This is a genomic window from Pedobacter sp. KBW01, assembly GCF_003852395.1.
Lineage (GTDB): Bacteria > Bacteroidota > Bacteroidia > Sphingobacteriales > Sphingobacteriaceae > Pedobacter.
In genome coordinates this window covers 57,672-106,198 of the sequence record NZ_QAJQ01000040.1, presented here as the reverse complement: position 1 = coordinate 106,198, position 48,527 = coordinate 57,672, and the positions used below count along the sequence as shown (strand labels likewise).

Here is a 48,527-nt window from a genome sequence, read left to right as displayed (position 1 = left end):
TATCTTCCTACTCGATTTAATGACCTACATTGTCAAAGTTCTGATAATTCTCTTTCCAGTACTGTGCTATAAATCCCCATTTATAGTCTCTGTATTTCTCAATCATATTGATCGATAGTTTTTGGATTTGAATTTCCTTGCCCTTAAGTATTTTATTAATGTAGATTCCATCTTTAATATTAATGTCGTGGCATTGATTGCCACTAATATTTCCAATTTTTACTGCAGTATAATTTTTTATATAGAACAAATCACTGTCCCAATTCATATCGGCACAGCCACTACGATGGTAAGAGTAGTAATAGTTTGGGTTTCGAATTCTTATGGAGTTAGGGAAGTCCTGAAAATTAACTACCATTTGAAATGTATTTTTCTGTTTATCATAAAGTAGTAAATCTTGTATTCCTGGTACATTGGTGAGGTAATCAATTAGAATGTCTTGATAACCATCGTTGTTGAAATCGATGAATTTTATTTCTGAAGAATAGGTGCTATCCCGATAAACCGTATCTCCTTTATCGTTCATAACAAAAGTATTATATCGGGTCTTACAGTAAGCTGTAAATAAGTGTTTGTTAACGTAAGCACCAACGGAGTTTAAAATTGTATCTTGTTTTATTCGTATAGGTATATTTTCTTTCTGCTCTTTGCTAACCATTTTTGTCTTTGATGGCTCATTGTTTTTCCTTTCTATACAAGCACTATTTAGCAAAATAAGCAATAATATAATAGAGGTAAAAGCTGTTCTTGCTTGTATTGGAATTTGAGTTTCTAATTTGCTGAAAATACTGGATTTAATGGTCATCTGACTTTGCCTATGAAATAATAAAGATAAGGAAAGACAAAGGTTTTTAGCCAGATATTAAAAGCATAGATGCGCGCCTGAATTTTATAGCTTAAGTAAATCATTTGGACGTTTGCACCTAAAAAATAAAAATTACACCAAAGTGTAACCGATATTTAAAACGTGATAATGACCTTTACAGCCAATAAACTGACAGATTAAGATAAAAGCAGGAATATGGAAACGAAAAAGGTACTTAAATTCACTTTGGCGATTGTGGTCATCATTGTTGGTGTAACCTTGTTTAAGCAATTTGATTTTCAAAATTTAAAATTTGAAAAACCGGCATTGGCAGTCGTGTATTGGATCACTTTTATTGGGGCTGTTTATTTTTTGTTCAAAAGCGAAAAGCCTAAATAGGTTAAGGCTTTATTGTTTTTATAACTATTTGCAATGAGTAGCTTCTTATAACATTCAGAACCGTTTCGGACTTTAATTCATTAGTCTTACATTTGTCGCGCAAATTTATTTCAAATAGATTTCGAAATATACCTACCTATGATATTATACGCTCGACATTTCCTGATTGGATTCTTCGCATTTTTTATTTTTCTATCCGCATGCAAGAAAACCGAAATACCTGAAACACCAAAAGTACCAGTTCCTTCAATCCGCATGAATCTGGATAGTACCATTTTGGCAAATGATAGTTTTTTTGGTACAAGGCTTTCTGTTATTATGGAAAATTTTCCTCAAGGTACTTCTGATGCTGTAGAATGGCGTGTGGAAAATCCACGGATTGCTGAAGTAACTACCGAAGGAACTGTATGGCCAAAAGGTGCCGGGATTACTTATGTATTTGCAAAACTGCTTAACGGAAAAGGCGAAGCAAAGTGCAAAGTAATCGTAACTGATGGGAATGACTATAAGTTTAGACTGGTGTTAAAAGATAAAGGGAAATCTGATTACGCTATCAGTAATCCCGAAGCTTTTCTCTCCAGAAAAGCTATTGAAAGGCGTCGCAAGCGAAACATTTCGATTGATGAAAGCGACTTGCCTATATCTAGCGAATATCTTAAAGCTATAAAGGCTGTTGGTGGTGAAATTGTAACCAAAAGTAAATGGTTAAATACAGTTTGCGTAAATGTTCAGGATCAGTTTTTAATTGATAAATACAAAGCTTTGCCTTTTGTTAAGGAAGTGGTTTTAGTTTATGTTGGTAAAAGAAAACAAAAATCAGTTGCTCCGAAATATGTTAATAGTTCACAACCTGGAAACCCAGGCAGTTTAGGTACTTTAATCGATTATGGAGCGGCTGCATTAAACATTACTACGGTAAAAGGAGAAAACTTGCACCAACAAGGTTATAAGGGGGCAGGCATTGATATTGCTGTAATCGATGCCGGTTTCATCGGATTAAAGAATAATCCGGCTTTTAACAATATTCATATTAAAGGCGCAAAATCTTTTGTTTATGAAAATGATGATCCGTACAGTATAGATACGCATGGCGTTTGGGTAACCTCTTGTATGGCTACAAACAAGCCTGGGAAATATGTTGGTACAGCGCCGGAAGCAAATTATTGGTTGCTTAGAACCGAGGATAGTGCTGATGAATACCCGGTTGAAGAAGATTATTGGACAAGCGCCATCGAATTTGCCGATAGTGTAGGTGTAGACCTGGTTAACTCTTCTTTATCTTATACTGACGGATATTCTTATCTCACTAAAAAATATTCTTCAAGCGATATGGATGGTAAAACGGCAATGGCTACGCGGGCTGCTAATCTAGCCTTTAGTAAGGGGATGTTTATTGTTAATTGCGCAGGCAATGAACAAAAATGGGTAGGCACGCCAGCTGATTCACCTAACGTATTAACACTGGGCTCGATCTACAGCAACGGCACAGCAAGTTATTTTACCTCTTGGGGAATGACCGCTGACGGGCGAATTAAGCCTGATGTTATGGCATTGGGAGGAAGTGCCGGTGTAATTAATATTGCTGGAGAGGCTGAGAATAGAAGTGGTACATCATACGCTAGTCCGATTATGTGTGGTTTGATAGCCTGTTTATGGGAAGCCTACCCTGCATTAAGCAATAAAGATTTATTAGAAATTATTCGTAAATCTGCAGATCGCGCTAGTCAGCCAGAATTACCTTTTGGCTATGGTATTGCAGATATGAAAAAGGCCATGGAGCTTGCTAAAATAAGGGCAGGCTCAAAATAAGTTTTGTAGCTAATCAACAAAATAAGCTAATCACCAAATATTAAGCATGGAACAAAAAGCACTTACCGAATTAACAGATGAAGAATTGCTACAGGAAGCGAAAAAAATGAAATCAGCTGCAATAATGAATGGTTTCTTGATTGGATTTCTGGCTGGTGTTATATTTTACAGCTTCATCAAAAACAGTTTAGGTTTTTTTACATTAATTCCTTTGTTTTTTGCCTATAAACTTATTAATAATTCGAAATATAAAAACGAAGAATTAAAACGTATTTTAAAAGAGCGGAATTTGAAATAGCCAATAGTCCGGGCTCTAAACAGTCATTATAAATTTGATTGCCTCCTGAATGTTTTTGTCTAAAAGGAGGTCGTCAAAGTTATCTTGCTTTGAAACAACTATATCCGGAATAATCTGTTCGTAATAATTACCATTTCTATCGCTGTCGTATGAGTTGGTAAGCGCCATGGTAATATCAAAAGGTAATGGCCAAAAAATATTTCCCGTAGTGAAGCCTGCTGTGCTTTCTCCAATGAATGTAGTATTTGCACGGCCTTTAAATGCCAATGCCGTTACTTCACCCGAGCTTCCGGTTAATACACCGGTAATTACGGCAACCTTTGCTTTATCCAGCAATGCTCCGGTAGGGGTAATGTAGGAAATTGATTTAGCATTGTCGATATACCTTCCTTTACTTAACTTAATTTTACTGTCCTGTTTTTTGTTAATATTAAGAGAACCTCCAATATAATGGTCTCCCAAAAAATCGTATAAGGCGAGCAACATCGGCCACGAATTACCTCCTGTGTTAAACCGTAAATCAATAATCCATCCTTCGATTTTATGCTTAGCCTTAACTTCCGCTATCTGGTCATACAGTGGCTGAGCTATTTTATGTATATTTTCTGGGCTGGTATCAAAAAATACCATGCCCGGCATTAAAATGTAGCCATACTTTCCATCAATTACTTTGGCTTCAAAAACTGGCTTGGTATCATATTTCTTTTTCCACTGTGCACTATAGTTGTCTTTTGATATTATTTTCCTCGTTGCCGAGTATTTATCCTGTTTATGGTATACAAGGCAATGTGTTGCTTTTATCTTGTCGAAAAGGGGTTTTGTTTCATTTAGCGAATTTTTAAAATTGCTGTATTGTGCTAAATTCTGTTTAGTCTCCGATTCAACAATAGGCCAGTTAACCGCTTTCTTATGCAGGTATCCAATTTTTAATGCAGAAAAGAGTTCGTCGTAAAATACTTTTATACTATCCTGAGTGGTGGTTTTTTGTGCGTTTACATTAAACGTTAATAAGCAAATTAAAAGCAGAAGCAGATATTTCATGGATAGGTTTTTTACTAAGATGCAGATTTGAAATTGAAGGTTGCAAAATGAAAAATAAAAATCATTAATAATAACATTAGCCATTCATCATCAAAGGCATTTTTTGATAGCAATCAATAAGTAGGAAATAAGTAAAAAGCCCTCTATTGCCATCTAAAAGTAGCTCTGAGATAGATGAGTGGATCTTTTAGGTTCGCTGTCGAAGCGTTTAGGTGGGTCGACGGTATTCTGAGGTAGGTGAGGGGAGCTTTTAGCTCCGGCGGCGGGGTTCGGAGGTACAAAAAGGTATCTCGGAGGTAGGTCGGCAATAGCTTCAGTAGGAACTGTTCAATAAACTGTGTCAAAAATTGTTGAAATAAATGGAATAGGTGTAACAATTATGTTAAATATTGCTATTTTTGATTGCTCTTCTACCTATCCCGGACTATTTGATGTTTTTTAATCCCTGAAATGACCAATACTGGCATCTCATATGCAACTTTAACGGACGATGATCTTTTAATTCATTTAAAAAATGATGATCATTCGGCTTTTACCGAAATATTTAACCGGTATAGCACTTTATTATATGCACATGCTTTTAATAAGCTTCGGAACGAGAGCGATTCGAGAGATGTAGTTCAGGAAATGTTTATGAAAATCTGGCAGAAACGCCAAACCATCGAACAAGGGAATAATTTGTCGGGCTATTTGTTTATTGCCCTCCGCAATGGCATTTTCAATCTCATTAAACATAAGAATTTAGTAAGTGCATACGCCGGTAATTTTTCGAAAGCAAATGCGGATAGCGGAATTTATACCGATACACTGATTCGCGAAAAGCAGTTTGCAGCAATGATTGCAGCAGAAATTGCAAATCTTCCGCCCCGTATGAGGGCCGTTTTCGAATTGCGCAGGCACGAAAATCTATCCAATAAGGAAGTGGCTGCCCGTCTGGGCATCACTGAATCTACTGCTGCCGATCAAATGAAAAAGGCATTACGGATACTAAAAACTAAAATTGGGTTAATCTTAATCATTGTGCATTACCTTAATGTAAAATAATTCTTAATTCTATATCCCCAATCTCTCTTTCACAATTGTATTACTTATATCAAGCTTAATACTCAAATGGAAGAAGAAAAATTCAGGCAGATTTTAGATCGGTATATTGCAGGTGAAGCTACTCCTGAAGAGGAGGTATGGCTTGAGTCTGCCTATATTAATCTGAATAGTAAAGAACTTCCTGTATATACCGAATCATTTTTAGCCGCAGAAACGCAACAGATCTGGAAAATGGTGCAAGCCAATACCAAACCAGTCCGGAAAATAAAATTACATCCCTTGTTTTATGCTGCAGCTGTGCTGGTTGTGATTTCTTTAGCTGGTATTTTAATTTATAACCAAAATCATCCATCCTCATATCTGGCAAGTCTTCCGCCAGCCAAAGATATTAAGGCAGGAAAAGACCGCGCTATTTTGGTGCTGGACAATGGAAAACAAATCGACCTGGATCAAATTGATAATGGTCGTTTGGCTGATCAGGCAGGAGTAAAAATTTCAAAAACTGCCGATGGCCAAATTGTTTACGAAATGCCCACTCAGGTAGCTGTTGATAATAAAATAGCGCACAATACAATTCAAACGCCTGCCGGCGGCCAGTATCAGGTTAATTTGCCAGATGGAACCAGGGTATGGTTAAATGCATCATCGTCGGTAACTTTTGCCACTTCTTTTGCGGCAGAAAGAAGGGTTAAACTTAAAGGAGAGGCTTATTTTGAAGTAAGTAAAATTTCTAATGAGGGTAGGAGGGTACCCTTTACTGTAGAAACTGAAAATCAGAAAATTGAGGTTTTAGGTACACATTTCAATGTAAATGCCTACATCGATGAAATAGCAACGAAAACAACTTTGCTTGAAGGAAGTGTTAAGATTAACGATGCTGTGATGTTAAAACCTGGCCAGCAAGCCCGTGGAAATGGCGAAACGATAAAAGTTTTAAACGTAAATGCCGAGAACTTTATCGATTGGAAAAATGGTGATTTTATTTTAGAACATAACGATTTTAGGTCGATTATGCGAAAAATTTCCCGCTGGTACGATGTGGAGGTTGTTTATAGTGATGATGCACCTAAAAAATTAAATCTTGGAGGTTGGATTTCGAGATCAAAAAATATTTCGTCCGTTTTAGAAGTAATGGAAGAGACAGGAAAAGTTCACTTTAAAATTGAAGGAAGGAGGATCACGGTAACCAGATAATATAATTATACGTGGCCCTAAAATAAAAAGCCAAAGGTGGTGGAACACCTCTGGCCAAAGTTTTTAGCGCTAATAAATCAATCGACTGACTATTCAACTTAAAAACCAAACAAATGTACAAATTTTACCCAAACAAACTGGGTGGGCCTTCTGGCCGTGTCCAAAAAATTCTGCTGATTATGCGTGTAACTACGTTTCTATTATTGGCTGCAATGATGCAAGTAAGTGCAGCAACACTTGCTCAAAGGGTTACAATTAATCAAAAAAATGCAAATTTAACCGATGTATTCAAGACAATAAGAACACAAACAGGTTACGATTTTATATATGATCAGGATTTAATTTCTAAATCTTTTCCGGTGAATATTAACGTTACCAATGCAGCGCTTAGTGAAGTACTGAAACGTTGTTTATCTAACCAATCGCTTACTTTCACTATTGAGAACAAAACGGTAATTATACAGGAAAAAAGCTTGCTCGATAAGGTGACCGGTTATTTTGATCATATTACTGTTACTGGTACTGTGCTTGATGAAAGAGGGCAGCCGTTTCCTGGTGTGAGCGTAAAAGTAAAAGGCACTAACCGCTCAACGGCTACAGGAAACAACGGTAAGTTTTATATCTCGGCTTCTGATGAAAACCCAACGCTTGTTTTATCATATGTTGGTTACAAAACAATTGAAGTTACAGCAACAGCTATATTAACCGTTAACATGGTGCTTGATCCGGCTAAGTTGGATGAAATAATGGTTATCGGTTACGGAACAACTACACGCAGGTTCAGCACAGGTTCGCAGGTTGGCATTAGCGCAAAAGATATCGAAAAGCAACCTGTTACCAACGTGTTACAGGCATTGCAAGGCCGTATGGCTGGTGTAACCATTGTGCAAACGAATGGTTTACCTGGCGCGGGCATTAATGTTCAGATAAGAGGTGCAAATGCCATTGGCCTGAACGGTGTTAAAGCAAACCGCCCACTTTATATCATCGATGGTGTTCCGTACTTGTCTGAGCCAATCAATACTGCAGCTTTTGCTTCATCACAATCCGGAGCAGCATTACCCTCTGCAGAAGGCAATACTAGCCCAATGAATACCATAAATCCGTCTGATATCGAAAGCATTGAGGTTTTAAAAGATGCAGATGCAACAGCTATTTACGGTTCGAGAGGGGCAAATGGTGTGGTATTAATTACCACCAAAAAAGGAAAACCAGGCAGAACAAAATTTAATGTCAATGCTTCAACCGGAGTTTCTAATGTATCGCATTTTGTAGAAACGGTGGGCACTGAGCAATATCTGGCACTAAGAAGAAAAGCTTTTGCCAATAATACCACAAACCCGGCAACACCAACAGCAACAACTGCTCCCGATCTGCTGGTTTGGGACCAGAATGGTTATACCGATTTTCAACGTTATATGTTGGGCAATACAGCGCATACAAACGATGTAACTGCAAGTTTATCGGGTGGGAATGAATTAACGAACTTTTTCTTAAGCGGAACTTATCACAAAGAAGGAAATGTTTTTCCGGGCGATCAGGGGTATCAGCGTGGTGGTGGTAAGTTAAACTTAAATCACGCTTCGCTCGATCAACGTTTTAATTTATCGCTAAGCGCCATTTATTCAACCGATAAAAATAACATTTCTACTACTGATTTAGCTACCTGGGCATATAGCCTGGCGCCAAATTTCCCCTTGTATAAAGCAGACGGGAGCTTAAACTGGGATGGTTTTACCAATAATCCCTTGGGATATTTAAGTCAATCGAATGATAACCGTACTTCGAACCTGTTAACCAATTTAGCTTTAAAATATAATGTGTTAAAAGGTTTGGATGTTAAGGCAAGTTTAGGTTATAGCAAAACGGATATGAACCAGGTGGTTACAAGACCATTATCTTCATTAAATCCGAATTTAAACCCAACATCGGGTACGGCAAATTACACTTATAATTATACAAATAACTATATCGTAGAACCCCAAATTACCTATACCAACAAAATCTGGAAAGGTACATTGAATGCTTTGGTGGGTGGAACTTATCAGTTTAAACAATCCAAATTGCCTTACAGCACAAGTGCATCAGGATTTACCTCTGATGATTTTTTAAGAACTGTTACAGCTGCCTCAATAGTAAGTACAACAAGCAGTTCTGTTGATTATAAATATGCATCGCTGTTTGGCAGGGTAAATTATAATGTGGCAGATAAGTACATCTTAAACGTTAATTTTAGAAGGGATGGTTCTTCGAGGTTTGGGCCAAACAATAAATTCGGTAATTTCGGATCAGTTGGTGGCGCATGGATTTTCTCTGAAGAAAAGTTGCTGAAAGATAAGTTCAGTTGGTTCAGTTTTGGTAAACTTCGTGGCAGTTATGGCGTTGTGGGGAGCGATGATATCGATAATTATGGCTATTTGGATACATACACGGCTTCAACTTATGTTTATGCGGGTTCAACGGGGTTAAACCCATCACGTTTGCCAAATCCCGATTACAAGTGGGAGGAAACCAAAAAGCTGGATATTGGTTTAGATTTGGCTTTTTTCAATGACCGTTTATCTTTAAGTGCTTCTTATTACCGCAACAGAACGAGTAATCAGCTAATTAATTTAACAACTAGTGCGCAGGCTGGTTTTACGGGTTACCAAAGTAATTTGCCGGCAACGGTTCAAAACTCAGGCTGGGAATTGAGTATCTCAAGCACAAATATCAGAAATAAAGATTTTTCATGGAGCTCTTCATTTAATATCAGTCAAAACCACAATAAATTATTGTCATTTCCTGATATCGAAAAATCATCATACTTCGCTACTTACGTAGTTGGTAATCCGATTAGTTCATACTATTTATACCAATATGCAGGCATAAATCCTGCAACCAACCTACCATCATTTACCGATTTTAATAGTGTTGGTGGTATTAATAGTCCAACAACAGGTTTTGCTGCAACTGGTCGCGGAGACCGGTATTATGCTGGTACTTCTTATCCTAAATTTTACGGTGGCTTAACCAATACTTTTAGTTATAAAAAATTAACACTTGATTTTACATTCCAATTTGTAAAACAACAGGGTAGAAGTTTGTTGTCTTCGTCATTCTATCCTCCGGGATATTTTAGCAATGCAGCCTTAAGTATTGTAAATGATTATCTGGCGCTGGGCTCTCCCGATTATTTGGTTAGTGCAGGAACGCGTGGCACTGCAGGTTCGGCAGCGTATTTGGCTTACAGCTATTATACCGGTTCGGATGCTTCTTTGGTTGATGCTTCATTTATCAGGTTAAAGAATGTGAGCTTATCTTATGTATTGCCAACTAAATGGATTTCTAAAACCAATGCGCCAAACATCAGGGTGTACGCACAGGGACAGAATTTATTTACCATCACCAATTATGAAGGGTTCGACCCTGAATCGCAAGGCGTAGCAACTCCGCCATTGCGCACTTTAATTGCTGGTTTACAGTTCACTTTTTAAATCCGAATCATCATGTTAAAATCAAAATACAACATCATCATTTGCTCGCTGGTTTTCATCGCGATGGCCGGTGCAGGATGTAAAAAAATTATCGATATAGATGCACCTTTAAATCAGGTTACAACCGATTTGGTATTTGCATCAGACAAGCTGGCAACCAGTGCGCGGTCAGGTCTTTTTAGCAGTTTATCGCAAACCACAACCCAATCTACAAACCTTACGGTTTATAGCTCGTTACAGGCTGATGACCTGCTGTATCTTTCTACGGTAGGCGGTTTGCAGGAATATAACAATAACAGTTACAATGCACTGAGTACGGGGCAGGCAAGTATTTTTTCGGAGTGGTATGCTGTTATTTACCGTGCAAATGCCATTATTAATGGTCTCGAAAGCTCTACGGGAGCTTCGGATGCAATTAAAAAGCAATACATAGCTGAGGCTAAGTTTGTAAGGGCTTACTGTTATTTTAACCTGGTTAATACCTTTGGCGATGTGCCTTTGGTTTTGGTTACCGACCCAACAATCACTGCATTTCAGCCTAGAGAGGCCACTGCAAACATTTACACCAAAATTATTGCTGACCTTAGCGACGCAAAAGCGAACCTGTTAAGCGATTATTCGGCAACGGCAGGCGACCGCTTAGGAGTAAATAAATTTGTTGCTACCGCACTTTTGGCAAGGGTATATCTGTTTACCGGTAATTATGCTGCGGCCGAAACCAATGCTTCGGAAGTAATTGCATCAGGTTTATATACCCTGATTCCGAGGGCAACTATGGGCACAGGGTTATTTATCAAAAATAGCGCAGAAAGTATCTGGCAAATGTCGCCACCTGTAGTTGCAACGAACCAATATACAAACGAAGCGGCTACTTTTATTCCAAGTACTACAACAGCAGTAACCAGTTTTGTTTACCGCATTGATCCAAGGTTTACGGCTTTATTTGAAACAACAGATCTAAGGCGGATTAACTGGATGAACCACACCACACTTTCGGGTGCGGTTTACACGCTTCCTTTCAAATACAAGTATCGTACACAGGCTTTGGCGGTAACAGCTGGCGTTACCGAATTTCAAACTGTAATTAGATTGGCAGAAGTTTACCTGATCCGTGCAGAAGTAAGGGCAAGAATCGGAACAAATTTAACAGGTGCCCTGAGCGATTTGAATGCCATACAAACAAGAGCTGCGGCTACGTTAAGCACTATTACCGTTCCTGCAACCTTATTAAGTGATATTGCACTCGAAAACAGAAAGGAACTTTTTTGTGAGCAGGCTTTCCGCTGGTTCAATTTAAAACGTACAGGTGAAGCTGATGCCGTTTTAAGTGCGATTAAGGCAGGTTATACACCCAAATCAAAACTGTTACCGCTTCCACAAGCGGCTCTCGACGCTAACTATACTTTAACTCAAAACCCAGGTTACTAAAAACACAAATGAAAACAAAAAAACAAATTAATGTCAGGTATTTTTACCTGGCATTAGCCATCGGCATGCTCGGTGCAACCGTACAATCGTGCAGCATTTTAAAAAAGAAAAAGAAAACTCCTGTAGTAACGGCTGTTGCGCCAAAGCCAAAAACAGATTCTTTAAAAAATCCAATTAAGCCTTACAGTGAGGTAATTACCGCAAAAGCAGTAAGCCAAAAAGGATTGTTTACTGTTCATAAAATAGCAGATAAATATTTCTTTGAAATTCCGAACACTTTGCTTAAAAAGGAGATTTTGGCGGTAAACAGGTTAAGTAAATCAACACCTGGAGCCGGTAATTACGGAGGGGAAGAAGTTGGTGCCCGTATTGTGTACTGGGAGTTAGGACCAAATAATAAGCTGTTCCTAAAAGTTTCGGCAACGGTTAGCATTGCCGATTCTACCGATATGATTTCAAAAGCGGTGGCCAGTTCGAACTTAAACCCGATAATGGCAGCTTTTCCAATTAAGGCAAAAAGTAAAGACTCATCATCAGTGGTAATTGATGTTACAGATTTCTTAATTAGCGAAACCCCCTTATTATCTTTCGATGCAGAAAATAAGAAAGCATACAGTTTAGGTGCACAGGCGGCCGACCGTTCTTACATCGAAAGTGTAAAGAGTTTTCCAATCAATACCGAAGTAAAAAGCATCCGTACCTACAATACTGTTGGCGGCAGGCTACCTGCTGCAAGCGAGGCTGGTGCCATTACTTTGGGCATGAATACCTCTTTTGTAATGCTTCCCGAAAACCCGATGAGAAAGCGTATGTACGATGCCCGTGTGGGTTTCTTCGCCAGTGCAAACATCAGGTATAAAGATGATCAGCAGAAAGTAGAGCAGGAGGCATTTATTCACCGCTGGAGATTAGAGCCCAAAGAGGAGGATATTGAAAAATTTAAAAAAGGAGAGCTCGTAGAACCCAAAAAACAGATTGTTTATTATATCGATCCGGCAACACCAAAAAAATGGAGGCCATTCCTGATTGCTGGTGTAAACGATTGGCAAAAAGCTTTTGAACAGGCTGGTTTTAAAAACGCAATTGTTGGTAAAGAATGGCCAGAGGCCGATACAACAATGAGTTTAGATGATGCACGTTTCTCTGTAATCCGTTACTTTGCATCTCCACAGCAAAATGCTTACGGACCAAACATTGCCGATCCGCGCACCGGCGAAATTTTGGAAAGCCACATTGGCTGGTACCACAATGTAATGAACCTGGTACACCGTTGGTACATGATCCAGGCTGGTGCAATAGATCCGAAAGCCCGCAAAAATAAATTCGATGATGAGCTGATGGGGCAATTAATCAGATTTGTTTCTTCGCACGAAATAGGTCATACATTAGGCTTACGCCACAACATGGGCGCGAGTAGTACTGTGCCCGTAGAAAAATTGAGAGATAAGAAATGGGTTGAAGCACATGGCCACACGCCATCAATTATGGATTATGCCCGTTTTAATTATGTGGCGCAGCCAGAAGATAACGTTAGCGAAGCCGGAATTTTTCCGAGAATTAACGATTACGATAAATGGGCCATTCAATGGGGATACAAGCCGATTTTTGGTACTGCAAATGCTGCGGCCGATAAAAAAATCCTCAACAAAATTACCATTGATAGCTTAGCATCCAACAAAAGACTTTGGTTTGGTGGCGAAGGCAGAGATTACGACCCACGTTCTCAATCTGAAGATTTAGGAGACGATGCGATAAAAGCAAGTCAGTATGGCATTAAGAACTTAAAGCGTGTAGTTCCACAGTTAATTTACTGGACCAGGGAAGATGGCGAAGATTATACCGATTTGAAAGAAATGTATAAAGAGGCAGTTGGACAGCTTTCTAAATATGCTTATCACGTAATTAAAAACTTGGGAGGTGTTAACGTAACTGAAAAAACTTACGAGCAGGCAGGTGCGGTTTATAAACCTGTTAGTCTGGCCAAACAGAAGGAGGCGATTAAATTTATTAACGATGAAATTTTTACCACGCCAAAATGGTTGTTAAACGAGCAGATTTTAAATAAGATCGATCCTAAATATGGTTTTGGTGAAGTTGAGAATTTGCAATCGGGTGTTGTTGCTTCGGTTACTTCTCAAAGCCGTCTATTCCGTTTAATGGTTAACCAACGCGATTATGGAAAAGGTGCTTATTCGCCTCAGCAATGGTTAAACGATCTGAAAAACGGTATTTTTTCGGAGATAAAAACCGGAAAGGCTATTGATTCTTACCGCCGCAGTTTGCAGAAAATGTATGTGGGTAGTATCATCACCATGTACAATAAACGCTTTGCATTACAAGGTTCGTTGGATAATATTCTGGCTGGAGTTACACCAACTGAAATTCTGCTTTATTCGAATGTTAAGCCCCTGGCGCTGGCGCATTTAAAAGATCTCCGCAAAGATATTGGTAGTGCTATTGGCAGAACGAACGATTCGGATAGCAAAATACACCTGGCTTATTTAAAACAAATGCTGGATAAGATTTTAACAGAATCGCCAATACCGGGATTAAACTACTAATATTTTAAAACAGATCGTGATGATGCTACAAAATATCAAAAACATTGCATTACAGGTTTTGATTCTGATGCTATGTTCTACTGTGTATGCGCAACAATTTGCGCATACCACAGGAAACATAGCAGGTTTGGGAAACGGATGGATTAAATTTTCTTATGAATTTGATGATACCCTTTATCAGGATTCTGTGCAGGCTAAATCTGATGCTTTTGAAATTAAAATTCCGCTGGTAGAAACGGCTATTTGTACCTTATCAACATCGGTTAATAAGCAAATTAGGATTTTTATAGTAGAAAATAGTCATGTTAAGGTTAATGGAGTAGCTGATAAAATTTACGAGCTTAATATATCCGGATCAAAGGAGAATGACCTGTTTAACGACTATAAAAAGAATTTAGCAGCAATTCCGGGTAAGCGACCCTCGTTATCCGGAAATCATGATGCCGATAAGGCTGCACTCAGTAAATATGCAGCAGCCCTTCAACTGTTAAAAGATAGTGTGCTAAACAATTTTATTTCGGCGAACCCGGATCGGGTAAGCTCAGCAATAGCGATTTTTAATATGTACGTTACTTATCCCGATAGGATAAAAGCGGCTGATGCCTATTCCAAGTTATCGGCTGGTGTTCGGCAATCAGGCTATGGTAAAGAAATAAAGCAATTTATCGATGCGGAAGCAATTACCATTGCTGGGGCTCTAGCTCCTGAGTTTTCTTTAAAAGATGGCGGAGGCAAAATGGTTTCACTAAAAGATTTTAGCGGGAAGTATGTGCTGATTGATTTTTGGGCAAGCTGGTGCGGACCATGCAGGTTAGAGAATCCCAATTTAATTAAAGCCTATCAGAAATTTAAAGGCAAGGGTTTTACCATTGTTGGCTTATCCATGGATAGCTCTAAAGAAAACTGGTTAAAGGCTGTTGAACAGGATAAACTTTCATGGATTCAGTTAAATGATCCAAAATCTACCAGTGGAAAAACTGCGGGTATATATGGCGTTAAAAGCCTGCCCGCAAACTTTTTAGTCGATCCATCGGGTAAAATTATTGCCAGAAATTTAAGGGGAAACGCTTTGGAAGAACAGCTCAATAGCATATTTAACAAGTAATTTATGAAAAAATAAGTCATTACAGACTTGAAAATTAACAACTGGGTAGAAGCAGTTGATGTTAATAGTAGTTAGATAATGATGCAGGACGACGGATGTCTCCTGCATTTTTTATGATGATAATTTTTAAACTTTTCAATCCATCAGAAAAAAAATGAAATATATAGTTCACAAATTGTTTAGCATTGTTTTTTTGTGGCTTTTAGCTTTGCCAGCTGTTTTCGCACAACAAAAACAAGAAGCAGTTTATCTCACCCTGAAAAACGTAAATATTGTTGATGTAGAGAAAGGAAAGCTAGATACCGGAATGACAATCCTGATCAAAAATGATCGGATTACAGCTATTTTTCCAGCTAAAAAAAACAAAACAAGAGGAAAGGTAATCGATTTGCAGCATCGTTTTATCATTCCCGGATTGGTTGATTCGCATGTACATGTAAGTAGTATTGGCGGTTCACCGATCGAAAGGTCCTATCAATATCTTGATTATTTGCTCAGGCATGGAATTACCGCTATTAGAGATCCTGCAGCAAATGGTGTAATCCTGCAAAAAGTTCAGCAAGATGTTAATTTGGGTATTAAGCCTGGTCCAGCTATTTATTATGCTGCATTTATGGCCGGCGATTGGTATTACAACCGGGATATGAACATTAGAAAAGAGCCTTATCACCCCTGGGAGCAATGCTTAAAACCAGGTGTTAATTTGGATAGTGCAATGAAAGTGGCGAAAAATTTTGGTGCTACCGGTGTAAAATTATACCATTCTTTTGATGCCGCTTTTTTAAAGGAAATTGTTGTGGCAGCCAAAAGAAATCATTTGCTGGTGTGGGGCCATGCCATGATGTATCCTGCCAGACCTTTAGAAGTGGTTAAGGCTGGGGTAGAAGTAATTTCTCATGCCAGCATGCTATCTGCTTTGATCAATGATCCAAAAATGAATTACCGGAAAGTTCCGCAGGCCTATAAAGACAGTGTTGGGGCAAACATTGATGTAAGCGAACTGGCTGCAGAAATGAAGAAAGGTAATGTGATACTGGATGCCACGCTAAGCGTTTCGGAGATAAAGGAGCAATGGATTTTTGACATTGTAAAAAAGCTTCACCGTTTAGGTGTTAAAATTTCTGCCGGAACGGATAAAATTACGGTGCTCAGCAATCCATATCCCCATTTGCTGGATGAGCTTAACTATTTCGTGAGCGATTGTGGTTTTAGTCCGGCAGATGCTTTAGCTGCTGCTACAATTATTGCTGCTGAAACGATTGGACAGGAGCAAAACATTGGAAGCATTAAGGTTGGGAAAAAAGCAGATTTTGTGGTAATTAAAGACAATCCCTTAAATGATATCAATAAACTAAAAGATCAATACATGGTTATCAAACACGGTAAGGTAGTTGAATAATAAACTTCCATTACAGTCAATCTTCGGGGCAAGGCAAAAAGTATTGTTTAGGTTCTCCTACAGCGCCAGTTAAAAGGGAGGAGCCAAATATTTTTGCCTTGCCTTGATTTACTTACCAAACGTTCTATTTCTCTCGTTATAATCCCGTCGCTTTCCCTTATCTTTGCGGCAATTCAATATTTTCATACTGTGATTAATGTAAATAACATCTCCGTTTCATTTGGCGGAACCACTTTGTTTAGCGATGTAACCTTTTCGATAAACGAGAATGATAAAATTGCCCTGATGGGTAAAAACGGTGCAGGTAAGTCGACAATTCTAAAGATTATTGCCGATGTAGCCAAACCTACAACGGGTAATGTAACGGGGCCGAAAGAAGCTGTAATCGCTTATTTGCCCCAGCATTTACTTACTCAGGATAAGGTTACCGTTTTTGAAGAAACCATGAAGGCTTTTGAAGAGGTTACCCAGATGCAAAAAGAGCTTGATGAGCTGAATGAGCAACTGACCATTCGTACCGATTACGAAACCGATGACTACATGAAGCTGATTGAACGTGTATCGGAGCTGAGTGAGAAGTTTTATTCGATCGAAGAAACGAATTACGATGCAGAGGTAGAGAAAGTGTTAAAAGGTTTGGGTTTCGAACGTAAGGATTTTACCCGCCAAACTTCTGAGTTTTCGGGCGGATGGCGCATGCGTATTGAGCTGGCTAAAATTCTGTTAAAGAAACCCGATCTGATTTTATTAGATGAGCCTACCAACCACATGGATATTGAAAGTATTCAATGGCTGGAAGACTTTTTAATTAACTCGGCAAAAGCGGTAATGGTCATCTCACACGACCGTGCATTTGTGGATAACATTACCAACCGTACTATTGAGGTAACTATGGGACGGATATACGACTACAAGGCTAAGTATAGCCATTATTTGCAATTGCGTGCCGATCGCCGTATACATCAGCTAAAAGCTTACGAAGAGCAACAGCGTTTTATTGCCGATAACCAGGAATTTATCGATCGGTTCAGGGGGACTTACTCTAAAACCTTACAGGTACAATCGCGTGTAAAAATGCTCGAGAAGCTCGAAGTTATTGAGATTGATGAGGTAGATACATCAGCATTGCGCTTGAAATTCCCGCCTTCGCCACGTTCAGGGCAATACCCGGTAATGGTAGAGGAGCTAACCAAAACTTATGGCGATCATGTGGTGTTCCAAAAAGCATCGATGGTAATTGAAAGGGGAGAAAAGGTAGCTTTCGTTGGTAAAAACGGCGAAGGTAAGTCGACCATGATCAAAGCCATTATGAACGAAATTGATTTTGAAGGCGGTTTAAAAGTAGGTCATAACGCCAAAATTGGTTATTTTGCCCAAAATCAGGCTGCATTATTGGACGAAAATCTAACCGTATTCGAAACTATTGATCAGATTCCGTTAACGGATGGTAGCATCAAAATTAAAGACCTTTTGGGTGCATTTATGTTTAGTGGCGATGATACAACCAAAAAGGTTAAAGTGCTGTCGGGAGGTGAAAAAACCCGTTTAGCCATGATTAAGTTGTTGTTAGAACCGGTAAACGTGCTGATTCTGGATGAGCCTACCAACCATTTGGATATGAAAACCAAAGACATTATTAAAGATGCCCTAAAGGATTTCGACGGAACCTTGATTCTGGTATCGCACGATCGTGATTTCTTAGATGGATTGGTGCAAAAAGTATTCGAGTTTGGCAATAAACGCGTGCGCGAGCATTTCGAAGATATTAAAGGCTTCCTGGCTTATAAGAAAATGGATAACCTTAAAGAAATAGAACAAAATTAATTTAAATATTGCAGGCCGTAAACTGAGTATAATCTTTTACAGCCTGCATCATTACAGCCTTTGCTAATTTAGCATGGCCCGCGTACCTGCCTTGTAATATAATTCTGCCAGTGCTTTCTGGTAGCCTGCAACCATACTTTCCTGCTTAATCTTCATCTCTATAAGCTTGGTTTCTCTACTGTTGATTAAAAAAAGCGTACTCTCGCCTAAATTAAACTTTTGATTTTCACCGTTTACAAGCATTTGCTGGTTTTCGATGCTTTTTAACTGTACTGCAAGTTGCGTAGAATAAGCCGACAAATCGTTGTAAGAGGCCATTACCTGGTTCCTGATTTCCCTTCCCGACTGTTGAAGATCATAATTTAGCTCTTGTTGTTTAATTTTTACCTCTCTTAATTTGCCTCGCTCAGACCTTAAAAAAAGCGGGAAAGCGAGCTCAACGCCGAATTTATAATTGCTCCAGTTGAAATCATAATATCCCGGTATATTGCTGTTAAAACCAGTTCGGCCGGAGATGAGGTTACCAATAACATTCAGTTTAGGCTTTAGCATTTCCTGGCGGTAACTTTTTTCAACAGCCAGTTGCTCGCCCTTACTGCGTAATTTTAAGATTTCAGGATGTTGACTCGCAGCTTGACCTAGCAACGTATCCAGCAGCTGTGGATTGGGCCGGTCCATTTTATTAACCATGTTTTGTGGTACCGCCTCGATCGGTAGTTCCAAAGGATTGCCTGCTTCGTTCCATAAATGGTTAGAAAGTACCAGCCTGGCATTTTGCAATTCGATCGCTGTTTTTTCTTTCTGGATAATCCGCTCCTGAACCGTAATATAAGCTTCAACCGAATCGATAACTGGTTTATCACCTATAAGCGTTTGTGCACTGAGGGCTTTAAATCTACGTTGAGCCAAATCCAGCCCCTCATTAACCAGTTCAAATTGTTTGTAAGTGTAGTACCAGTTCCAGTAATCTTTAACAACACCATACCAAACGCTGTTAATCTGTTTCAACTGATCGGCCTCTGCATACTGCACCATTATTTTCGATTGGCGAAGTGTACTTCTCCGTGCATCAATAATTAAACCTTGCCCAAGGGGGATACTTAGTCCTATAGCCGATAAACCTTGCCCATTGGTACGGCTTTCAGGGTTCACATAGGTACCTACATTGCGTTCGTAGCCCAATTTTAAATCAGCACCCGCAAGCCAAAGGGGAATTTTAAGCTCATTGTTCCATTTGTTGTAATATTCGGTATTGCCAAATAACTTCCGGCTAAAGCCTGCCTTTAATTCAGGATCAAAATAACCGAGTGATTGTAACACCTTTGCGCGTGCCGATTCGCTAAGCAAAGCAGTCTGTTTAACGATAGGATGGTATTTGAAAACCATCAGTTGCAAATCATCAAGGGCGAAAATCCTGGCACTATCGGTATTTTGTTTTACTGTTGGGCTGCTAGCGATTTGGGCAAAACTTAGTTTAAACGATAGTAAGATGAAGAGCAGTATTGTTGATGTTTTTTTAAAAACGATGTTCATTTTAATGCCTCCAAACCTATTTTTTGTCTTTAGTAATGCCTGCCGGTTCTTTTTCTAAACTAGGCGGAAAACCATTCAGCTGACGCCATATTTCGTACCAAAGCGGTACAGAACGCAAGATGATGCGGCCGTAAACGCCCGAACCTTGCCTCAGCTGAGGTGGCCAGGGTTCGTCTTTTGATGGAACCGGATTGGTTTGGCTCACCAGTAAACGGTATTTTCCGCCCGTGCTGCTCATGCGGTCGATAGAAAAAACTTTACCTGCAAAAGTACCCACTGCTACCGATGGCCATCCCGAAAATTGAACCGATGGCCAGCCTTCAAATTGCAGTCGTACATCGCTGGTATCCAATATCAGGGGTACGTCCATGGCGCTTACATATAATTCTGCCGCTACCATGGGCGATTTTGGCTGTAAAGTAGCTACCGATTCTCCTTCCTTAATGTTCTCGCCAATACCGGCTTTTAAGGTTTTAACAATGAATCCACTCTGGGGTGCACGCACTACATAAAGACCTCGTCTGATACTTACATTGGAAATATCGTTGCGCAATTTGGCAATATCGCCCTGTGCACTGGCCTTACTCGATATGGCCGAACTCATGTCTGATTGGGCCTTCGAAATCGATTCCTGGTACTTCGCCTTAATGTTATCGAGCTCAATTGAAGCGTTTAATAAACTCTGTGCCGAATTGTTTAGCTTGTTTCGCTGACTTATTACCTTGGCATTATCTTCCTGTAGTTTAAGGCGGCGGGTTTCAATGTCGGTAAGCGAGAAAAGCCCGTTTTTGTATCCTGTCTCATAGCGTTCTAAACGCACTTTTGTGGTTTCGTAAAACTTTTGAACTGCAAGCAGGTCTGCACTGTCAATGCTCACATAGTTTCTGGCCTGTAGCACTTTGTTTTCGGCGGCTTTCATCTGAAAGTGTAAACCATCGCTAAGGGCATTCATTTGTGCTTTAGTGGCATCAATCTTTTGTACGGCAGCAGTTTCGCTTCCCCGCTTGGCATCAAGCTGTTCTTTCAAACGTGTTGGTAGTTCCGGATCAAAATACGATTGGCTGGTTTCAGAAATTACGAGAATGGTGTCGCCTTTTTGCACCTCTTGTCCTTCGCGTACTGCCCAATGTTCTATACGTCCACCAATTTGGTTTTGCACCGTTTGGGGGCGGTCTTCTGGCCGTAGTGCGGTAACAGTGCCTCGTCCCGGAATGGTTTGACGGTAGGGAAGAAAAAGTAGGAGCACAAAAAAAGCAATGATAAAGAGTAGTATTCTGCCCAGTCGCTTGGTTCCCCTTGCATCTATAATTTTGCTGTTGGCATGTACCGAAAGCGTTTCCCAGTTCTGGAGCTGTGCCAGGTTGTTACTTATCTTACCCATGGTTATAATCTCCTTCCTCCAGCTCCAGGTCGGTTACTACCGCAAGTTTCTCACTACCGGTTATCATATCAAACACCGTGTTTAAATTGGTCATCAGCTTTTCGATGGCATAACTAATCTGCACAATAATTACCTCAGCGGCTACAAACTGGCCAAAAGTCATCTGTCGTTCTACAACGAAATAAGAGCCTAAAAGCAGTAAGGCGCCCATAAGCACGGTACGCATGGCCACAGCGCTAACAAAAAACTTTTTCAATATGCCAAAGTGGTCGTTGCGGGCCTGGATATAGTTTGCGGTAATCTTATCAGTACGTTCGATAATCTCTTTGCGCTTTGCCGGGCTTGACCGGTAGGTGTCCAAATCAGAAGCAATATCTTCCAGGTAGCCAACCACCTCGTATTTATAGCCAGACTCATCAATGCTGGTACTTACTCCCTGACGATAATACAGCACCAGGATCAGTGCAATAACAATAAGTACGAAGGTGCCAAAAGCCATAAAAACAGGGTGATAGAAAGAAAGCAGTATTACGCTGAAAAAGATCAGCACTGCTGCGGCAACAATATCAACCAGGAGCTTGGTAAGGCCTTTCTGAATGGTAAGGATATCGAAAAAACGATTAACAAGCTCAGTGGGGTTTTCGCCCTCCAAAGCCTTCTTTTTAATTCTGGGCAGGCGGAAGGCAAACTCCAGTGCCGCCTTGGTAAAAATCTTTTGTTCCAGAAACTCTACCAGGGTTAGCTGGCCAATAAGGAGCAGACCACCAACCACAATGCCTACCAGAATTACTGCAATAAGAATGTAGGTAGAGCTGTACATGGCCCCGTTTGATAGCAGGTTGAAAACTGCACTGGTACCGAGCGGAAGTGAAAGGCCTATTAAGCCAATTAATATGGCATAAATATAAATGTAATTGATGGTTTTACGCTCTAAGTGGAGCATACGTACCAATCTTTGCCAGGGCGACGGAGTGCCGGCAACAGTATGATTTTTCATTTTTTTGATCTTAAAATCAGGCAGAAAAGGTTGCAATGCAACATCGATTAGCCTGGGATAAACGTGAACTTTTTTAGGACATAACCAATCCCAACACCTGCTAAAACAGGTTTAAAGAAAATAACATTTTGGAATAACAAGATATTCCTGGTATTAAGCAGTTAAATCGGGAGGCGGTGTAGGTACGTTTCTGGCCGGCGAACTACATAGGCGTAGTCCGTACAGGTATTGGTTAATGGCCAGGCAATCGCCAGGTGTTGGGTTTAAGCCAGTCAGATCCGATGATTCGTAAAGCAACAGTTTCTTTTTTAGTTTTTCGAAAGATTCCTCTTCTTTTGCCTTATTTTCTTCACCGCTTTTTTCAATGGCATAAGCATAATCGGTAGATAACAATATGGTTATTGCACTGGTAAAGAATTTCGTGGCAAACAGGACCAATACCATAATGCCGAAAATCTTTTTCAATAAATTTTTTCTTAATAACCTCATCATCTGATCACAAATATAGGATCGGTGAGGCATCTAAAACCATTCGGACAGTAAAAACAGGCACTTTTTTAAAAGCCTGACACAAATGTTATACTAACATTAAAACGAGATTAGAGAAAGGCAAAAAGCAGATTTATTGGCTAGACATATGAGCCCGGCTGTGGTGTGTAAAAATGAAAACGTCCATTAGTAAACAACAAGGTTGAGCTGTATACCAATGGACGCTAATTGAGTGCGCTAATTAGTGTAAATTAATTTGGAATAATATCCAGTATCTGTATCAAATGATCTATTACAGCATTTGGGTTTGCATTTTGCAACTGTTCTCTGGTATGTGCGCCTGTGGTAATACCGATGCTCAGGCTACAGCCTGCATTTTGGCCTTCTTCTATATCAATGCTCGAATCGCCAACTTTCATCACAGCACTGCCGTCAGTAATTTCATATTGTTTCATGGCCAGTAAAATCATATCCGGTTCAGGCCTGTTCTGTTCAACCTCAGAGGCTGTAATCAGCGCATCAAAATCTTTGCCTGGTACCCATCCAAGCCTGTTAAGTATGGCTTCTGCAGTTGGTCTGTCATATCCAGTATTCAATACCGTGCGGATATTCTTTGCTTTAAGTTTTTCAAAAAGATCTGTAGCGCCTGGCTGTGGTAAAATCTCTTCGGTTTCATAAGCTGATTTCAATTGCGTTATAAAATCATCATAAATGGCAAGAACCATTTCTTCGTTAAAATCTGCTCCATAAGTTTTAAGCACCGATCTGATAGCCTCTTTCTTCTCTTTTCCGGCGGCTACCGCTAATACCTGATCAAGATTGTACGAATATCCGGCTGCATTAATAGCATTCATTAGTGTTTTGTAAACCAGGTTATCTTCGTTTACTGTAGTGCCGGCCATGTCGAACACCACCATTTTAATTTCAGGGCGCATTTGCTATTGTTAAATGGGGTTAATTAAATAAGATTGTAATTTCAACCTGCTAATAAAGCATTTCGGCAACAAATATAATCATGTTAGTAATGCTAAACAAATGTTTAGTAAAAGTTAACATTTAAATTAACATTTGTTTACCTTTGTTAAACATTAGATGTTCACTTTTGTGGTATTGGCCCTTTAGGGTTGGTAACGCTAAACTAGTGTTAATGATAAAGTAACGCTAAGTATAAAATAATTTATGGATAAAGCAACTCTGGTTGTCTTCAACGGAGCGGGCACCGCTCTTGAAGAGATAAAAACCGATATTCCTGATTTAAAACCGGGAGAGATACTAATTAAAAACCTATATACGACCATTTGTGGTAGCGATTTGCATACCTATTGTGGCTTACGGCACGAGGCGGTACCAACCGTTTTAGGCCACGAAATTGTTGGCGAAATTGCAGGGTTTCATCCTGGTCACAATGGGCTTGATTATTTGGGAACACCACTCCAGATAGGTGATAGGGTAACCTGGAGCATTTTTGCATCCGATGCCAACTCAGAAAAAGCGAGGGCAGGAATGCCGCAAAAGGGCGGAGGTCTTTTTAAATATGGCCACGCGCAGGTTACTGCTACCGATGCATTGCACGGGGGACTTTCTACGCATTGTGTGTTAAAGCAAGGTACAACTGTTTTAAAGTTGAGTAAAGAAATCCCGCTTAAGGTAGCTGCTACCATTAATTGTGCTGTAGCTACTGTAGCAGGTGGAGTGCGCCTTTCGGGCAACCTGCAGGGGAAAAAGGTCTTAATTTCAGGCGTAGGATTATTGGGGTTAGTGTGTGCTGCCATGTGTAGTGCAGATGGTGCAACTGAAATTCATGTAGCCGATTTAAATGGAGAACGCCTGAAGCTGGCTGAAGCGTTCGGTGCCAATGTGCAGCATTTGTTAAATCAAAATCCTACGCTTCCAACAGATATTGATGTGGTTTTTGATATGAGCGGCTCTCCAGATGCAATGGAAATGGGCCTTGAGGCATTAACCGTTGGGGGCATAGCAGTTTGGATTGGCGCAGTATTTAAAACCCGCAGTGTGGCCATTAATGCTGAGCAGGTGGTGAGGAAACTGAATACCATTAAGGGGCTTCACAATTATAATTACGATGATTTTGTGCAGGCAGTAAAATTTATAGAAAAAAATTATTCGAAGTTTCCCTTCCAGGAACTGGTTTCTGCTGAGTTTGCATTAACAGATGCCGAAAGTGCCTTTAATTTTGCGGTGGCAAATAAGCCCATCCGCGTTGGTATAAATATAGCCCCATAACCCCTAATGAGCAATGAGAAGGCAATAAGCCAAAAGTGGAAGATGTTGTTGGTAACCATGTTGTGTTACCTCTTCTTTTATACCGGCCGGCACAACTTTGGCTGGGCCGTAAAGGGAATGGTTGCTTCGTTAAACATTCCATACAGCACCATCGGCTGGATTAGTTTTTGCATGCTTATCGGCTATGCAATTGGACAGTTTATTAATGGCAACCTTGCCGATAGGTTAAGCCCAAAACTGATGGTAGTGGCAGGGGCATACCTCTCTATTGTAACCAATATTGCAATAAGTTTTTCGAGTAGTGCAACAGTAATTATGTTATTATGGGGACTCAACGGCTTTTTTCAGTCAATGGCCTGGGCCCCTGGTGCAAAACTAATTAACAACTGGTGGGATGAGCATGAACGTGGAAAAGCCTTTGGTTTTTATACCATGGCCGCAGGGTTATCTTCTGCGGTAACTTACTTAATCTCTATCATTCTGCTGCAACAAGGTATTGAATGGCGGATGCTTTTCAGGCTCCCTGTACTCTTGCTATTGGTTTCTGCGACCATCTTTCTAATTATAGCCAAAGATAAGCCTGAAGCTAAGCTTGATGAAAGTATGTTGGCGAAAAACGAGCAAACAGATTGGCTCGACCGCTATAAAGAGGCATTCAGGAATAAGAAATTTCTGTTTACCTCGTTGGCTTTTGGCTTTGAGAGTATGGCTCGTTACGGACTTATTTTTTGGGTGCCCGTGCATTTTCTGGGTAAAAACTGGAAAGATAATCCCGGAAATATCTGGGTTACGTTCCTGCTGCCGATCGGTATGGCGATTGGGGCCCTGTGTTTTGGTGTCTTATCGGATACACTTTTTAAAGGAAACCGGTTAAAGGCTATCGTGGTAGGTATGGCCGCCAGTGCAGCATTATCGCTGCTCATTTTCTTTGTACCATCGCAAGAGCTCGTGCTCAGCGGGGTGTTAATGTTGTTAACAGGTTTCTTTGTTTATGGGCCACAGGCTTGTTTCTGGCCATTAAGCCCCGATATGCTAGGTAACAAGCTAACGGGTACCGGTGTAGGCATTATGAACATGTGTGGTTATCTTTTTGCAGCCATAGGTGAGCCGTTTTTAGGTTATGTAATAGACGTTACCGGCGATAGCAATAATATTTTTATTGTAACTGCTCTGGCTTGCCTGATGTCGGCTACCATTGCATTTTTTGTATCCCGGTCAGGTAAAAACCACAGTTTGTCAGTTGCCGGATTTTAATGGCGCATAGCAATCCAGAGATGATTTATGAGTTTAAGAGGAATAAATAAACGTACTGTTGCCAATCTGATTGGTTTGCTCGATCAGTTGGAAGAACTTGATCGTTTATTAGGCAGCAGCGATGAAGAATGTAACGAGGTAAAGGCATTTAAACAGGATTTGAACGAAGCCTATCGGCAATATGAACGCATGCTTGCTGAAATAGCGGTGCATGTAAGTGTTTGTCAGGGTATTTATAATAAAATCAGGTTAAGGTTTATTCCTGAAAAATTAAAGGGTTTAAGACGCACGGTTCCACAAGACAGTTATGAGTTTATTTTGCTCAGGGAAAGTATTCGGAAAAGCCATTTGATATAAGGGTTGTTTGTTTTTTACTTTAAAAATAAGAACAAGACTTAAGGCTTAAATAACATAGACTTGTTGTATTCGTAATTCATACGTGCAATATTTAATACCGATATGGCCTGTGGGCACTCTACCTCGCATGCCTCAGTGTTAGAGCAGTGGCCAAAGCCTTCTGCATCCATCTGGCTTATCATATTAGCTACACGCGTTGCTGCTTCCAGTTTTCCCTGTGGTAACAAAGCCATGTGTGTAATTTTTGCTGAAGTAAATAGTGCTGCGCTTGAATTTTTACAAGTGGCTACACAGGCTCCACAGCCAATGCACGCTGCCGAATCGAAGGCATTTTCAGCAATCTGGTGCGAAATTGGAATACTATTGGCCTCAGGAGCCTGTCCGGTTGAGGTAGTAATAAAACCACCAGCCTGTATAATGCGGTCAAATCCACTCCTGTCAATTTTAAGGTCGCGAAGAATAGGAAAAGAAGCGGCCCGGAAAGGTTCGATATAAATGGTATCACCATCTTTAAAACTGCGCATATGCAACTGGCAGGTAGTAGTATTGGCTAATGGTCCATGGGCCTGCCCATTAATCATCACGCCACATTGCCCACATATTCCTTCACGGCAATCGTGATCGAATTCTATAACACGCTCTCCTTTTTGAATGAGGGTTTCGTTAAGGAGATCGATCATTTCCAGAAAGGACATGTGTTCAGATACTTCATTTAGCTGATAATCTGTCATCTTTCCGGAGCTATCCCTGTTTTCCTGCCTCCATATTTTTAAGTTCAGTTTCATAGTAAGAAATTTAAATTAACCTATTTATAACTGCGTATTGTAAGATCAACGTTTTCAAATATCAAGGGCTCTTTGTGTAATTCCTGTACCTGGTCATAGCCTTTCCATTCCCAGGCCGATACAAAACAGAAATCACGGTCATTTCTAACCGCTTCGCCATCCGCTGTCTGGTATTCCTCTCTAAAGTGTGCCCCACACGATTCCTCTCTGGTTAGCGCATCATAACACATCAGTTCGCCCAGTTCAAGGTAATCGGCTACTCTTCCTGCCTTTTCCAGCTCGCTGTTTACCTGGTTATCTCCGGTTATTTTAAGATCCTGATAAAAAGATGCTCTTAGTTCTTTAATCTCCTTAATCGCTGATAAAAGACTGGTTTTACTACGTGAGAGGCCGCATTTGTTGTACAACAATTTACCAAGAGCTTTATGGTAGTAATCGGCCGAAAGATGCCCGTTGATGTTTAAAAACTGATCTAACTGTTTTTTAACGCTATTTTCAGCTTCAATAAAAGCAGGGTGGTCGGTATCTATTTTCACTGTATGAAGCTCTCCAGCCAAATAATCGGGAATGGTATATGGAGCAATAAAATAACCATCTACACAGGCCTGTAACAGCGAATTTGCTCCTAATCTGTTGGCCCCATGATCTGCAAAATTGGCTTCTCCTAAAGCAAATAAGCCAGGTATTGTGGTCATTAACTGGTAATCGACCCACAAACCGCCCATGGTAAAATGTGCTGCCGGCGAAATGAGCATGGGCTGCTCATATGCATTGATACCGGTTATTTTTTCGTACATGCTAAACAGGTTGCTGTACTTTTCCCTGATTTTATCTTTTCCCTGTTCACTAATGGCTTTTGAAAAATCGAGACATACTGAGTTTTTCATTAGGCCAACTCCACAACCTGCATCAATACGTTCTTTTGCGGCCCTCGAGGCAATATCACGCGGCGAAAGATTGCCAAACGCCGGATAGCGGCGTTCTAAATAATAATCTCTTTCTGTTTCGGGAATATCTTTTGGCGCTCTTGTATCATCCGCTTTACTGGGTACCCAAATCCGGCCGTCGTTCCTTAACGATTCCGACATCAGGGTTAATTTCGACTGATGTTCGCCAGATTGTGGTAAACTGGTAGGATGAAACTGAATCCAGCTCACTCCCGACATTAAGGCTCCTTTTTTGTGCGTCCGCCATATGGCAGAACTGTTGCAACCCATAGCAAGCGTAGAGAGGTAATATACTTTTCCGTATCCACCGGTAGCCAATACAACTGCGTTAGCTGCATAGCGCTCTATTTTTCCGGTAAGCAGATCGCGGGTAATGATACCTCTGGCTTTGCCATCTACCACCACCAACTCGAGCATCTCGTGGCGGGTATAGGTTTTTACTTTGCCCAAATGTTCCTGGCGCATAAGTGCCTGGTAAGCACCTAGCAGCAATTGCTGTCCCGTTTGCCCGCGGGCATAAAATGTACGCGAAACCTGTACACCTCCAAACGATCTGTTGTTGAGGTAACCACCGTACTCGCGGGCAAAAGGTACGCCTTGCGAAACGGCCTGGTCAATCAGTGCGGCAGAGCATTCGGCTAGCCGATATACATTGGCCTCCCGCGAGCGGAAATCGCCACCCTTTATCGTATCGTAAAACATTCGGTATACGCTATCTCCGTCGTTTTTGTAATTTTTAGCGGCATTTATCCCTCCCTGTGCAGCAACCGAATGGGCCCGTCTTGCAGTATCCTGAAAACAGAACGACTTCACATTGTAGCCTTGTTCGGCCAGTGAAGCTGCACAAGAGGCTCCTGCAAGCCCTGTGCCCACCACAATAATATCAAGTTTCTTCCGGTTGGCCGGATTAACCAGTTTAGCGTGCTGTTTATAATTGTTCCACTTATCAGCAAGCGGTCCTAGCGGAATTTTTGCATCTAATCTCATAATTGGCTATTTAAATAAACGTAAACAGGCATGGCCATAAAACCAAGGGTAATGGTTGCTGTATACACCCAGCCCAGTACTTTTATCCATCTTACATATTTTGGATGAAATATACCTATGGTACGTGCAGCACTAAAAAAGCCATGTAAAAGATGAAAACCCAGCGCAATTAAAGCTATTTCGTAAACCAATACATACCAGAGCTCACTATAAGCTTTGGTTACTATAGTGTACAGGTCTTTATTGCCTTTAGCATCAAGCGGAAGGTCGGTAAATTTGTACTGGTACCAAAAATCTTTCATATGGATGATTAGAAACAGAAATATAATGGTACCGAGTAAACCCATATTTCGGCTGTACCAAACACTAGCTTTTCCGCGTTTATCGTATGCGTATTTTGTTCCACTGGCGGCGGTATTTTTATGTGTTACCAGTATCGCATAAACGGTATGGCCTATAATCGATGTATACAGGATGTAGGAAATAATCTTAATAATGATGTTACCCGCCAGTAAATTGGAATACCAGTTAAATTGTTCGTGCGCTATTCCGGGATCGAGGAAAAGTTGCAGGTTACCAAGCAGGTGAATGACTAAAAAGAAGCATAAGAACAGGCCTGTTGCAGACATCCATAATTTATGCTGTAGCGAGGTTGTTTTCATAATAATGCAGTTGGTGAATGTTAAAAAAATAAACAATTGGTTTATGCTACCATAAACCAATCACTTTCCACCATAAACCGCCTACTACAAACCAAACGATCAAAAACAATACACTAATAAAAAAGCCTTGCTTCCACCAGTCTTTCATGTCAACATAAGTGCTTCCAAAAAATATAGGAGCGGGGCCATGGGCATAATGGGTTAGCGATCCCATCAAGGTGGCACAGGCCCCAAGAAATATAGCCAGCATGGTGCCCGGTACTCCAACAGATAAACCTACTGCTAAAAATACCGAATACATGGCTGCTGCATGTGCTGTACCGCTGGCAAACATGTAATGACAATAAGAATAAACAAGTATAATAATAGGAAAAGCCATCTGCCAGCTTAAATGTGCCATCTCTGCACCAACCAAATGTCCAAACCAGCCAATAAAACCAAGTGAATTGAGATAAGAACCCATCATTACTAAAGATGAAAACCACACAATGGTATCCCATGCTCCCTTCTCTGATTTAACATCATCCCAGGTGAGTACACCGCAAAGCAATAAAATAGATAAGCCTATCAATGCGCCTGTAGTGGCATCCATGGCAAACAAACTGCCGAAAATCCATAAAACAAGCAAGATGATAAAAGTAGCTACCATTAACCATTCTTGCAGGGTTACAGGTCCCATTTCTTTTAGTTTTGCGGCTGCAATGGCTGGAGCATCTTTTGTGCTTTTAAGTTCAGGCGGGTAAAATTTATACAGAAATAACGGTACCAATAAAAAACAAACTAAGCCCGGTATACCTGCTGCTAAAAACCAGCTACCCCAGGTGATGGTTATCCCAAGGTCTTTTGCAAATTTTTGCGCCATTGGATTACTGGCCGTGGCAGTAAGAAAAATTACCGAAGTAATCATGTTGGCATTATAGCTGCTTAAGGTTAAAAAAGAGCCTATTTTACGGTGTGTGTCGGCTTTTTCTGGTTCCGACCCCATATTAACCGCAATTGATTTCATAATCGGATAAATTACCCCACCAGCCCTTGCGGTATTACTGGGGATGGCAGGCGCCAATATCAAATCGGCAGTATTTAAACCATAGGCCAGTCCAAGAGAACTTTTACCGAAAATGCGGATAAAACTATAGGCCAGCCTTGTACCCAAACCGGTTTTGATAAAACCACGGGCAATAAAAAAGGCCAAACCTATGAGCCATATGGTAGCGTTTCCAAATCCACTCAGTGCATTGGAAATAGATTTAACCGGATCGCCTGGAGCTAAAACCTGTGTAGCAGCGCATAAGGTAATGCCCAACATGGCCATTGTGCCCATAGAAGCTGCTTTAAATATAATGCCTATAATCGTTGCTGCAAAAATGGCCAGTAAATGCCAGGCATTGGGTTTAACGCCTTCGGGTACAGGGATAAACCAGATAATTAAGCCGATTGCAATGGTAACAAGTAGTGAACGTAAGTTAATTTCTTTCATAGGTTAGGAGTTTAAAAGCGTACCTGAAGTTGGATATAAGCTAGATTTCGGGTGTAGGTTGTAGTTAAGGGGACATCTGTTTTATACAAATCGAGTGCGGCCCCCACCTGGATGGCCGCGTAAAAATCGTCGGCAAATATTAAAGAAACATTTGGGATAATGGTTTGTCTGGGGGTATTGGCCAGCTTATAGTTCTCATCAAAATACTCGTATCGCGATGAAAATTCAATGGCCCTCACTCTTGGCAGATTGTACGAATAGCGTAATACCGGAAAAATGTAAAATCCCTGCATGCGTACATTAGATAGTGAAGGTTTTGCCACAAGACCATTAAAAAGTGAAAGATTGGTGCCATTCTTGTATTCACCGCCAAGCGAGAGCTTCCAGCCTCCACCGAGTTTTGTTTGGGTTAATACATCGGCTCCCCAGGCATTGCCGGTGCCCGCCCCCATACTCCCGGTAGCAGCATTTATACCAACAATAAAATATTTCGTAATGCTTGTTTCAATCCGGCCATATACATTCTTCGAGTTATCATTATCGGTGGCCTGGTTTCTGTTATTGCCATTGTACACGCCTGCGTAATATCTTACCGGTAATTGTCCATCACCAGTTACGTTGCCAAATACCGAAAGGCCAATCTGAAAGCTTTGCCAGCCACTAGAGCCAAAGGCATAATATTGGTTGGAGTAATCGAGGGTTCTGATAATATCGACAGGTAAGGCATCTTCGATCCCGAAGAATGGCCTGAACTGCCCGGCCTGCACATTGAAATATTTGCTGAGCGTATATTTAACGTATGCATTCTCCAATACTTTTCCACTGGGATCGCTGTTAAATTCGGCGAAATTGAACATCAGATTGGCTGAGAAATGATCGTTCACAGTACCTTTTACCTGCAGCCTTGCACGCTTAAGCAGAAAGCTGTTGGTAACATGCCCGGTAGCAGACGGATCAAAATTTTTGCCGTTAACATCAACATTTTTAGTAAGCGAACCTACAAATCGGGTTTGTAACAAGCCTGCAAAACTAATTGAACGTTTATATGCAGAAAAATTAGTGATCGTATCCTGATCGAGCCCGCCAATATCTTTTTGCTGAGCCAGCAACGCAAGAGGGGCTATAAATACATAAATGGCAATGAGTAGCGAGATTTTTTTCATAGAGCGGGATGATTAATTGCAATTTAAATAAAATTCTAAAAAAATAAAAAAAACAGTTTTTATGGGTTGTTATGTTGGTTTTTTTTGCAATGCATTATTATTCAGTTGATTGATTGTTTTTTTTTTTTTGGTTTATTGGGACTGGAATGAGCTGGATTTTCGTCTGCCTTACCGGCGAAAAAAAATGTGTTCTTTATATTTGAATAGTGTGATTTTTATTTAGAATATACTTTTAAAGTTTAATGGGAATTACCTATCTTCATAATAGCTGCAAAAAAAATACTTTGGGCAAAGTTGGGTTGTTGCTTCATCCCCAGTGTATTAGATGAAATCTGTATATTGTTAAAATAGCCTGAGTAGAAATGAGTAGCCATTAATTTTTGAAAAATTGCTCTCTTTATCGCTTTCATAAAGCTGAGTAAAAATATTTATTCAGATTTAACTATCCCGATCTTTCATGAATTTAACGTACACCTGGACAATCTCAAAGAAAATATTACTCATATTTTTAGTCCTAACCATCATTTCAGCAGGAGCAGCTTTGATTGTGCTCAATACAATAACCGGTAAATTGGGCAGTGTTTCTAAACTGGCTACCAATATAGAGCATAGCCAGTCAGAGCCAGAGCAAATCCTCTTATTAATTCATCATGCAGAGGGCGATTTTCAGGAATCGATGCTCAATGCAGGAAGCAAAAAATATACTTCATATAATACCAAAATATCGAAGGTGTTTTTGATGATTGATACTTTGCTTAAAGCACAGGCAGATACTTCGCAGCTTACCGCATCACAAATTAAAAAGGTTAAGTTTTGGTACAATAAAAAATCGGCATTGTCTGATCAGCTTTATTCGCTTAAGCACAGCTTTGATTCGCTTTTAACCATTTATGCCGATTTTAATAAAGAAGCCAGTAAGGGGTTAAAAGAAAGTACAGTTACCGAGCATAAGTTTGACCGAAATGTTAAAGTAAAACTCGATACCGTACTAAAAGCCAAGCCTGTGGCCAAAAAAGGCTTTTTTAGGCGTTTGAAAGATGCCATAGCCAATAAAAACGAGGTATCCACTGTAGAAATTACTAAAAAAGAAAGTACCAGAGAGGCTACTTTAAGCAAAGAGAAAGAGACCAGTAATAACGACAGAAAAGCATATTTAAATAAGCTTAAATTGCTTCAACGTGAAAATGAGAAGCTTTTAAGTATGCAGAACGAACTGATTATACTCAATAGCCACATCAGCAATGAACTGGAGAATATTATAAATAATGTAAAAGACATCAATTACCAGATGATCGATGAGTTTAAGGTGCTTGCTCTTAAGAATTATCAGGAAACAACTGCCCTCTTAAACAAATTTTATCTCGGTGCGCTTGTTATAATTGTTTTGTTTGCAATCCTGCTGATTATTTTCATTATCAGATTAAACAAGGCTGAGCTTTTGTTGCGCGCTGAAAATGAGGAAGAGGTAAATAAAGCACAGCAAAAAATTGATGAGCTGGTTAAAAAGATCGAGTTGAATGAGCAAGACCGCTCGCCGGTAAAAATGGAGGAGTTGAAAGAGATTGTACAACTCGCAGTTGAAAACAACCCTGCCTTTTTGATTAAATTTAATGAGTTTGATACAGAATTTAGTAGAAAACTGCTCGAAAAAGCGCCTACTTTGGTTGCTGCCGAAATTGAATTCTGTGTATTGCTCAGGCTGAATTTCGAAACCAAAGAAATTGCACGTTACACCAAAACTTCAGTTAGATCGGTAGAAAGCCGGAAATATCGGATCAGAAAAAAACTCGATATTCCTTCAACCGCCGATATCAATATCTGGATGAGCCAGATTTAGTATTTATTAGGGTGTTTTAGCTTTGTTGCTAAAATTCGTCATTGCGAGAAGGCTTTTTGAGCCGACGAAGTCTGCCTGCAGCAGGCAGGCAATCTTACAACGATCACTATTTAGCGAATGCATTAAGATTGCTTCGTTCCTCGCAATGATAAGACTTCTAAGAGCCTCTGTCGAAAAAGCTGTCTAAACACCATGTAAGGTGTTTAGACAGCTTTTTCCAATTTTTCATTGGAAAAAGATTTATATCCAGCCTCGCTAAATAGCCGATTTCCTTGGCCTAATGGCCCGCAATTGTTAACCTGCTCCTTTTGTTCTTGTACCAGACACGGCACATTTGCAATGCCAGTGATGTTAGAATTAAAAACAGACCGATGTAAAAACTGGCAGACAGTACCTTATTTTCTTTATAAATAACAATAGCCAGAAAAATGGTGTAAAGCGGTTCGAGGTTAAAGGTTAGGCTTACCGTAAACGAAGAAATATGCTTAAGAGCATTGATGATTAACAGATACATAACCACCGTACACAGGATTGCTAAAACCAAAAGCCATCCAAAATCGTGTAGCGAAGGCAATAACGAGGTAGTTGGTGTAAAGTATAAGAATACAGGCATAATGAGTGTTAAAGCCAAAACGCCGCCCAACATTTGGTATAGTATAATGGTTTCTCCGCGGTAATTGCCAGCCAGCCGTTCGTTATAAACGGTATACAGCGCCGAAAATATCGACGATATTATGCCCAATATAATGCCAGTTCTAAAGCTGATATCCATCCCGAATATTAAAGCAATGCCGCAAAGGGTAAGGCCGCTTAACAGGAGTTCTTGTATAGAAAGTTTCTTTTTATTGATGGCAGGTTCGAACAGGGCATTGAAAAAACTGGTGAGTGCAAAACATACCACGCCAACCGATATATTTGAATATTTAATACTGCCGTAAAAGAATAACCAATGGAAACCCAGGATAGCTCCCGCAGCTCCCATCTTAATTTTTTCAGATAAACTTGTTTTTTGAAACTTGCCGCTTAGCGTTAAAACAACCAGAATAAAAACTGCTGATATAAATGTTCTGTACCAGCTAATTAAACCCTCGTTTAATGTTATTAAGCGGCCAAATATGCCTGTAAAACCAGCAAGTACCAATGCCAGGTGAAGTTGTATATATGCTTTTTTCATTTTGTTAAGAAAAGTAGTCTACCTTGCGCAACAGGTAGAGGTTAATAATGGGTTAAAGCCAGTAACAGGCTTATTGTTGTTGATGGATTTTAACCATAGCTTATTCAGCCCGATATTATTCCATATTCGGTAAATAGATTGAAAATAGATTTATTGCAGAGATCGATGCCTGTGCCTAAGCACATTGCAGCAGACGGCAATAAGTTTTAACTAAGGCGCTGGAGGCGAAATTACTTTTCTATTCATGATGGTTAGCATTTAATGACCATGTTTTGATGGCTTGCTAAACACGAAAGTAAGCAATTCAGGTTGGCTATCAAAATGAAAAAAAGAAATAGTGGGGTCAGGAGATGGGCTTAACAAGAGCTCTAAATTGAAAAATGATAGCCTGTCGAAACGTTTTAAAATTGTTTGATAGCGAGCTTCGACAGGCTCAGTATAGTGACTTGTTTTAAACCCTTAATGAACCGCGGAAACCACGTGCTGCATAGTAAGATTCGGCACCGTTATGGTACACAAAAACAGTATTGTAACGGCAATCACAGAATAAGGCTCCACCTAATTTTCTGATGTCGGTAGGTGTTTGCACCCAGCTTGAAGTTTTAGTATCAAATTTACCCAATTGCTGTAAAGACCGGTATTCGGTTTCGGTTAAAAGCGTAATCCCCATGTCTTTTGCCATGTTTACCGCACTGTTGGCTGGTTTATGTTCTTTACGCGCTTCGAGGGCTTCGTGGTCATAACAAATACTGCGGCGGCCTTTCGGGCTTTCGGCTGCACAATCGTAAAAAATGTATTCACCTGTTTTTTCATCATAGCCAAATACATCGGGTTCGCCTCCAGTGTTTTCCATATCATCGAGTATCCACAATTTTGCTTCATTGGCTTTGAGTTTCGTTTTTACTTCATTCCATTTAATGCCTGTATGGCGATTCATGTTTTTCTCAAAACGGGTTTGTAAAATGTTCAATAATTCTTCACGCTGTTCGGGTAATAGTGTTTTGTTTTTCATGTTGGCAGTAATTGTTAAATGTTTAGTCGTCCAGGCCTTTTCCATTCATAATTTGGGGCATGTATTTTTCTACACGTGCTTCGCGGGTTTTGGCTTGTTTAGCTTGCGAAAAGTAGAAAAGATAGCCCCGCTGGCGGCCAGGAGTTAATGCTTCGAAAGCAGCTTTTAAGTCAGGTATACTGTCTAATTTGTGCTGAAATTCGGCAGGTATAGCAAAATCCCCGGTTTTTTTAAATTCTACCTTAAGACCGGCTTTTTCAACTTCGATAGCCTCGTAAATGTAGTTTTTTAATGTAGCCCGCATTTCTGCTATTTCGAGTGCCTTGGTAAAGCGGATTTGTCGTGCCGATTGTACATTTTCTGTTTGCTGAACTAAAATGCCATTCGGATCGCTTAATAAGGCCCCTTTAAAAAACAGAAAGGCACAATATTCTTTAAAATCATGTATTAAAACGATGTTGTTTTGCTGGTAGGTGTAGCACGGGCATCCCCATTTCAATTCCTCAGTAAGGCCACAATCTAACGCAATTGTTCTCAGCTGTTCTGTCGCTGTTTGCCAGTTTTTGGCATTGTTAAAATAAAAATCAACTTTAGGGTTCATGTTATTTTATTCAGTTAGATTGTTGTTAAAGAAAATGCACTTCTCAGTTAAAATAGCTGACTTATGGATTAAAATTAGCAAAAATAATTTTTCTATCCGCAGGCCTGAAATACCACGATAGTGCGGTGAGCATCAGAAGCAATACCGGACCAAAAAGGTCTTTTGTTGCATCGCCCATAGCCAGGTGAGAAAACACAGCGCCCGACATAGCAAAGAAAAAGCCTGCATAAGTCCATTCTTTTAGTAGAGGGAATTTAGGGATCAGCACAGCAATTACGCCTAAAATTTTCCAGATGCCCAATAGGGTGAGGAAGTATACCGGATAGCCGAGGTGTGCCATCATAACGGTTTCTTCCTTCATTTTCAATAACTGCACTATTCCGGTTGCGGTCATTCCCAGTGCCAGCCAAACGGTGGCAATCCAATAAATAATTTTGTTTCTCTTTGTCATGATCGGTTATTTTAGTTGATTAACGATTTGTTGTAAACGGTTGTGTGCCATGTTAATGCCCTGTGCAAAAGGCATGGCCAGGATCTGATCGCGCACCTCAACCGAACGGTATACCACATGCATGGTTAGCTTGCTGGTAGCATCGGTAAGTTTTTCAAATTGTAAGTACTCCAGTTGCACGCCAAAAGGTGTATTTTCCATTTCAAAAGTCCGCGTAATTTGCTGCTCTGGTGTAAATTCATGAATTACCCCGTTAAAGCCATGTTTATTACCCCGTGAGTCGGTAGTTTCGAACTGATAACTGCCATGTTTATGGCTTTCGAGTTTTAATACTTTGGTTCCCATCCATTGTTCTACAATTTCTGGCTCTACATAAGCTTTAAAAAGGAGTTCAACCGGAAGCTCAAATTCTCTGGTAATGAGTATTTCCTGTTTGCCATTTTGGGCATCGATCTTTGTTTTCTGTTCCATGTTAGTCTTTCTTTTTGACTTGATAAGCTTTCATTACTGATTCGAGTTTGTTAAAGCGATCATCCCATATCTGGCGGAAAGGCTCAATAAAATCGGCTACTTCTTTCATTTTTTTTGCATTAATGTAATAGAAAACTTCCCGGCCATTTTGCTTTTGCTCCAGTAGTTCGCATTCGGTAAGGATTTGCAGGTGTTTAGAAACGGTGGGCCGGGCAGTATCGAAATTTGCAGCAATGGCTCCGGCGGTCATTGCCTGCGAGGCCACCAGCAAAAGGATTGCCCTGCGGGTAGGTTCTGCTATGGCCTGGAAAACATCTCTTCTTAAATTCATTATGTAGCTATTTGACTACAAATATATATGTAGCTATTTAACTACGCAAATTTTTATTCATTTATTTTTAATAATGTGCCTTCGCTTTCGTTAAAACAGGTACTTATGGGGTGTAATAAAAGAAAAAAGCCCAATAACCGTAAGGCTATTGAGCTTTATAATTGGATTTTAAACAATACTTAAAGTTGTTTTTCTAAAAGCTGCTTAATCTCTTTATTGTCTAAAAAGCCTAAATGTGGGTTAACCACCTTGCCTTCTTTGCTTACCAGCACCTGGTGTGGAATGCCGGTAATTTTAAATTTGTCGGCAAGGTATCGCCAGGCATCATTGTCAAGTCTGTAATGCTGGCCTTTAATGTTGGGTGTCATATTCTGATAAGTAGCAAGTGGCGAGGTTTCGTTTGTGATGTAAACAAAGGCCACATTACTATCTTTCATCTCTTCTTTTAAAGGTTTTATCTCTTTTATTCCATTCAGGCAGGGGCCGCACCAGGTTGCCCAAAAATCAACCAGGATAACCTTGCCAGCATATTTGCCCATAATATTATCAAATATTTTATCGGCTTCAACTTTTGGTGTTTCATTTACAAAATATCCACCAGCAGTTTTATTGATTTCAATCTGCTTTAAGATTTCATTGTTTTTTAGTTCGATATATTCTTTTAAGAAAGGATTGCTAATCTGTTGTTTGGCTAAGGCAAGGTGTTTTGTATCAAGTGGAGTTAGCTGAGATACAACGGGTTCTGTAATATCCTGCGATCGCATTAAATCAATCAAAATGCCCTGCTTAATACCGGTTGCCGAATCTAAAGTTGTGTAGTAGCGGTTCTTAAAAGCATTGCTTACAAAGTCATTGATAAAGCTTTTATGATCTGCATTCCATTTTTTTATTATCGGTGCGCTTGCACTATCTGTACTAAGACTTAAACCATTTTCGCTGATTAATTTTTCGAAAGCAATATCGTTTTTGCTCAGTTGCCCGCCACTCAATTTTAGTGCAGCTGTAATGTCTTTGTAATTGTATGTGTAGCTGTCCATTCTGAAGCCGGGTATAAATTTAATCCGGTTGATAAATGTACTGTAACTGTTAGAAATCACATTCAGCTCATTGTTAAAATCGCTGTTGTTAATGAAGTTGTAATAATCGGCCGGGTAGGCTTCTACTTTAACTGTTGCTATATCTGGTAGTTTAAATGCACTTCTGTAAGCATATTCATAATTCCAGTGGTATTCCATTATGCGGTTTGCATATTCCAAAAGAATGTCCTTTTTCTTTACCTGATAAGCTTTGGCCGAAACTTTACCCAGTTGATTAAGTGAATCTAATTTAGTCTGTTCAATGGCTTGCAGACCAAGTAGGTAGGTTTTATAATCGTTAGGTTTCATATTCACCAGTTTTTCTTGTGTACGCTGGTAGTTATACTGGTCGATACTGTTTAATTGCCTAAGGTTTTCGTTCAATTGTGCGGCACTGCCAGTATATTTTATGGGGCCATTTCCCAATACCACAAAGAGTGTTTTACCAGGCTCCAGATAGATGTCATTTTCATCCGCTACATCAGAACGCAAAAATACCCTTTGCAAGTGGTACACTGGTATTTTGTGGTAGAAGTAGCCATTAGGCTCAATATTAACCAGGGCATTTTCCTGCTCGCCGGTAATAATGTTATCGATGGCCAGCATCAGGGTTTTGGTATTCAGTTTAGCTGAATAGTTTTTAATGTATCCGCTAAAAACAGCACTGTCGTTTTTTAATAGCGGAAGCTGATAAATTTCCTGGCTTAAAATCTGTGCACAGCTTTCTTTATTACTGCTTAAGCGTGTCGAAAGTTTGCCTATGGTTAGGTTAAGCTCATTGTCGGCCAGTTTTTCTACAGTAATTTGTTTGGTAGCCTTGTTGTTGCTTAGGGTAAGGCTGTAGTGGTCGCCCTTTTGGGTAATTGCCTGGTAAGCCCAAACCTGCTGATCGAGTATCACGGCCTTATTGTAAAAAGCGATGGCTAAATCGCTGTTTTTTGGGTTGTACCATTCGGTGTACAAAGAAGGAGGTAGGGGTGTTTGCTTTTTTATGAGTTCAATGTCGTAAATTTTCCAGCCATCGCTGCTGTCTTCGCCGTAATCAATCATGCTGGTTGTGGTAGCTATTTTTGGGAAAATAAGTTCGTAGCTTGTTTTTCCGCTGGCAGGCATGATATACTGTTTGTTAAAAGGAATACCTTTTGTGGTTTTGATAAACAATTTTTCCTTTGCACCATTTACCTGTATATAGGTGTTTTTGGGAATGCGGATCCAATTTCCGGCAGGAGCAGTGGTTTCGAAGTTTAAAACGGTTGCGGTATCACTCAGGCTAATTTTAACAATTTTTAAGTTCGGGTTTTTTCCATCAAAGCCAACCAAGGGATCGGTAATCGTTTTTTGGGCTAAACTGGTTAAGCTAACTGGTGCTAGCAGGCAAGTTAAGGCCAGGCCTTTAAGCAGTTTGTTTAAGGGGGTGGGTGAGGAGTTCATGGGTTGTTAATTTGATTAGATAGCTAAATTAAATAATTAAGCTATCCCTAAGCCTTAAATAATGTTAATTTTTTTTGCAGGTACATGAAGGTGTAGATGAAGCGTAATAGGGATGCCCGGCGCTAAATAATTGTTTGAATTTTATAATCAATTATTTGAATTGCGTAATTTTAAGAAACAACTCTGCCTTAAATTTGTAGGAGTATAATACTTTAAAATTTAAACTTATGATAGCAACAAAAGGATATGCGGCGCAAAGCCCAACAACAGATCTTGCACCATGGAACTTCGAGCGTAGAGAAGTTGGGCCACATGATGTGCAGTTTGAAATACTTTTTTGTGGTGTTTGCCACTCCGATTTGCACCAGATTAAAAACGATTGGTTTCCAGGTATCTTTCCAATGGTTCCGGGGCATGAGATTGTTGGTCGTGTGGTTAAGGTTGGCGATCATGTAAAGAACTTTAAGGTTGGCGATTTAGCTGGAACAGGTTGTATGGTAGACGCCTGTATGGTTTGCGAAAACTGTAAGCAGGATTTAGAGCAATATTGCCTTGAAGGAAATACGCAAACCTATAATGGTTTAGAACGCGATGGCAAAACACCTACCTACGGTGGATATTCGGATAGCATTGTGGTTAGGGAAGAGTTCGTGCTTAAAATTGCCGATAACTTAAATCTGGCTGCGGTTGCCCCATTATTGTGTGCCGGTATTACAACTTATTCTCCTCTACGTCATTGGAAGGTGGGTAAAGGCCATAAATTAGCGGTTTTAGGCTTGGGCGGATTGGGCCACATGGCTGTTAAATTTGGTGTAGCGTTTGGTGCAGAGGTAACGGTGTTAAGTACTTCTCCTAAAAAAGAAGCAGATGCTAAAAAACTGGGTGCTCATCATTTTGTGGTGACTACCGATCCTGAACAGATAAAAGCTGCTACAGGTACATTCGATTTTATTCTGGATACCGTTTCGGCCGAGCACGATTTTAACATGTATCTTTCTTTACTAAGAACAAACGGAATACATATTTGTGTAGGCGTACCACCAAAACCGGCAGAAATTGCTGCGTTTAGTTTATTGGGTGGCAGAAAAAGCCTGGCTGGTTCTGGTATCGGTGGCATTAAAGAAACCCAGGAAATGCTTGATTTCTGTGCCGCCAATAATATTGTTTCGGATATTGAAATGATTGATATCAAAGATATTCATAATGCATACGAACGCATGGAAAAAGGCGATGTACGTTATCGCTTTGTGATTGATATGGCTACTTTGTAATCTGCCTGATTATTCAACAGGAAAAAACCGGAGCAATGATTGTTCCGGTTTTTTTGTTTAACCAGTCAACTGCAATAGATCTCGGGCTTCGTTGCGTGCTGCTTAAAGTCGTCATCAGGGAAGTTCAATTAACCAGCTAACCAACTAAAGAGACCAGCTAATGAACCAATGACCAATGAACAATTCAACCTATAATGCATACGCCGTCTCCGCCTTCGATTGCGAAAGCACTAAAAAACTCTGAATATTACCCACATAAGCCAGGGTGCCAATATTATCCCTTAAAAAATTATTATAAGAAACCATATCCGGCATGGCTACCTTTAGCATAAAATCGAAATGCCCGGTTAGGTGGTAACATTCCATTACTTCAGGGTATTTATCCATTTCGGCTTTAAAAGCTCTGATCACATCTTCTGAATGGAGGTTAAGTTGAATGTGTGGAAAGGCGATGAAATGAGATCTCAGCTTGTCAATATCAACTAGGGCTACTGTCGATTTGATGTAGCCATTCGTTCTGAGCTTTTTAATGCGCTCAACTATGTGCGTCATGCTTTTTCTAAGCTTTCCCGAAACTTCCTTGTAGGTTAATAATCCATCGCGTTGTAAAAGGTTTAGGATTTCAATGTCGGTCTGATCAACTTTTGGCGGCTGCATGTAAATACTTAGTGTATAATTGTATATTTTTTGTTCGCTTTTGTAAAGACTAAAAATAGTTAAATTAATTATATTTAAGTTAATTTATTGTCAATACTGATTAAGTTACTTAGTGTATTTAATACATTAATAGTGAAATTTTGTGGATGCCAATAAGAATTATATTCTGTTGGCTTGTTTTCTTAGCCAAATAAACCAAATTTTTGGGATGTTAAGGGGGTTGAAAAAAATAATTTTTATCAAAAAAATAGCTTGTTACTGTATAATTTGCTTAACTGCTGATCTTTATGTCGTAAATTATTAAACCAAATATTGTATTTCTCATGCTTAAAAAACACAACTTCGGCGCAGGTCCTTGCATATTGCCATCGACTGTAATGGAACAAGCTGCCCAGGCCGTTATCAACTGGAATGGGATGGGTTTGTCTATTTTGGAGGTTTCTCACCGATCGCCTGAATTTGAGGAAGTGGTACTTAAAACACAGTTGCTGGTCCGCGAGTTATTGTCTGTTCCCGATCACTATTCAGTACTTTTTTTACAGGGCGGAGCAAGTACACAATTTGCCATGATTCCAATGAACTTTTTAAGTACAGGAAAAAAAGCAGCTTATCTCGATACCGGTTATTTTGCAATAAAAGCCATTAAAGAGGCTAGGTTATTTGGTGAAGTAGATGTTGTAGCATCTTCGAAAGATAAAGACTATGCCTATATTCCAGATCATCATGATGTGGATGCCGAATCTGCCTATATGCATTATACCTCAAATAATACGATTGAAGGAACAGAGATATTTAATTTTTCAGCCAGTGGTGTTCCATTGGTATGCGATATGTCCTCAGATATTTTTTCGAGAAAAATTAATGTAAGTGATTTTGACCTGATTTATGCAGGTGCGCAAAAGAATATGGGACCAGCAGGCATGACCCTGGTTATTGCTAAAAATGAATTTCTAGATCGTGCAAAGAAGGAAATTCCATCTATGATGGACTACCGTATATTTCGCGATAACATGAGCATGTACAATACACCGCCAGTATTTTCTATTTATGTTGCCATGCTTAATCTTTTATGGCTTAGAGATCAGGGTGGGGTAAGTGGAATCGAGCGTTGTAATATCGAGAAGGCAAAACTGTTATATGCCGAAATAGACCGGAATCCACTTTTTTATGGTACTGCGCAGGTTGCACACCGCTCTCGGATGAATGTTACTTTTCAGGCAATTGATAAAGAAGTAGAGCAGGCATTTTCAAAATTTGTAGCCGAAAAAGGCATCGTGGGGATTAAAGGTTACCGTACCGTTGGCGGCTTCCGTGCATCACTTTACAATGCACTTCCCTTATCAAGCGTAGCAGTATTGGTAGAGGCCATGGTTAGTTTCGAAAAAATATACAGTGATAAAACAGTTCTTGAACTCGAATAAATCTATAAAAAGATGATAAAAATTTCTCCTCTAAAGGCATTAAGGCCAGGGAAAGGCATTTTTGATCTGATGATCTCTGACCAGGTAAATGGTAAGGGACATAAAAATGAACAGCTTTCTTTTGAAGATATCATTAATTTGTTTGGATGTGCTTTGGACGATCAACCAGCCATTTATATTTACGAAGTTCGTGGTGATGCAGGCGTAATGCGTGGTGTTTGGGCCACTATCGATCTTTCTGAAACGGCAGCTGAAGCCATTAAGAGACATGAAGAAACTGTATCGTCGAAAGTAGAATTGCTTAAAGCCGATAGGAGGAGTAAGACCACAGAAAAATCGCCTATATTATTGGTGCATAAGAAAGATAAAGCTTTAGATGCATTGATTGATTATGTGGTGCGCACGCGCAAACCGCTGGCTACCGAGTGGTCGCAAATGGGACATTTTCTATATCAGGTACTCGAAGAAGAGGTGATTGAAAAATTTGTGCACCAGTTTAAAGCAATTGAAGCCGTTTACCTGGCCGATGGGCATCACCGCCTGGAAGCCGCCTGCTCCCTTCAAAAAAATATCCCTCAGCAAATCAGCTCGCTCTTTGTTTCTGCCGATGTAATTTCGATAGCCCCTTTTCACAGGATTGTTTCTGCTACCGATATTTCATGGCCAATACTGATGGAAAAGCTTGGCCAATATTATTACATTTCAAAAATCCCCAATAATAAACCTTACAAACCCGATCAGAAAAACAGGCTGGGACTTTGTTTTCAGGGAGAGTGGTATCAACTCGATTTAAATAAAGCTTGGGGATCGCTATCTGTTAAGCCCGATACGGTGATTTTGCAGGAGATGATTCTTTCGGAAGTGCTGGGGATACATCAACCTAAAGAAGATGAAAGGCTAACCTGTTTTCCCGATTGCAAATGGCCTCAGTTTCTCAGCCAATTGAGCAATGATACCCGGGCTATTGGTTTTTCTCTTTTTGCCATGACCGCCGATGCTTTTATTGCAGCCGCAGAAAAGGCTGAGTTTTTGCCACCCAAATCTACCTGGATCGCTCCTAAAGTTCCGCAAGGCTTTATGGCAAGCAGCCCCGTAGCCATTACGGCAAAAGGAGAACAGTTACGGATGAATTAATAAAATAAATGCAATGTTCGATCTCGATTTAGAAAGCATAGGACAAGTAACCGCCACGGTGTTAATTGTTGGCTTTTTTGTAGTCGCCTGGTATAAAAGGCGGTATTAAGGCAGGCTATGCCTTTAATAAAAGCTGTTGGAGCACCTTAATTCTTTGAAAGATAATAAGCCAGAATTTTTCCCTCAAATTACGCAGATTGAAACGGAGAGTTACAAGTAGATTAAAGAGAGCTGATTCTTCAGCGCATTAATAAATTGTGCTATTGATAAAATCTGCGGGAGATGATAAGTTGAAGTTTTTCCCTCAAATTACCCAGATGAAAACGCAGAGTCGCAAGTAGATTAAAGGGAGCTCATTCTTTCAGCGTATTAATAAATTGTGCTATTAATAAAATCTGCGGTATCATCTTAAATCTGCGGGAGATGATAAGTTGAAATTTTTCCCGCAAATTACGCAGATTGAAACATAGAGTTGCAAGTAGATTAAAGAGAGCTGATTCTTCGGCGTATTTAATAAATTGTGCCTATTAATAAAATCTGCGGTATCACCTTAAATCTGCGGGAGATGATAAGTTGAAGTTTTTCCCGCAAATTACACAGATTGAAACGCAGAGTCGCAAGTAGATTAAAGGGAGCTCATTATTCAGCGTATTAATAAATTGTGCCTATTAATAAAATCTGCGGTATCACCTTAAATCTGCGGGAGATGATAGATTGAAATTTTCCCTGTAAATTACGCAGATTCATAATCCCATTTATATTGATTAATCAAGATCTGCTTTATTTAAATCCTGGCTAAAAATGTATCAATGCCGTTGAAATTCGGAGGCAGATGAATTGATTCCCAGTAAAATTTATACTTTTGGTTTTCTAATCATACTCTTTTTATGAAATTACTTTTTAGATTTTGCGTAGCGGGCTTATTAACTGCATCATCAATTGCTGCCAGTGCACAAACTGTTACACTCGATTACTTTTTTAACCGCGAAACCCGTAAAGACAAGCAAGGCAAAGAAATCCGTTTTCATTACCTGTGGAGTGAGCGCGCAAGCAGTGGTTTTTCTATTTTGGGCAATACTTTTAAGAAAGAGGGCTTTAAATTAGATTCGCTCGAAACAGCACCTACAGCAGCAAATTTAAAAGGAAGTGATGTTTATTTAATTGTCGATCCCGACAGACCAAAAGAAAACCCCAAGCCAAATTATATAGAAGCCGAGCATATCAAAGCCATTTCTGCCTGGGTAAAACAGGGCGGGGCATTGGTGATGTTTGCTAACGATAGCGCCAATGTAGAGCTGCCACACTTTAATAAGCTGGCTGGTGTATTTGGAATACATTTTAGCAATGAAATGCAAAACCACGTAATTGATGATGCCCATTTTGAAGATGGTGCTATTGTAACCAAAAACAACCCGGTATTTAAAACTGCTTCAAAAATTTTCATGAAAGATGTGTGCGCCATCGAAACCAAAGGTGCAGCAAAACCTGTATTGAAAAATGGTGCAGGTGCAACTGTTATTGCGACTACAAAATATGGTAAAGGCAATGTAGTTGCCATCGCCGATCCATGGTTATACGATGAATACGTAAATGGCCGTTTGCCTAAAGAGATGGGCTTCGAAAACGATAAAGCGGCTGTTGATCTGGTTAAATGGTTAAAAACCCTGGCCAAAAAATAATTAAAGTTTATCCAGTTTAAAATAACCTAAATGAATTTCATCTTCTGGTAAGCCGGTTGATTCGGTAATTTCTATCTGGTATTTTTTCCTGGCCTCCTTACTTAATATATCTTCTATTTTATAGATATCATCAACGTCAATTCCATATTTTTCATCAATATGTGAATTGGCGCCTTTGATTGATTTTGTTTTAAAAAATAAGGTCTTCTTAGCCTCCTGTATGGCTTGTGCCCGCTCATCGTGTACTGATAGTACAATGTAATGCTGTTCGTAAAGCAAGCCTGATTGATATCCGCCAAGGTTGATGAAAAAGAGTTTCTTTACCCCGGTGGGCGTATCGTTACTTCGTGGCACTACTTTAATCCGGTATCCCTCCACATAACTTACTTCGCGCCAGCCATCCAGGTGGATACTGTTGCCCGCTTCGGGCCAGAAAGCTTTTATTTCCGTTATTAATTCCTTTAAACTGTGTGCTATCCCAAAAAAATAGTCGTGCTGCTCTACATTTCTTTTAGGCGCTTTCGATCCCAGTAAAATCATAAACAATTTGGGTGGTGTTAGTCCTTTTTCCTCCATTTTGTTGCCAAACGTATTGATGTCCGATAAGACTAACAAGATTTGTTACGATTGGTTTCTGAAAAGAAAATAAGGCTGGCAATTTTCCCTGAGCTAAAACAATTTTAGTTTTTAAAGATTATAAGGTTTACAAATCACATTAATTAATGGGTAAGGGAAAATTAAATAAGCGAATCGCCATCATTGGTGGCGGACCAAGTGCGCTTTTTATGTATAAAAGACTTGTCGAATCGAAAAGGAAAGACCTGCAAATCGATATTTTTGAACGAAAAGACTATCTGGGAGCCGGTATGCCATACAGTACCGAAGGAGCAAACAACGAGCACATTACCAATGTATCTGATAACGAAATCCCGGTAATTTTTAATTCCATTGCAGAATGGGTCAAAACGGCACCTAAACCGTTGCTGAAAAAATTTGATATCGATCCCCAGAAATTTAATGAGTATAAAGTGCTGCCAAGGTTATTTTTTGGTGAATATCTGATTGCACAATTTGAGCTATTAAGAAGTTTTGCTACCAAGAAAGGAATCATAACAAAGGTTCATCTCAACACTGTGGTTGAAGATGTGATCGACCATCCGCGTAAAAAGGAGGTAGTTGTAAAGCTGCAGGAAGGTGGTTGGTTTGAGTTCGATAGTTTAATTATTTGTACCGGTCACAACTGGCCCAAAAAGTACGAAGTTAAAATCGAGGGTTATTTCGATTCTCCTTATCCGCCTCAAAAAATGTTGTTAAAACTTAAT

The 48,527-nt window shown here is 39.9% G+C and carries 41 protein-coding genes (1 of these 41 only partly in view); 20 read left to right on the top strand and 21 right to left on the bottom strand.

Going from position 1 to position 48,527, the window contains the following annotated elements; all coding sequences use genetic code 11:
- Window positions 1-16: 16 nt before the first annotated feature.
- On the bottom strand, window positions 17-805 hold the full coding sequence (locus DBR40_RS26090) for a hypothetical protein (protein ID WP_124562669.1): 789 nt from the start codon (window positions 803-805) through the stop codon (window positions 17-19).
- A gap of 216 nt (window positions 806-1,021) precedes the next feature.
- On the opposite strand from DBR40_RS26090, the gene DBR40_RS26085 reads away from it, so the two are divergent.
- The 3 genes from DBR40_RS26085 (at window position 1,022) to DBR40_RS26075 (ending at window position 3,311) form a co-directional block, all read left to right on the top strand.
- The gene (locus DBR40_RS26085) at window positions 1,022-1,204 is read left to right on the top strand and encodes a hypothetical protein (protein ID WP_124562668.1); all 183 of its coding nucleotides are present in this window, start codon (window positions 1,022-1,024) and stop codon (window positions 1,202-1,204) included.
- 138 nt (window positions 1,205-1,342) lie between these two features.
- A complete protein-coding gene (locus tag DBR40_RS26080) occupies window positions 1,343-3,013 on the top strand; it encodes a S8 family peptidase (RefSeq protein ID WP_124562667.1) in 1,671 nt (556 codons plus the stop codon).
- Window positions 3,014-3,059: 46 nt separating this feature from the next.
- Window positions 3,060-3,311 (top strand): FUSC family protein, encoded by a 252-nt coding sequence (locus tag DBR40_RS26075; protein ID WP_124562666.1) that lies wholly within the window; start codon window positions 3,060-3,062, stop codon window positions 3,309-3,311.
- Window positions 3,312-3,326: 15 nt separating this feature from the next.
- Here DBR40_RS26075 and DBR40_RS26070 read toward each other — a convergent pair whose 3' ends face one another.
- Entirely contained in the window at window positions 3,327-4,352 is a 1,026-nt protein-coding gene (locus DBR40_RS26070) for a S41 family peptidase (RefSeq protein ID WP_124562665.1), read from the bottom strand.
- 450 nt (window positions 4,353-4,802) lie between these two features.
- Between DBR40_RS26070 and DBR40_RS26065 the strand changes: the two genes are divergently transcribed.
- The 8 genes from DBR40_RS26065 (at window position 4,803) to DBR40_RS26030 (ending at window position 18,383) form a co-directional block, all read left to right on the top strand.
- The gene (locus tag DBR40_RS26065; RefSeq protein WP_124562664.1) at window positions 4,803-5,396 is read left to right on the top strand and encodes an RNA polymerase sigma factor; all 594 of its coding nucleotides are present in this window, start codon (window positions 4,803-4,805) and stop codon (window positions 5,394-5,396) included.
- A 66-nt stretch (window positions 5,397-5,462) separates the two neighbouring features.
- A complete protein-coding gene (locus DBR40_RS26060) occupies window positions 5,463-6,590 on the top strand; it encodes a FecR family protein (protein ID WP_124562663.1) in 1,128 nt (375 codons plus the stop codon).
- 113 nt (window positions 6,591-6,703) lie between these two features.
- Window positions 6,704-10,066 (top strand): TonB-dependent receptor, encoded by a 3,363-nt coding sequence (locus DBR40_RS26055; protein WP_124562662.1) that lies wholly within the window; start codon window positions 6,704-6,706, stop codon window positions 10,064-10,066.
- Window positions 10,067-10,078: 12 nt separating this feature from the next.
- Entirely contained in the window at window positions 10,079-11,494 is a 1,416-nt protein-coding gene (locus tag DBR40_RS26050; RefSeq protein ID WP_124562661.1) for a RagB/SusD family nutrient uptake outer membrane protein, read from the top strand.
- Between the two features lie 8 nt (window positions 11,495-11,502).
- Window positions 11,503-14,055: a zinc-dependent metalloprotease gene (locus DBR40_RS26045; protein WP_124562660.1), complete on the top strand. Its 2,553-nt coding sequence runs from the start codon at window positions 11,503-11,505 to the stop codon at window positions 14,053-14,055.
- 19 nt (window positions 14,056-14,074) lie between these two features.
- A complete protein-coding gene (locus DBR40_RS26040; protein ID WP_124562659.1) occupies window positions 14,075-15,160 on the top strand; it encodes a TlpA disulfide reductase family protein in 1,086 nt (361 codons plus the stop codon).
- Between the two features lie 154 nt (window positions 15,161-15,314).
- Entirely contained in the window at window positions 15,315-16,559 is a 1,245-nt protein-coding gene (locus tag DBR40_RS26035) for an amidohydrolase family protein (RefSeq protein ID WP_124562658.1), read from the top strand.
- Window positions 16,560-16,748: 189 nt separating this feature from the next.
- Complete coding sequence (locus tag DBR40_RS26030) at window positions 16,749-18,383, top strand: ABC-F family ATP-binding cassette domain-containing protein (protein WP_124562657.1); 1,635 nt, start codon at window positions 16,749-16,751, stop codon at window positions 18,381-18,383.
- Window positions 18,384-18,446: 63 nt separating this feature from the next.
- Here DBR40_RS26030 and DBR40_RS26025 read toward each other — a convergent pair whose 3' ends face one another.
- The 5 genes from DBR40_RS26025 to DBR40_RS26005 all read right to left on the bottom strand — a co-directional run bounded on the left by DBR40_RS26025 (window position 18,447) and on the right by DBR40_RS26005 (window position 23,718).
- Entirely contained in the window at window positions 18,447-19,916 is a 1,470-nt protein-coding gene (locus DBR40_RS26025) for a TolC family protein (RefSeq protein WP_124562656.1), read from the bottom strand.
- A 16-nt stretch (window positions 19,917-19,932) separates the two neighbouring features.
- A complete protein-coding gene (locus DBR40_RS26020) occupies window positions 19,933-21,297 on the bottom strand; it encodes an HlyD family secretion protein (RefSeq protein WP_124562655.1) in 1,365 nt (454 codons plus the stop codon).
- On the bottom strand, window positions 21,290-22,294 hold the full coding sequence (locus DBR40_RS26015; protein ID WP_124562654.1) for an ABC transporter transmembrane domain-containing protein: 1,005 nt from the start codon (window positions 22,292-22,294) through the stop codon (window positions 21,290-21,292). Before DBR40_RS26015 ends, DBR40_RS26020 begins: the two co-directional genes overlap by 8 nt.
- A 153-nt stretch (window positions 22,295-22,447) precedes the next feature.
- A complete protein-coding gene (locus DBR40_RS26010; protein WP_124562653.1) occupies window positions 22,448-22,759 on the bottom strand; it encodes a hypothetical protein in 312 nt (103 codons plus the stop codon).
- A gap of 275 nt (window positions 22,760-23,034) precedes the next feature.
- A complete protein-coding gene (locus DBR40_RS26005; RefSeq protein ID WP_124562652.1) occupies window positions 23,035-23,718 on the bottom strand; it encodes a phosphonatase-like hydrolase in 684 nt (227 codons plus the stop codon).
- Window positions 23,719-23,962: 244 nt separating this feature from the next.
- Here DBR40_RS26005 and DBR40_RS26000 point away from each other — a divergent pair, with 244 nt between their 5' ends.
- From DBR40_RS26000 to DBR40_RS25990, 3 genes are read left to right on the top strand one after another with little or no spacing between them, the layout of a single operon-like run.
- Window positions 23,963-25,027, top strand: coding sequence for a zinc-binding dehydrogenase (locus tag DBR40_RS26000; RefSeq protein WP_124562651.1), 1,065 nt, complete (start codon window positions 23,963-23,965; stop codon window positions 25,025-25,027).
- 6 nt (window positions 25,028-25,033) lie between these two features.
- Window positions 25,034-26,281, top strand: a complete 1,248-nt coding sequence (locus DBR40_RS25995) for an MFS transporter (protein ID WP_233603994.1) — start codon at window positions 25,034-25,036, stop codon at window positions 26,279-26,281.
- A gap of 27 nt (window positions 26,282-26,308) precedes the next feature.
- Window positions 26,309-26,638, top strand: coding sequence for a hypothetical protein (locus tag DBR40_RS25990; protein ID WP_124562650.1), 330 nt, complete (start codon window positions 26,309-26,311; stop codon window positions 26,636-26,638).
- Between the two features lie 38 nt (window positions 26,639-26,676).
- Here the strand turns inward: DBR40_RS25990 and DBR40_RS25985 are convergent, their stop codons facing one another.
- From DBR40_RS25985 to DBR40_RS25965, 5 genes are read right to left on the bottom strand one after another with little or no spacing between them, the layout of a single operon-like run.
- Window positions 26,677-27,423 carry a succinate dehydrogenase/fumarate reductase iron-sulfur subunit gene (locus DBR40_RS25985; protein WP_124562649.1) on the bottom strand — a complete coding sequence of 249 codons (747 nt, stop codon included), beginning with the start codon at window positions 27,421-27,423 and terminating at the stop codon, window positions 26,677-26,679.
- A gap of 20 nt (window positions 27,424-27,443) precedes the next feature.
- Window positions 27,444-29,357, bottom strand: a complete 1,914-nt coding sequence (locus DBR40_RS25980; protein ID WP_124562648.1) for a fumarate reductase/succinate dehydrogenase flavoprotein subunit — start codon at window positions 29,355-29,357, stop codon at window positions 27,444-27,446.
- Window positions 29,354-30,019 carry a succinate dehydrogenase cytochrome b subunit gene (locus DBR40_RS25975; protein ID WP_124562647.1) on the bottom strand — a complete coding sequence of 222 codons (666 nt, stop codon included), beginning with the start codon at window positions 30,017-30,019 and terminating at the stop codon, window positions 29,354-29,356. Before DBR40_RS25975 ends, DBR40_RS25980 begins: the two co-directional genes overlap by 4 nt.
- Before the next feature lie 46 nt (window positions 30,020-30,065).
- Entirely contained in the window at window positions 30,066-31,496 is a 1,431-nt protein-coding gene (locus DBR40_RS25970; protein ID WP_124562646.1) for an anion permease, read from the bottom strand.
- 11 nt (window positions 31,497-31,507) lie between these two features.
- A complete protein-coding gene (locus DBR40_RS25965) occupies window positions 31,508-32,659 on the bottom strand; it encodes a porin (RefSeq protein WP_124562645.1) in 1,152 nt (383 codons plus the stop codon).
- A 457-nt stretch (window positions 32,660-33,116) separates the two neighbouring features.
- Here DBR40_RS25965 and DBR40_RS25960 point away from each other — a divergent pair, with 457 nt between their 5' ends.
- Window positions 33,117-34,496 (top strand): helix-turn-helix transcriptional regulator, encoded by a 1,380-nt coding sequence (locus tag DBR40_RS25960; RefSeq protein WP_124562644.1) that lies wholly within the window; start codon window positions 33,117-33,119, stop codon window positions 34,494-34,496.
- A gap of 277 nt (window positions 34,497-34,773) precedes the next feature.
- On the opposite strand, the gene DBR40_RS25955 is transcribed toward DBR40_RS25960, so the two are convergent.
- The 7 genes from DBR40_RS25955 to DBR40_RS25925 form a co-directional block, all read right to left on the bottom strand.
- The gene (locus DBR40_RS25955) at window positions 34,774-35,670 is read right to left on the bottom strand and encodes a DMT family transporter (protein ID WP_124562643.1); all 897 of its coding nucleotides are present in this window, start codon (window positions 35,668-35,670) and stop codon (window positions 34,774-34,776) included.
- Window positions 35,671-36,121: 451 nt separating this feature from the next.
- Window positions 36,122-36,682 carry a DUF4256 domain-containing protein gene (locus DBR40_RS25950; RefSeq protein ID WP_124562642.1) on the bottom strand — a complete coding sequence of 187 codons (561 nt, stop codon included), beginning with the start codon at window positions 36,680-36,682 and terminating at the stop codon, window positions 36,122-36,124.
- A gap of 22 nt (window positions 36,683-36,704) precedes the next feature.
- The gene (locus DBR40_RS25945; protein WP_124562641.1) at window positions 36,705-37,283 is read right to left on the bottom strand and encodes a YdeI/OmpD-associated family protein; all 579 of its coding nucleotides are present in this window, start codon (window positions 37,281-37,283) and stop codon (window positions 36,705-36,707) included.
- 61 nt (window positions 37,284-37,344) lie between these two features.
- A complete protein-coding gene (locus DBR40_RS25940) occupies window positions 37,345-37,734 on the bottom strand; it encodes a DoxX family protein (protein ID WP_124562640.1) in 390 nt (129 codons plus the stop codon).
- 6 nt (window positions 37,735-37,740) lie between these two features.
- Complete coding sequence (locus DBR40_RS25935) at window positions 37,741-38,205, bottom strand: SRPBCC domain-containing protein (RefSeq protein ID WP_124562639.1); 465 nt, start codon at window positions 38,203-38,205, stop codon at window positions 37,741-37,743.
- 1 nt (window position 38,206) lies between these two features.
- The gene (locus DBR40_RS25930; protein ID WP_124562638.1) at window positions 38,207-38,536 is read right to left on the bottom strand and encodes an ArsR/SmtB family transcription factor; all 330 of its coding nucleotides are present in this window, start codon (window positions 38,534-38,536) and stop codon (window positions 38,207-38,209) included.
- Window positions 38,537-38,715: 179 nt separating this feature from the next.
- Window positions 38,716-41,043: a TlpA family protein disulfide reductase gene (locus DBR40_RS25925; RefSeq protein ID WP_124562637.1), complete on the bottom strand. Its 2,328-nt coding sequence runs from the start codon at window positions 41,041-41,043 to the stop codon at window positions 38,716-38,718.
- Window positions 41,044-41,270: 227 nt separating this feature from the next.
- Here DBR40_RS25925 and DBR40_RS25920 point away from each other — a divergent pair, with 227 nt between their 5' ends.
- The gene (locus tag DBR40_RS25920; RefSeq protein WP_124562636.1) at window positions 41,271-42,314 is read left to right on the top strand and encodes an NAD(P)-dependent alcohol dehydrogenase; all 1,044 of its coding nucleotides are present in this window, start codon (window positions 41,271-41,273) and stop codon (window positions 42,312-42,314) included.
- A gap of 189 nt (window positions 42,315-42,503) precedes the next feature.
- On the opposite strand, the gene DBR40_RS25915 is transcribed toward DBR40_RS25920, so the two are convergent.
- Window positions 42,504-42,971: an Lrp/AsnC family transcriptional regulator gene (locus DBR40_RS25915; protein ID WP_124562635.1), complete on the bottom strand. Its 468-nt coding sequence runs from the start codon at window positions 42,969-42,971 to the stop codon at window positions 42,504-42,506.
- Window positions 42,972-43,294: 323 nt separating this feature from the next.
- Here DBR40_RS25915 and serC point away from each other — a divergent pair, with 323 nt between their 5' ends.
- From serC to DBR40_RS25900, 3 genes are all read left to right on the top strand, one after another.
- Window positions 43,295-44,392, top strand: coding sequence for a 3-phosphoserine/phosphohydroxythreonine transaminase (serC, locus tag DBR40_RS25910; RefSeq protein ID WP_124562634.1), 1,098 nt, complete (start codon window positions 43,295-43,297; stop codon window positions 44,390-44,392).
- A gap of 12 nt (window positions 44,393-44,404) precedes the next feature.
- Complete coding sequence (locus DBR40_RS25905; RefSeq protein ID WP_124562633.1) at window positions 44,405-45,526, top strand: DUF1015 family protein; 1,122 nt, start codon at window positions 44,405-44,407, stop codon at window positions 45,524-45,526.
- An 887-nt stretch (window positions 45,527-46,413) separates the two neighbouring features.
- The gene (locus DBR40_RS25900) at window positions 46,414-47,205 is read left to right on the top strand and encodes a lacto-N-biose phosphorylase central domain-containing protein (RefSeq protein ID WP_124562632.1); all 792 of its coding nucleotides are present in this window, start codon (window positions 46,414-46,416) and stop codon (window positions 47,203-47,205) included.
- On the opposite strand, the gene DBR40_RS25895 is transcribed toward DBR40_RS25900, so the two are convergent.
- Window positions 47,206-47,820 carry a DUF1543 domain-containing protein gene (locus DBR40_RS25895; RefSeq protein WP_233603993.1) on the bottom strand — a complete coding sequence of 205 codons (615 nt, stop codon included), beginning with the start codon at window positions 47,818-47,820 and terminating at the stop codon, window positions 47,206-47,208.
- A gap of 107 nt (window positions 47,821-47,927) precedes the next feature.
- On the opposite strand from DBR40_RS25895, the gene DBR40_RS25890 reads away from it, so the two are divergent.
- Window positions 47,928-48,527: the 5' end (the start) of an FAD/NAD(P)-binding protein gene (locus tag DBR40_RS25890; RefSeq protein ID WP_124562631.1), read on the top strand. Its footprint extends 1,116 nt past the window's final position; the window shows 600 of its 1,716 coding nt (coding positions 1-600); the start codon lies at window positions 47,928-47,930; its stop codon lies beyond the right edge, outside the window.

What these genes read in the sequence shown, in the direction of transcription:
- DBR40_RS25925 (WP_124562637.1), bottom strand. Translation starts at nt 41,043, where the DNA reads ATGAACTCCTCACCCACCCCCTTAAACAAACTGCTTAAAGGCCTGGCC.
- DBR40_RS26025 (WP_124562656.1), bottom strand. Translation starts at nt 19,916, where the DNA reads ATGAACATCGTTTTTAAAAAAACATCAACAATACTGCTCTTCATCTTA.
- DBR40_RS26015 (WP_124562654.1), bottom strand. Translation starts at nt 22,294, where the DNA reads ATGAAAAATCATACTGTTGCCGGCACTCCGTCGCCCTGGCAAAGATTG.
- DBR40_RS25965 (WP_124562645.1), bottom strand. Translation starts at nt 32,659, where the DNA reads ATGAAAAAAATCTCGCTACTCATTGCCATTTATGTATTTATAGCCCCT.
- DBR40_RS25905 (WP_124562633.1), top strand. Translation starts at nt 44,405, where the DNA reads ATGATAAAAATTTCTCCTCTAAAGGCATTAAGGCCAGGGAAAGGCATT.
- DBR40_RS25980 (WP_124562648.1), bottom strand. Translation starts at nt 29,357, where the DNA reads ATGAGATTAGATGCAAAAATTCCGCTAGGACCGCTTGCTGATAAGTGG.
- DBR40_RS25940 (WP_124562640.1), bottom strand. Translation starts at nt 37,734, where the DNA reads ATGACAAAGAGAAACAAAATTATTTATTGGATTGCCACCGTTTGGCTG.
- DBR40_RS26035 (WP_124562658.1), top strand. Translation starts at nt 15,315, where the DNA reads ATGAAATATATAGTTCACAAATTGTTTAGCATTGTTTTTTTGTGGCTT.
- DBR40_RS25995 (WP_233603994.1), top strand. Translation starts at nt 25,034, where the DNA reads ATGAGCAATGAGAAGGCAATAAGCCAAAAGTGGAAGATGTTGTTGGTA.
- DBR40_RS25950 (WP_124562642.1), bottom strand. Translation starts at nt 36,682, where the DNA reads ATGAAAAACAAAACACTATTACCCGAACAGCGTGAAGAATTATTGAAC.
- DBR40_RS26060 (WP_124562663.1), top strand. Translation starts at nt 5,463, where the DNA reads ATGGAAGAAGAAAAATTCAGGCAGATTTTAGATCGGTATATTGCAGGT.
- DBR40_RS25945 (WP_124562641.1), bottom strand. Translation starts at nt 37,283, where the DNA reads ATGAACCCTAAAGTTGATTTTTATTTTAACAATGCCAAAAACTGGCAA.
- DBR40_RS25900 (WP_124562632.1), top strand. Translation starts at nt 46,414, where the DNA reads ATGAAATTACTTTTTAGATTTTGCGTAGCGGGCTTATTAACTGCATCA.
- DBR40_RS25970 (WP_124562646.1), bottom strand. Translation starts at nt 31,496, where the DNA reads ATGAAAGAAATTAACTTACGTTCACTACTTGTTACCATTGCAATCGGC.
- DBR40_RS25975 (WP_124562647.1), bottom strand. Translation starts at nt 30,019, where the DNA reads ATGAAAACAACCTCGCTACAGCATAAATTATGGATGTCTGCAACAGGC.
- DBR40_RS26045 (WP_124562660.1), top strand. Translation starts at nt 11,503, where the DNA reads ATGAAAACAAAAAAACAAATTAATGTCAGGTATTTTTACCTGGCATTA.
- DBR40_RS26005 (WP_124562652.1), bottom strand. Translation starts at nt 23,718, where the DNA reads ATGCGCCCTGAAATTAAAATGGTGGTGTTCGACATGGCCGGCACTACA.
- DBR40_RS26000 (WP_124562651.1), top strand. Translation starts at nt 23,963, where the DNA reads ATGGATAAAGCAACTCTGGTTGTCTTCAACGGAGCGGGCACCGCTCTT.
- DBR40_RS25920 (WP_124562636.1), top strand. Translation starts at nt 41,271, where the DNA reads ATGATAGCAACAAAAGGATATGCGGCGCAAAGCCCAACAACAGATCTT.
- DBR40_RS26040 (WP_124562659.1), top strand. Translation starts at nt 14,075, where the DNA reads ATGATGCTACAAAATATCAAAAACATTGCATTACAGGTTTTGATTCTG.
- DBR40_RS25955 (WP_124562643.1), bottom strand. Translation starts at nt 35,670, where the DNA reads ATGAAAAAAGCATATATACAACTTCACCTGGCATTGGTACTTGCTGGT.
- DBR40_RS26075 (WP_124562666.1), top strand. Translation starts at nt 3,060, where the DNA reads ATGGAACAAAAAGCACTTACCGAATTAACAGATGAAGAATTGCTACAG.
- DBR40_RS25960 (WP_124562644.1), top strand. Translation starts at nt 33,117, where the DNA reads ATGAATTTAACGTACACCTGGACAATCTCAAAGAAAATATTACTCATA.
- DBR40_RS26020 (WP_124562655.1), bottom strand. Translation starts at nt 21,297, where the DNA reads ATGGGTAAGATAAGTAACAACCTGGCACAGCTCCAGAACTGGGAAACG.
- DBR40_RS25990 (WP_124562650.1), top strand. Translation starts at nt 26,309, where the DNA reads ATGAGTTTAAGAGGAATAAATAAACGTACTGTTGCCAATCTGATTGGT.
- DBR40_RS26050 (WP_124562661.1), top strand. Translation starts at nt 10,079, where the DNA reads ATGTTAAAATCAAAATACAACATCATCATTTGCTCGCTGGTTTTCATC.
- DBR40_RS26085 (WP_124562668.1), top strand. Translation starts at nt 1,022, where the DNA reads ATGGAAACGAAAAAGGTACTTAAATTCACTTTGGCGATTGTGGTCATC.
- serC (WP_124562634.1), top strand. Translation starts at nt 43,295, where the DNA reads ATGCTTAAAAAACACAACTTCGGCGCAGGTCCTTGCATATTGCCATCG.
- DBR40_RS26055 (WP_124562662.1), top strand. Translation starts at nt 6,704, where the DNA reads ATGTACAAATTTTACCCAAACAAACTGGGTGGGCCTTCTGGCCGTGTC.
- DBR40_RS26090 (WP_124562669.1), bottom strand. Translation starts at nt 805, where the DNA reads ATGACCATTAAATCCAGTATTTTCAGCAAATTAGAAACTCAAATTCCA.
- DBR40_RS26070 (WP_124562665.1), bottom strand. Translation starts at nt 4,352, where the DNA reads ATGAAATATCTGCTTCTGCTTTTAATTTGCTTATTAACGTTTAATGTA.
- DBR40_RS25985 (WP_124562649.1), bottom strand. Translation starts at nt 27,423, where the DNA reads ATGAAACTGAACTTAAAAATATGGAGGCAGGAAAACAGGGATAGCTCC.
- DBR40_RS25935 (WP_124562639.1), bottom strand. Translation starts at nt 38,205, where the DNA reads ATGGAACAGAAAACAAAGATCGATGCCCAAAATGGCAAACAGGAAATA.
- DBR40_RS26080 (WP_124562667.1), top strand. Translation starts at nt 1,343, where the DNA reads ATGATATTATACGCTCGACATTTCCTGATTGGATTCTTCGCATTTTTT.
- DBR40_RS25915 (WP_124562635.1), bottom strand. Translation starts at nt 42,971, where the DNA reads ATGCAGCCGCCAAAAGTTGATCAGACCGACATTGAAATCCTAAACCTT.
- DBR40_RS26065 (WP_124562664.1), top strand. Translation starts at nt 4,803, where the DNA reads ATGACCAATACTGGCATCTCATATGCAACTTTAACGGACGATGATCTT.
- DBR40_RS25930 (WP_124562638.1), bottom strand. Translation starts at nt 38,536, where the DNA reads ATGAATTTAAGAAGAGATGTTTTCCAGGCCATAGCAGAACCTACCCGC.